This is a genomic window from Streptomyces sp. NPDC002104 (assembly GCF_053593795.1).
The window spans coordinates 56,342-110,941 of record NZ_JBSFDF010000003.1 but is presented as its reverse complement, the minus strand read 5'-3'; the positions used below and the strand labels follow the sequence as shown (position 1 = coordinate 110,941).

The 54,600-nt window shown below is 72.6% G+C and carries 52 protein-coding genes, 1 tRNA gene, 2 pseudogenes and 1 riboswitch (2 of these 56 only partly in view); of the genes and pseudogenes, 17 read left to right on the top strand and 38 right to left on the bottom strand.

The window, feature by feature from the left end; translation table 11 throughout:
- Positions 1 to 503, top strand: the 3' portion of a protein-coding gene (locus ACWCP2_RS04155) for a class I SAM-dependent methyltransferase (RefSeq protein ID WP_450907025.1). It extends 349 nt beyond the left edge of the window; only the last 503 of its 852 coding nucleotides appear in the window; its start codon lies off the left edge, out of view; it ends in the stop codon at positions 501 to 503.
- A 120-nt stretch (positions 504 to 623) separates the two neighbouring features.
- Here ACWCP2_RS04155 and ACWCP2_RS04150 read toward each other — a convergent pair.
- Positions 624 to 700: transfer RNA gene (locus tag ACWCP2_RS04150), tRNA-Pro, on the bottom strand.
- A gap of 156 nt (positions 701 to 856) precedes the next feature.
- Here ACWCP2_RS04150 and ACWCP2_RS04145 point away from each other — a divergent pair.
- Both ACWCP2_RS04145 and ACWCP2_RS04140 read left to right on the top strand, forming a co-directional pair.
- Complete coding sequence (locus tag ACWCP2_RS04145; protein WP_450907024.1) at positions 857 to 1,561, top strand: transketolase; 705 nt, start codon at positions 857 to 859, stop codon at positions 1,559 to 1,561.
- Between the two features lie 75 nt (positions 1,562 to 1,636).
- Complete coding sequence (locus tag ACWCP2_RS04140) at positions 1,637 to 2,536, top strand: transketolase family protein (protein ID WP_450907023.1); 900 nt, start codon at positions 1,637 to 1,639, stop codon at positions 2,534 to 2,536.
- Here ACWCP2_RS04140 and ACWCP2_RS04135 read toward each other — a convergent pair.
- The 8 genes from ACWCP2_RS04135 to ACWCP2_RS04100 form a co-directional block, all read right to left on the bottom strand.
- Positions 2,523 to 2,927 (bottom strand): MmcQ/YjbR family DNA-binding protein, encoded by a 405-nt coding sequence (locus ACWCP2_RS04135; protein ID WP_450907022.1) that lies wholly within the window; start codon positions 2,925 to 2,927, stop codon positions 2,523 to 2,525. The genes ACWCP2_RS04140 and ACWCP2_RS04135 overlap by 14 nt on opposite strands.
- 75 nt (positions 2,928 to 3,002) lie before the next feature.
- On the bottom strand, positions 3,003 to 3,554 hold the full coding sequence (locus ACWCP2_RS04130; RefSeq protein ID WP_450907021.1) for a GAF domain-containing protein: 552 nt from the start codon (positions 3,552 to 3,554) through the stop codon (positions 3,003 to 3,005).
- A gap of 15 nt (positions 3,555 to 3,569) precedes the next feature.
- Complete coding sequence (locus ACWCP2_RS04125) at positions 3,570 to 4,223, bottom strand: GTP-binding protein (RefSeq protein WP_450907020.1); 654 nt, start codon at positions 4,221 to 4,223, stop codon at positions 3,570 to 3,572.
- Positions 4,201 to 4,620: a DUF742 domain-containing protein gene (locus ACWCP2_RS04120; RefSeq protein ID WP_450907019.1), complete on the bottom strand. Its 420-nt coding sequence runs from the start codon at positions 4,618 to 4,620 to the stop codon at positions 4,201 to 4,203. Before ACWCP2_RS04120 ends, ACWCP2_RS04125 begins: the two co-directional genes overlap by 23 nt.
- Positions 4,617 to 5,078 carry a roadblock/LC7 domain-containing protein gene (locus ACWCP2_RS04115; RefSeq protein ID WP_450907018.1) on the bottom strand — a complete coding sequence of 154 codons (462 nt, stop codon included), beginning with the start codon at positions 5,076 to 5,078 and terminating at the stop codon, positions 4,617 to 4,619. Before ACWCP2_RS04115 ends, ACWCP2_RS04120 begins: the two co-directional genes overlap by 4 nt.
- A 38-nt stretch (positions 5,079 to 5,116) precedes the next feature.
- On the bottom strand, positions 5,117 to 6,730 hold the full coding sequence (locus tag ACWCP2_RS04110; RefSeq protein WP_450907017.1) for a sensor histidine kinase: 1,614 nt from the start codon (positions 6,728 to 6,730) through the stop codon (positions 5,117 to 5,119).
- 467 nt (positions 6,731 to 7,197) lie between these two features.
- Positions 7,198 to 8,397, bottom strand: coding sequence for an MBL fold metallo-hydrolase (locus ACWCP2_RS04105; protein WP_450907016.1), 1,200 nt, complete (start codon positions 8,395 to 8,397; stop codon positions 7,198 to 7,200).
- A gap of 170 nt (positions 8,398 to 8,567) precedes the next feature.
- Positions 8,568 to 9,488 (bottom strand): SGNH/GDSL hydrolase family protein, encoded by a 921-nt coding sequence (locus tag ACWCP2_RS04100; protein ID WP_450907015.1) that lies wholly within the window; start codon positions 9,486 to 9,488, stop codon positions 8,568 to 8,570.
- A gap of 148 nt (positions 9,489 to 9,636) precedes the next feature.
- Here ACWCP2_RS04100 and ACWCP2_RS04095 point away from each other — a divergent pair, with 148 nt between their 5' ends.
- On the top strand, positions 9,637 to 11,712 hold the full coding sequence (locus ACWCP2_RS04095; protein WP_450907014.1) for a SpoIIE family protein phosphatase: 2,076 nt from the start codon (positions 9,637 to 9,639) through the stop codon (positions 11,710 to 11,712).
- Between the two features lie 27 nt (positions 11,713 to 11,739).
- On the opposite strand, the gene ACWCP2_RS04090 is transcribed toward ACWCP2_RS04095, so the two are convergent.
- Positions 11,740 to 13,311 (bottom strand): InlB B-repeat-containing protein, encoded by a 1,572-nt coding sequence (locus ACWCP2_RS04090; protein WP_450907013.1) that lies wholly within the window; start codon positions 13,309 to 13,311, stop codon positions 11,740 to 11,742.
- A gap of 217 nt (positions 13,312 to 13,528) precedes the next feature.
- On the opposite strand from ACWCP2_RS04090, the gene ACWCP2_RS04085 reads away from it, so the two are divergent.
- A complete protein-coding gene (locus tag ACWCP2_RS04085; RefSeq protein WP_450907012.1) occupies positions 13,529 to 14,692 on the top strand; it encodes a PP2C family protein-serine/threonine phosphatase in 1,164 nt (387 codons plus the stop codon).
- Between the two features lie 91 nt (positions 14,693 to 14,783).
- Here the strand turns inward: ACWCP2_RS04085 and ACWCP2_RS04080 are convergent, their stop codons facing one another.
- A complete protein-coding gene (locus tag ACWCP2_RS04080; protein ID WP_450907011.1) occupies positions 14,784 to 15,386 on the bottom strand; it encodes a transglycosylase SLT domain-containing protein in 603 nt (200 codons plus the stop codon).
- A 592-nt stretch (positions 15,387 to 15,978) separates the two neighbouring features.
- Here ACWCP2_RS04080 and ACWCP2_RS04075 point away from each other — a divergent pair.
- Entirely contained in the window at positions 15,979 to 17,487 is a 1,509-nt protein-coding gene (locus ACWCP2_RS04075) for a peptide MFS transporter (protein WP_450907010.1), read from the top strand.
- A gap of 44 nt (positions 17,488 to 17,531) precedes the next feature.
- On the opposite strand, the gene ACWCP2_RS04070 is transcribed toward ACWCP2_RS04075, so the two are convergent.
- A complete protein-coding gene (locus ACWCP2_RS04070; RefSeq protein WP_450907009.1) occupies positions 17,532 to 18,203 on the bottom strand; it encodes a response regulator transcription factor in 672 nt (223 codons plus the stop codon).
- The gene (locus ACWCP2_RS04065; protein ID WP_450907008.1) at positions 18,200 to 19,399 is read right to left on the bottom strand and encodes a sensor histidine kinase; all 1,200 of its coding nucleotides are present in this window, start codon (positions 19,397 to 19,399) and stop codon (positions 18,200 to 18,202) included. The genes ACWCP2_RS04070 and ACWCP2_RS04065 overlap by 4 nt, the downstream gene beginning before the upstream one ends.
- A gap of 389 nt (positions 19,400 to 19,788) precedes the next feature.
- On the opposite strand from ACWCP2_RS04065, the pseudogene ACWCP2_RS04060 reads away from it, so the two are divergent.
- From ACWCP2_RS04060 to ACWCP2_RS04045, 4 genes and pseudogenes are all read left to right on the top strand, one after another.
- A pseudogene (locus ACWCP2_RS04060) lies at positions 19,789 to 19,869 on the top strand (hypothetical protein); the annotation flags it as partial.
- Between the two features lie 23 nt (positions 19,870 to 19,892).
- Positions 19,893 to 20,030 (top strand): annotated as a pseudogene (locus ACWCP2_RS04055) (hypothetical protein); the annotation flags it as partial.
- Between the two features lie 135 nt (positions 20,031 to 20,165).
- Complete coding sequence (locus ACWCP2_RS04050) at positions 20,166 to 20,351, top strand: hypothetical protein (protein ID WP_450907162.1); 186 nt, start codon at positions 20,166 to 20,168, stop codon at positions 20,349 to 20,351.
- A 415-nt stretch (positions 20,352 to 20,766) separates the two neighbouring features.
- Positions 20,767 to 21,183, top strand: a complete 417-nt coding sequence (locus tag ACWCP2_RS04045; RefSeq protein ID WP_450907007.1) for a TOBE domain-containing protein — start codon at positions 20,767 to 20,769, stop codon at positions 21,181 to 21,183.
- Here ACWCP2_RS04045 and ACWCP2_RS04040 read toward each other — a convergent pair whose 3' ends face one another.
- The 4 genes from ACWCP2_RS04040 to ACWCP2_RS04025 form a co-directional block, all read right to left on the bottom strand.
- Positions 21,184 to 21,528 (bottom strand): hypothetical protein, encoded by a 345-nt coding sequence (locus tag ACWCP2_RS04040; protein WP_450907006.1) that lies wholly within the window; start codon positions 21,526 to 21,528, stop codon positions 21,184 to 21,186. It abuts the gene before it with no gap.
- A gap of 146 nt (positions 21,529 to 21,674) precedes the next feature.
- Entirely contained in the window at positions 21,675 to 22,268 is a 594-nt protein-coding gene (locus tag ACWCP2_RS04035) for a molybdopterin-dependent oxidoreductase (RefSeq protein ID WP_450907005.1), read from the bottom strand.
- Between the two features lie 342 nt (positions 22,269 to 22,610).
- On the bottom strand, positions 22,611 to 23,768 hold the full coding sequence (locus ACWCP2_RS04030) for a winged helix DNA-binding domain-containing protein (protein WP_450907004.1): 1,158 nt from the start codon (positions 23,766 to 23,768) through the stop codon (positions 22,611 to 22,613).
- 77 nt (positions 23,769 to 23,845) lie between these two features.
- Positions 23,846 to 24,883, bottom strand: a complete 1,038-nt coding sequence (locus tag ACWCP2_RS04025; protein WP_450907003.1) for a M23 family metallopeptidase — start codon at positions 24,881 to 24,883, stop codon at positions 23,846 to 23,848.
- Between the two features lie 4 nt (positions 24,884 to 24,887).
- A riboswitch (cyclic di-AMP (ydaO/yuaA leader) is annotated at positions 24,888 to 25,083 on the bottom strand.
- Positions 25,084 to 25,398: 315 nt separating this feature from the next.
- Here ACWCP2_RS04025 and ACWCP2_RS04020 point away from each other — a divergent pair.
- Positions 25,399 to 26,205 (top strand): tyrosine-protein phosphatase, encoded by an 807-nt coding sequence (locus ACWCP2_RS04020; RefSeq protein WP_450907002.1) that lies wholly within the window; start codon positions 25,399 to 25,401, stop codon positions 26,203 to 26,205.
- Positions 26,206 to 26,244: 39 nt separating this feature from the next.
- Here ACWCP2_RS04020 and ACWCP2_RS04015 read toward each other — a convergent pair whose 3' ends face one another.
- From ACWCP2_RS04015 to ACWCP2_RS03945, 15 genes are all read right to left on the bottom strand, one after another.
- Positions 26,245 to 27,627, bottom strand: coding sequence for an aspartate aminotransferase family protein (locus ACWCP2_RS04015; RefSeq protein WP_450907001.1), 1,383 nt, complete (start codon positions 27,625 to 27,627; stop codon positions 26,245 to 26,247).
- Positions 27,624 to 28,658, bottom strand: a complete 1,035-nt coding sequence (gene hpnH / locus ACWCP2_RS04010) for an adenosyl-hopene transferase HpnH (RefSeq protein WP_450907000.1) — start codon at positions 28,656 to 28,658, stop codon at positions 27,624 to 27,626. Before hpnH ends, ACWCP2_RS04015 begins: the two co-directional genes overlap by 4 nt.
- A gap of 5 nt (positions 28,659 to 28,663) precedes the next feature.
- Positions 28,664 to 29,359 (bottom strand): phosphorylase family protein, encoded by a 696-nt coding sequence (locus ACWCP2_RS04005; RefSeq protein WP_450906999.1) that lies wholly within the window; start codon positions 29,357 to 29,359, stop codon positions 28,664 to 28,666.
- Positions 29,359 to 31,431: a squalene--hopene cyclase gene (gene shc / locus ACWCP2_RS04000; protein WP_450906998.1), complete on the bottom strand. Its 2,073-nt coding sequence runs from the start codon at positions 31,429 to 31,431 to the stop codon at positions 29,359 to 29,361. Before shc ends, ACWCP2_RS04005 begins: the two co-directional genes overlap by 1 nt.
- 125 nt (positions 31,432 to 31,556) lie before the next feature.
- Positions 31,557 to 32,651, bottom strand: a complete 1,095-nt coding sequence (locus ACWCP2_RS03995) for a polyprenyl synthetase family protein (RefSeq protein ID WP_450907153.1) — start codon at positions 32,649 to 32,651, stop codon at positions 31,557 to 31,559.
- Positions 32,652 to 32,767: 116 nt separating this feature from the next.
- Positions 32,768 to 34,141: a hydroxysqualene dehydroxylase HpnE gene (hpnE, locus tag ACWCP2_RS03990; protein ID WP_450906997.1), complete on the bottom strand. Its 1,374-nt coding sequence runs from the start codon at positions 34,139 to 34,141 to the stop codon at positions 32,768 to 32,770.
- A 94-nt stretch (positions 34,142 to 34,235) separates the two neighbouring features.
- Positions 34,236 to 35,243, bottom strand: coding sequence for a presqualene diphosphate synthase HpnD (gene hpnD, locus ACWCP2_RS03985; protein WP_450906996.1), 1,008 nt, complete (start codon positions 35,241 to 35,243; stop codon positions 34,236 to 34,238).
- On the bottom strand, positions 35,240 to 36,199 hold the full coding sequence (gene hpnC / locus ACWCP2_RS03980) for a squalene synthase HpnC (protein ID WP_450906995.1): 960 nt from the start codon (positions 36,197 to 36,199) through the stop codon (positions 35,240 to 35,242). The genes hpnD and hpnC overlap by 4 nt, the downstream gene beginning before the upstream one ends.
- A 367-nt stretch (positions 36,200 to 36,566) precedes the next feature.
- Positions 36,567 to 37,346 (bottom strand): ABC transporter ATP-binding protein, encoded by a 780-nt coding sequence (locus tag ACWCP2_RS03975; RefSeq protein WP_450906994.1) that lies wholly within the window; start codon positions 37,344 to 37,346, stop codon positions 36,567 to 36,569.
- Complete coding sequence (locus tag ACWCP2_RS03970) at positions 37,339 to 38,268, bottom strand: ABC transporter permease (RefSeq protein WP_450906993.1); 930 nt, start codon at positions 38,266 to 38,268, stop codon at positions 37,339 to 37,341. The genes ACWCP2_RS03975 and ACWCP2_RS03970 overlap by 8 nt, the downstream gene beginning before the upstream one ends.
- Positions 38,269 to 38,364: 96 nt before the next feature.
- Entirely contained in the window at positions 38,365 to 39,228 is an 864-nt protein-coding gene (locus tag ACWCP2_RS03965) for a glycosyltransferase family 2 protein (RefSeq protein ID WP_450907152.1), read from the bottom strand.
- Between the two features lie 35 nt (positions 39,229 to 39,263).
- Positions 39,264 to 40,043 (bottom strand): CDP-alcohol phosphatidyltransferase family protein, encoded by a 780-nt coding sequence (locus ACWCP2_RS03960; RefSeq protein WP_450906992.1) that lies wholly within the window; start codon positions 40,041 to 40,043, stop codon positions 39,264 to 39,266.
- Positions 40,021 to 41,082 carry an iron-containing alcohol dehydrogenase family protein gene (locus tag ACWCP2_RS03955; protein WP_389433075.1) on the bottom strand — a complete coding sequence of 354 codons (1,062 nt, stop codon included), beginning with the start codon at positions 41,080 to 41,082 and terminating at the stop codon, positions 40,021 to 40,023. Before ACWCP2_RS03955 ends, ACWCP2_RS03960 begins: the two co-directional genes overlap by 23 nt.
- On the bottom strand, positions 41,070 to 41,822 hold the full coding sequence (locus tag ACWCP2_RS03950; RefSeq protein ID WP_450906991.1) for a phosphocholine cytidylyltransferase family protein: 753 nt from the start codon (positions 41,820 to 41,822) through the stop codon (positions 41,070 to 41,072). The genes ACWCP2_RS03955 and ACWCP2_RS03950 overlap by 13 nt, the downstream gene beginning before the upstream one ends.
- A complete protein-coding gene (locus ACWCP2_RS03945; RefSeq protein WP_450907151.1) occupies positions 41,819 to 43,609 on the bottom strand; it encodes a DUF5941 domain-containing protein in 1,791 nt (596 codons plus the stop codon). The genes ACWCP2_RS03950 and ACWCP2_RS03945 overlap by 4 nt, the downstream gene beginning before the upstream one ends.
- Before the next feature lie 527 nt (positions 43,610 to 44,136).
- Between ACWCP2_RS03945 and ACWCP2_RS03940 the strand changes: the two genes are divergently transcribed.
- Complete coding sequence (locus tag ACWCP2_RS03940) at positions 44,137 to 45,378, top strand: methyltransferase domain-containing protein (protein ID WP_450907150.1); 1,242 nt, start codon at positions 44,137 to 44,139, stop codon at positions 45,376 to 45,378.
- Between the two features lie 161 nt (positions 45,379 to 45,539).
- Positions 45,540 to 46,139, top strand: coding sequence for an isopentenyl-diphosphate Delta-isomerase (gene idi / locus ACWCP2_RS03935; protein ID WP_250740854.1), 600 nt, complete (start codon positions 45,540 to 45,542; stop codon positions 46,137 to 46,139).
- A gap of 60 nt (positions 46,140 to 46,199) precedes the next feature.
- Here idi and ACWCP2_RS03930 read toward each other — a convergent pair whose 3' ends face one another.
- Together ACWCP2_RS03930 and ACWCP2_RS03925 are read right to left on the bottom strand one after the other, a co-directional pair.
- Positions 46,200 to 46,718, bottom strand: coding sequence for an ATP-binding protein (locus ACWCP2_RS03930; protein WP_450907149.1), 519 nt, complete (start codon positions 46,716 to 46,718; stop codon positions 46,200 to 46,202).
- A 130-nt stretch (positions 46,719 to 46,848) separates the two neighbouring features.
- Positions 46,849 to 47,460 carry an HdeD family acid-resistance protein gene (locus tag ACWCP2_RS03925; protein WP_450907148.1) on the bottom strand — a complete coding sequence of 204 codons (612 nt, stop codon included), beginning with the start codon at positions 47,458 to 47,460 and terminating at the stop codon, positions 46,849 to 46,851.
- A gap of 171 nt (positions 47,461 to 47,631) precedes the next feature.
- On the opposite strand from ACWCP2_RS03925, the gene ACWCP2_RS03920 reads away from it, so the two are divergent.
- Positions 47,632 to 48,381: an enoyl-CoA hydratase/isomerase family protein gene (locus ACWCP2_RS03920; protein ID WP_450906990.1), complete on the top strand. Its 750-nt coding sequence runs from the start codon at positions 47,632 to 47,634 to the stop codon at positions 48,379 to 48,381.
- Here the strand turns inward: ACWCP2_RS03920 and ACWCP2_RS03915 are convergent.
- Both ACWCP2_RS03915 and ACWCP2_RS03910 read right to left on the bottom strand, forming a co-directional pair.
- Positions 48,356 to 48,994 carry a DJ-1/PfpI family protein gene (locus ACWCP2_RS03915; protein WP_450906989.1) on the bottom strand — a complete coding sequence of 213 codons (639 nt, stop codon included), beginning with the start codon at positions 48,992 to 48,994 and terminating at the stop codon, positions 48,356 to 48,358. The two genes, ACWCP2_RS03920 and ACWCP2_RS03915, sit on opposite strands and share 26 nt — an antisense overlap.
- A 69-nt stretch (positions 48,995 to 49,063) precedes the next feature.
- Complete coding sequence (locus ACWCP2_RS03910; protein WP_450906988.1) at positions 49,064 to 50,026, bottom strand: GlxA family transcriptional regulator; 963 nt, start codon at positions 50,024 to 50,026, stop codon at positions 49,064 to 49,066.
- Positions 50,027 to 50,202: 176 nt separating this feature from the next.
- On the opposite strand from ACWCP2_RS03910, the gene ACWCP2_RS03905 reads away from it, so the two are divergent.
- The 3 genes from ACWCP2_RS03905 (at position 50,203) to ACWCP2_RS03895 (ending at position 53,640) form a co-directional block, all read left to right on the top strand.
- Positions 50,203 to 51,444 carry an ArsB/NhaD family transporter gene (locus ACWCP2_RS03905; protein WP_450907147.1) on the top strand — a complete coding sequence of 414 codons (1,242 nt, stop codon included), beginning with the start codon at positions 50,203 to 50,205 and terminating at the stop codon, positions 51,442 to 51,444.
- A 74-nt stretch (positions 51,445 to 51,518) separates the two neighbouring features.
- Positions 51,519 to 53,156, top strand: coding sequence for an ABC-F family ATP-binding cassette domain-containing protein (locus ACWCP2_RS03900; RefSeq protein WP_450906987.1), 1,638 nt, complete (start codon positions 51,519 to 51,521; stop codon positions 53,154 to 53,156).
- Positions 53,157 to 53,400: 244 nt separating this feature from the next.
- On the top strand, positions 53,401 to 53,640 hold the full coding sequence (locus ACWCP2_RS03895) for a hypothetical protein (RefSeq protein WP_399377366.1): 240 nt from the start codon (positions 53,401 to 53,403) through the stop codon (positions 53,638 to 53,640).
- 68 nt (positions 53,641 to 53,708) lie between these two features.
- Here ACWCP2_RS03895 and ACWCP2_RS03890 read toward each other — a convergent pair whose 3' ends face one another.
- Positions 53,709 to 54,497, bottom strand: coding sequence for an SDR family NAD(P)-dependent oxidoreductase (locus ACWCP2_RS03890; protein WP_450906986.1), 789 nt, complete (start codon positions 54,495 to 54,497; stop codon positions 53,709 to 53,711).
- A gap of 46 nt (positions 54,498 to 54,543) precedes the next feature.
- Positions 54,544 to 54,600: the end of an MAB_1171c family putative transporter gene (locus ACWCP2_RS03885; protein ID WP_450906985.1), read on the bottom strand. 1,125 nt of this gene lie beyond the right edge of the window; the window shows 57 of its 1,182 coding nt (coding positions 1,126-1,182); its start codon lies beyond the right edge, outside the window; it ends in the stop codon at positions 54,544 to 54,546.

The following is a 54,600-nucleotide window of genomic DNA, read 5'->3' as shown; positions in this document are numbered from 1 at the left end:
CCTCCGAGGCGTTCGACCTGGCCGTCAGCCGCACCGGGACGATGTTCTTCGCCGACCCGGTCGCCGCGTTCCGCAACATCGCCGGCGCGCTGCGACCGGGCGGACGTCTCGTGCAACTGGTCTGGCAGGCACCGGCGGGCAATGAATGGTTCCGCTCGCTCACCGGCGCCCTGGCCGCCGGACGCCCGCCGCCCGCGCCCGCGCCCGACGCGCCCGGGCCGTTCGCACTCGCGGACCCGGAGCGGGTCCGTACGGTGCTCGCCGCCGCCGGCTTCACCGGCGTCCGACTGGAACCCCACGGCGAGGCCATGCGGTTCGGCGACGACGCCGACGACGCGGAGCGGTTCACGCTCGGCATGCTCGGCTGGATGCTCGAAGGACTCGACGAAGAGGGCCGGCGGCGCGCCATCGGCGCCCTGAGGGCCACCCTGACCGCCCACGACACGGGGGACGGCGTCCTGTACGCCTCTGCGGCCTGGATCGTCCGGGCGACCCGCCCGTGACGAGGACCGGCCGGGGCCACCCGAAGGAAGCCGCCCGAAAGAGGCCGAGCGAAAGAGGCCGGACATGGCAAAGGCCGTTCTCCCGGTATGAGAGAACGGCCTCCGACCTGCGTTTCCGCATGGTCGGGACGACAGGATTTGAACCTGCGACCCCTTGACCCCCAGTCAAGTGCGCTACCAAGCTGCGCCACGTCCCGATACGCGTTGACCTGGGGTTTCCCCCGTTTGAACGCGCAGGAGAACGATACCGCACTTCCGGAGGTGGTCGCGCGCACCTTTCCGCTCCGCGGCGGGGCGGGAGCGGGCCGGGCGGGTGTTGACCTCAAGCGTGCTTGAGGTTGCACGATCGGTCCATGACACCGACTGCAGCCGCGGACGCCCGGTTCCGCCACGAAGACCTGGGGGCCCTCATGGCCCTCATGACCGGGGCCGAGAAGCACGGCCCCGCCGCCACCTCCACGCTCGACGCGCTGTGGGTGCTCTACGACCGGATCCTGCGCGTCGGGCCGGACAGCGCCGGGGATCCGGGCCGGGACCGGTTCCTGCTGTCCAAGGGGCACGGACCGATGGCCTACTACGCCGTCCTCGCCGCCAAGGGCTTCTTCCCGGTCGACTGGCTCAGCGGGTTCGGCGCGTACGACTCGCCCCTCGGGCACCACCCCGACCGCACCCTGATCCCCGGAGTGGAGATCGGCAGCGGTTCCCTCGGCCACGGACTGCCGCTCGCCGTCGGGAGCGCGCTCGGGCTGCGGGCCCAGGGGCTCACCGACCCGGCCGTGTGGGTGCTGATCGGGGACGCCGAACTGGACGAGGGGAGCAACCACGAGGCGATCGCGTACGCCGGCCCGGCGGGCCTGGAGCGGTTGCACACCATCGTGATCGACAACGACTCCGCGACCCACGGCTGGCGGGGCGGCATCGCCTCCCGCTTCGAGGCCGCCGGCTGGTCCGCGGTCACCGTGGACGGCCGGGACCACGCGGCGCTGCACACGGCGTACACCACGCCCCACCCGGGCCGGCCGCTCGCCGTGGTCGCCCGCGTCGAGAGGAAGCGCTGAGGAACAGCGCCGGAGAACGCCGGACACCACCCAAGAACACCCGAGAACACTCAAGAACGCCTCAGAGGGGGAGACATGGACACCATGCGCGAACGGTTCGTCTCGGTCACGTCGCGAGCGCTCGACGAGGAGCCCCGGCTGGCCGTCGTCCTGGCCGAGATCGCCATGGACGGCTTCCGGCCCGCCCAGGAGCGCCATCCGGACCGGGTGATCAACGTGGGCATCCGCGAGCAGCTGCTGGTCGGCGTGGGCGGCGGCCTGGCCCTCACGGGGCTGCGACCGGTGGTGCACACCTTCGCCAGCTTCCTCGTGGAGCGGCCCTTCGAGCAGATCAAGCTCGACTTCGGGCACCAGGGCACGGGCGGGGTGCTCGTCAGTGCGAGTGCCAGCTACGACTGGCCCGCCGGCGGGTTCACGCACATGGCACCGGGCGACGTGGCCCTGCTGGACACCCTGGACGGCTGGACCGTGCACGTCCCGGGCCATCCGGACGAAGCCGAGGCGCTGCTGCGCCACGCCTACGCCGCCGGGGACGACAAGGTCTACGTCCGGCTCTCCGAGCAGTCGAACACCACGGCCCGGCCCGTGGACGGGCTGCGCTTCCAGACCGTACGGGAGGGACGTGCGGGCGTCGTCGTCGCCGTCGGGCCCCTGCTCGACAACGTCCTCACCGCGACCGAGGGCATGGACGTGGGCGTGCTGTACGCGCCGACCGTACGGCCCTTCGACGACGCGGCACTGCGCGCCGCCGTCGGGCCCGGCCCGGCCGACGTGGTGCTGGTCGAGCCGTACCTCGCGGGCACCTCCACGGCGGCCGCGAACCGGGCCCTCGAAGCGGTCCCGCACCGGGTGCTCGGCCTCGGGGTCGGCCGCGCGGAGCTGCGCCGCTACGGCACGATCGAGGAGCACACGGCGGCCCACGGACTCGCCCCGGCCTCGCTGCGTGCGCGGATCGCCGCCTTCACCCCGCGGTGAGCGGCCTCCCCGGCCCCCGGCCGTCCAGCTCCGGATGGGCGGCCGCCAGGCGCTTGGGGGCCGCCTGGCGCCAGGAGTCGGTCAGGATGGAGCGCAGCTCCACGGTGTCCTCCACCGCCGCCAGCCGGACCCGGATCCACGCGTAGGTGTCGTCGTGGCCGGGGCGTATGAAGAACTTCTCCGGCTCCGCCGCGAGCAGCTCCGCGCGGTCCTCCCGGGGACACTTCACCCCGATCGAGGTGTCGTCGTCGCCGAGCGCCGCGAAGATCTTCCCGCTCTTCCCGCTCGCCGCGCCGCCCACTCTGAAGGTGGGCATGCCCCAGGCGAGCTTCTCGCTGCTGTCCGGGAGCGACAGCGCGATCGCCCTGACGTCCTCCGCCGTCGTGGCCATCCCCCGACTCCTCTCCGACACGGACCCTGACACGGGCAGTGCCTCGTCTCCGACCGTAGACCCGGGCACTGACAATCACCCCCGGGCCGTGCGGTCCTCCCGTTCGTGCAGCAGCTCCACCAGCTCCGCAGCCAGCGCCTTCACCGTCGCGAGCCCCGCCAGCCCCCAGCGCCGCGGCACCACGTCCACCGCGCACACCGTCCCCAGGACGATCCCGCGCCGGTCGGTCAGGGGCGCGCCCGCGTAGGAGCGCACCCCGCTCTCGTCCACGACGGCGTTGCCCGCGAAGCGCGCGAAGTCCCGTACGTCCTCCAGCACCAGCGCGCGCCGCCGTACCACCACGTGCGGGCAGTACCCGTGGTCCCGGGGGAGCGCGCGCGCCGGATAGCCGCTCGCCGGGGCGTCGGCCGCGTGGTGCAGGCCGGCGAAGAACTGCCGTTCCTCGCTGATGAAGTTGACCCCGGCGTACGGCGCCGCGAGCCCGTCCGCGACCCGGCGCGCGAACGCGTCCAGTTCACCGTCCGTCCGCTCCCCCAGGCCCAGTTCGCGCAGCCGCAGCACGCGCGCGGGCGCCTCCCGGTCCACCGGTGTGAGCAGCAGGTGGCCGGTCGATTCGTAGTACGTCATGGTGTCTCCCCCACATCACGTCGCTCCGCGCGCGGCGCGGACCTCATTCATGGACATCGCGTGCTCCGGGTGCGCCGCCGCACGCGTCGGGTGCGGGGCGCCGAGCAAGTGGTGGACCAGGGCGGCCAGCACCCCCGTTCCCGAGCTCGTCAGGCGGGCGTCGCAGCGCACGACGGGCACCTCCGTGCCGATCCCCATGGCGTCGCGCACCTCGCCGGGGGTGTAGCGGTGGCCGCCGTCGAACTCGTTGACGGCGACGATGAAGCCGACCCCCCGGCGTTCGAAGAAGTCCACGGCGGGGAAGCAGTCGGCGAGGCGGCGCGTGTCGGCGAGCACCACCGCCCCGAGCGCGCCCGCGCACAGCTCCTCCCACAGGAACCAGAAGCGCTGTTGGCCCGGGGTACCGAAGAGGTAGAGCACGTTCCGCTCGTCCAGGGTGATCCGGCCGAAGTCCAGCGCCACGGTCGTGGTCGTCTTCGCCCCGACCCCGTCGAGCGGGTCGGCCACCTCGCCCGGCCCGCTCAGCAGTTCCTCCGTGCTCAGCGGCTCGATCTCGCTCACCGCGCCCACGAAGGTGGTCTTGCCCGCCCCGAACCCGCCCGCGACCAGGATCTTCAAGGTCGCGGAGCGTCCGCGGGCGGCCGGGTCAGAGCCGTTTGTGCAGGCCATCGAGCACCGCCCGGAGCAGGGACTGGTCGTCGTCGGCGAAGGAACCTCCGGCCGGGAAGCAGGGCGCCCGCACCGTGACGGCCCCGTGTTCCATCAGGTCGCCGAGGACGACCTTGACCACCACCGCCGGGAGCCTCAGGTGCCCGGCCACCTCGGCGACGGTGACCGCGGCCGAGCCGGCGCACAGCCGGAGCGCGAGGACGTGCTCGGCGCCGAGGGGGGCGCGCGGGCGCACGCCGGTCGCCGTCACCAGCGACAGCAGGTCGAGCGCGACGGACGGCCGGGTCCGGCCGCCGCTCGCGGTGTACGGACGGATGACCCGGCCCGCGGAATCGTCCAGCCACGGCACGTCGCGCGGTCCCCCCGGCGCCGTCGCCCCCCTGGCGCGGGCCCTCATCGCTCCACGTCGGTGACGGGCCGCCTCGGCGGGGCGGCCAGGTACGGGCGGACGCTCTTGACCAGCATGGCCATCTCGTAGCCGAGCACGCCCGCGTCGGCCTCCCGGTCGGCCAGTACGGCCAGGCAGGTGCCGGATCCGGCCGCCGAGACGAAGACGAGGGCGGTGTCGAGCTCGACCACCACCTGCCGGACCTCGGCGCCCTCCGCGAACCGGGATCCGGCGCTGCGGCCCAGCGCGTACAGCCCGGAGGCGAGGGCCGCCAGGTGGTCGGCGCTGTCGGCGTCGAGTCCGTGCAGGCAGGTGACGAGCCCGTCGGCGGTCAGCAGGACCGCGCTGCGCGTGTACGGGACCCGCTGGACCAGGCCGCTGAGCAGCCAGTCGAGGTCCGAGAGCCGCGTGGTCGTCGTACTGATCGTGGTCGTCGTACTGATCGTGGTCGCCGCTTCGCCGCCCATGGGGGTGCGCTCCTTAGCTGTCGGGTGAGAGGCCGGGGTCACGTCTGGTGCTCCGACTGGGCGAGGCCGAAGCCCCGTTGGAAGGCGGCCATCAGGCCGGGGTCGTGCACGGGCCCCTCCGCGCCCTCGCCGCCGCCCGGCCGGGGTGCGGGGGCCTCGCGCAGCTGGGGGACGAGGTGTTCCTGGGCCCGCCGCCGGGGCAGCGGGGGTCGCTCGCCGCCGTCCCGGGCGGCCGGTACGGCGCGGAGCGGCGGCGCGGCGGGCGCCGGTACGGTCCGCACGCGCACGGGCGCCGCGCCGCCGGGTGCCGCGCCCGCGGGTGCCGTGCCCGGAGCCGCGGGCTCCGGCCCGGGCAGGGGTGACCGTACGGGCTCCAGCCGGGGCGCTCCCGCCCCCTCGCCGGTCCCCCACGCGGTGGCGCGGGAGCCGCCCAGGGCGTCGGCCGCGCTCGGCGCCCCGGCCCCCAGCAGCTCCTGGGGCAGGACCAGTACGGCCAGCACGCCGCCGTAGATGTTCGACTTGAGCTCCACGGCGATCCCGTGCCTGCGGGCCAGCGCGGAGACGACGAACAGGCCGATCCGCCCGTCGGCCAGCAGGTGCCGGACGCTGATCTGGTCGGGGTCGCCGAGCAGGGCGTTCATCCGGTGCGCTTCCTCGGGCGGCATGCCGAGGCCCCGGTCCTCGACCTCGACCGCGATCCCGGCCGTGACCCGCTCCGCGCGCACCACGACATCGGTGTCGGGAGCGGAGAACACGGTGGCGTTCTCGACGAGTTCGGCCAGCAGGTGCACGACGTCGGCGACGGCGTGGCCGCGTACGGAACCGCCCGCGGGGGGCACCACTTTGACCCGGGTGTACTGCTCGACCTCCGCGACCGAGGAGCGCAGTACCTCGCTCAGGTCGACGGGCCGGGTCCACTGGCGGCGCGAGGCCGCTCCGCCGAGCACCGCGAGGTTCTCCGCGTGGCGCCGGATCCGGGTGGCGAGGTGGTCGACGTGGAAGAGCTCCTTGAGCAGGTCCGGGTCCTCGACCGTGTCCTCCAGGTCGTCCAGCAGCGAGATCTCCCGGTGCACGAGGGACTGCAGGCGGCGCGCGAGGTTGACGAAGACCTCGACCTTGCGGTCGCTGTCGGAGGGCGTGACGGGGCCGCCGAGGCGGACCAGGGTCGTGTGGGCCTGTTCGCGGGCACCGCGCAGCTCCTGGGCCAGCAGCCAGAACTCGTCGATTCCCGCCGTTTCGGGTCCGAAGGACGGCGCGGCCGGTCCCCCGCGCACCGGGCGCGCGGGCAGCTCGCCGCGCTCCAGCCGGTCGGCGGTGGTGTGCAGCTCCTGGCGGCCGCGGACGCTGGAGCGGCGCAGCGCCTCACAGCGGTCGCGGACGGTCTTGGCCGCGCGCTGGGCCCCGAGCAGGGCGGCCGCGAGCGCGCCCGCGAAGAGCAGCGCGCAGCCGCCGAGCACCGGCCACAGCCGGGGATCGCGGGCTCCCGCGCCGCCGCCGAGCTGGAGCGCGAAGAGCACCGCGGCGGCGCCGCTGAGCCCGGCGGCGAGCGTGGGCAGCAGGGCGGCGCGGATCAGCTGGGGCCGTATCTGCCGGCCGGGACCGGTGACGGCGTGTCTCGACGGGGCGTGGCGGGCGGCGCGGAGTCCGGACATCGGCGTCCTCGGTAGGTGGGGCCCGGCCCCCGGGCTTCCCGGGATCCGGTGTTGATCACCGGATACCCACGCTAGACCGCATGCTCTGCCCCAGGACGGCCAGTTGGGGAACTTCGCCCGGGTGCTTCCCGCTCCCGATGGAGCGCTCGTACGACAGCCCGAATGCGCCGGGAGCGCACACTCCCCGGCGCCCCGCGGGCACGCGCCGCCCCTCGCGGCCCCCCTGTCCGTACCCCGGCCCCCTCCCGCCCCGCCCGGTGGCCGCCCGCCGGAGGGCCGCCCGCCCGGCGCCCGGCCGGGGCCGGCACATGCGCGAGCGGGCCCTCCCGCATCGGGAGGGCCCGCTCCGCCGGGTGCCGGGGCCGGTGGGCCCTGGTGGGACGGGTAGGACTGGTGGGGCGGGTGGGTCCCGGCGGGCCCCCGTCCCGGCGGGCCCTCGTCCCGGCCGGCCCTCGTCCCGGCCCGCCCTAGGAGCCCACCGCCTCCGGCTCCTCACGGGTCACGGCCGCGGGCCGCTCCGCCGCCGGGGTCCGGGCCGGCGTGAGCGGCGGGGGCGAGCCCGCGGCCACGAAGGGCCGCCACCACGGCGCGCTCGGCGCGTCCGCCGCACCGGGCTCGAACGGCTGCCCCGGGATCGGCAGGGCGATCGCCGCTCCGGCTCCCTCGGCGGCGGTCACCGTGCCCTCCCCCGGCTCGTCCCACGGGTGCGGGGCCAGGTTGAAGGTGCCCCAGTGGATCGGCAGCATCGTGCCGCGCGCGGTACCGCCCTGGAGGTCGAGGTGGGCGCGCACGCCCTCCTCGGGCGTCATGTGGATGTCGGTCCAGAACTCCGAGTACGCGCCGATCTGGATCATCGTCGCGTCGAAGGGGCCGTGCGCCGCGCCGATCTCCTGGAAGCCGGAGAAGTAGCCGGTGTCACCGCTGTGGTAGATCCGGTGCTCGTCGCCCGCGACGACCCAGGAGGCCCACAGGGTGAACTGCTGGTTGCGCAGGCCGCGCCCGCAGAAGTGCTGGGCCGGGGTGGCGGTGAGCGAGAGTCCGGCGACCTTGGTGGTCTCGTTCCAGTCGAGCTCGCGCAGCCGGCCGGCCGGGACGCCCCAGCGCTCCAGGTGCGCGCCGACGCCGAGCGGGACGGCGAAGACCGTGTCCGTACCGGCCAGGGCCTTGATCGTCGGCAGGTCGAGGTGGTCGTAGTGGTCGTGCGAGATCACCACCACGTCGACCTCGCCGAGCGAGGCCAGCGGTACGGGTACCGGGTGCAGCCGCTTGGGTCCGGCGAAGGGGAAGGGGGAGCACCGCTCGCCCCAGACGGGGTCGAAGAGGACCCGGCGCCCGTCGATCTCCGCGAGCACGCTCGAATGGCCCATCCAGGTGATCCGCAGGCCGCTCCGCGGAGGCTTCGAGAGCTCCGCGAGGGTCGTCGGGTAGACCGGGATGGGCGCGCCGGGGCTGCGCCGGAGGCGCTGCTCCTTGTGGAAGTAGATCTTGGCGAACTCCGCCATGGACCCGGAGGGTCTGGTCCTGGTCCCGGCCGGGTTCTGGAAGATTCCGTCGGCGAAGTTCGGCGAACGCCGGATCCGCTCCAGCCGGGCACCGGACGGGTCCGCGCCGAAGGCTTCGGGCCGCAGTGCGCGCAGCCGTGGACGCAAGGGACGGGAGCCGGTCAAGGCGCCTCCAGTGTGGGGGGTGCGGGCAGGGCGTTCTCATGATTACCACCATCCCAACGCACGACACCCCCCAAGGATTCCGCTACGCGCCCGCGAACGCGCCCCGTCCCCGGTCCGGCAGGCTGCCCGGCTGCCCCCTCACCCGCTCCCGGGACCGCCCCGCGGCGCCCCTACAGCGGCAGCAGGTCCGGCCGCTTCGGCTCCACGTGGTCGCCTGAGGACTCCCCCCGCAGCCGTCGGCCGATCCACGGCACGAGGTGCTCGCGCGCCCAGAGGATGTTGTCGCGGGTGGTGTCCACCGACCCGCGCGGCCGCATCGGCGGCCAGGGCTGGTCCGGATCGGCCGGGGTGGCGAGGCCGAGCACCTGGGCGGCGCGCAGGGCGACCCGCGTGTGCCCCTCGGGCGAGAGGTGCAGGCGGTCGCCGTCCCAGGCCCGCCGGTCCTGTACGGACTTCAGCGACCAGAGGTCGAGCACGGGGCACTCGTACCGGTCGGCGATCGACCGGACGTGCGCGCTGAACGTCGCGATCTTGCCCCGCATGTGCTTGAGGACGGGCACGTCGCGCGTGTCGAAGCCGGTGGTGATCACGACCAGGCCGACGGATCCGCTGAGGTCGCGCACGGCCGCCTCGTACCGCTCGGCCACGGCGTCCGGATCGCTGCCGGGCCGGATGATGTCGTTGCCGCCCGCGCAGAAGGTCACCAGGTCCGGCGCGAGCTCCTTGGCCCGGGGGACCTGCTCGGCCACGATCTGGTCCAGCAGCCGGCCCCGTACGGCCAGGTTCGCGTAGCGGAAGGCGCCGGGACCGGCGCCTTCCGCGGACGGGCCCGCTCCCCCGGGGGCACCGGCGGCGCCGGATGCTCCCGGTGCTCCTGGTGCGCCCGGTGCGCCGGAGTGCTCGTACCGCTCCTCGTACCGGTCGGCCAGGAGGACGGCCAGCCGGTCCGCCCAGCCGAGGAAGGTGTTCCCCGGTCCCGGGTCACCCACGCCCTCGGTGAAGCTGTCCCCGAGCGCCGCGTACGAGCCAATGGTCTTGGTCTTAAATGTCGTCGTCGCTGCCACGGGACCCCATACTTCCCCGCGGATCATGACCTACGCGACCGTAGCCAGCGCCTCACGGACCGTGATCTTCACCACCCCGCGGCCCGGGAATACCGGCACGGGGAACCGGGACCGCCGAGGGGGTCCGCATAATGGAGGCACCGGCGGGAGGAAACGGCAGGAAAGGGAGCATCTCGTGCCATCGGCTCTGCCGGGGGGCGAGGAGGCCCACGGCCCGTTCCGGTCCGAGCCGGGGACCATGCTGGAGCACGTCCCCGTGGCCGTCTTCGGTGTCGACGACGGCGACCGCGTCTGTTTCTGGGGACCCGGCGCGCAGGACCTCTACGGGTACGACTCCACCGCCGTGCTGTCCGCGCCCGGCGCCGTCCTCTTCGCCGACGGGCCCCGCAGCGCCGCCGACGCCTGCGCCCGGCTCGCGGAGCGGGGCCGGACCCTCGGGTACTGGAGGGGCCGGCTGACGGCACGCCACTGTGACGGCACGGTCTTCGAGTGCGGCTTCCGGGCCTTCTCCGTGAGGGGATCCGGAGGGCGTTCGGCGGTGATGGTCCTGGCGAGCCGCAGCGACGAGCTCGACCGGGTCAAGACCAACCTCGCCTTCCTCGACGCCCTCTTCGAGACCTGCCCCATCGGCCTGGTCATGCTCGACCCGGACCTGCGGTACGTCCACCTCAACCAGGCGCTCGCCGACATGGACGGCCTCCCGATCGCTTCGCACCTCGGGCGGCCCATGGACGAGATCATGCTCATGTCCGACGGCGGCGCGTACCGGCACGTGCTCCGGACCGTCGCCCGGGGCGGGCCGCCGGTCGTGGGCATGCTCGTCGGCACGCGCCCGTACGGCCATCCGGACCGTGACCAGGTGCGGTCGGTGAGCCTCTTCCCGCTGACGCGGGCCGTCGGCTCGCGCCCCGGGGTGGGCGGGCTGATGGTGGACGTGACCGACCGGGAGCGGGCCATCCTGGAAGCCACCGCCGGCCGCCGCAGGCTGGCCCTGCTCGACGGGGCCTCCACGCGCATCGGAACCACCCTGGACATGAACCTCACGGCCCAGGAGCTGGTCGACGCGTCGATGCCGGACTTCTGCGACGGGGCCGTGGTCGAGGTCGTGGAATGGATGGACGAGGCCGCGGAGTTCGACCCGGAGCGGCCGTTGATCACGCGCCGGATCGCGTCCGGGACGCTCCTGCCCCCGCCGGCCACCGAGCTCGTGAGCGGGCTGGAGACGGTGCGGTATCCGCCCGGCTCCGTCATCCACGACATGCTGCGCACGGGCCGGGCCATCTCCGCCGTGGTGAACGAGGAGTTCCTCGCCCGGACCGTGCTCATCGAGTCACGCGCACGGCTCCTGGCCGAGAGCGGCCTGGCCTGCATCCTCGTCGCCCCGCTCATCGCCCGGGGCACCGTCCAGGGGCTCGCCATGTTCGGCCGGTCCGCCGGGCGCCCGGCCTTCACCGGGGACGACGTCAGCCTGGCAGGTGAGCTCGCCTCGCGCGCCGCAATCTGTCTGGACAACGCCCGTCTGTACAGCCGTGTCCAGGACATCGCGCTCACCCTGCAGCGGGCACTGCTGCCCAGCGCGCTGGCGGCCAGCCCGTACGTGGACGTGGCCCACCGGTACGTGCCCGGCAGCCGCATCACCGAGGTCGGCGGCGACTGGTACGACGTGATCGGCCTGCCCGACGGCCGGGTCGCGCTCGTGGCGGGCGACGTGATGGGGCACGGAGTGGCGGCCGCCGCCGCGATGGGGCGGCTCCGCATCACCGCCAAGGCCCTGGCCGGGCACCACAGCGACCCCGCCGACCTGCTCACCGAACTCGACGCGTGCGCCCGGGAGGCGGGCATCGAGCTGGCGACGTGCCTGTACATCGTCTACGACCCGCGGAGCGGCCGCGCCCGCATCGCCAGCGCCGGCCATCCCCCGCCCCTGGTGCTCCGGCCGGACGGAGCGGTGGACACCATCGGCGAAGTCCTGGGAGTGCCCCTGGGGGTGGGCGGCTTCCCCTTCCGGACGACCGGGATCGAACTCCCCCGGAACGCGACCCTCGCCCTGTACACCGACGGCCTCATCGAGGCGCGCGGCCGGGACATCGACGCCGGCCTGGAGGCCTTGCGCATCGAACTCGCGCGTGCCCCGCGGCCGTTGGAGGCGATGGCGGACCATGTCCTCGCGAGTCTGCTGCCCACCCCGCCGACCGATGACACGGTGCTCGTCCTCGCCCGCGTCCACCGGGCGCGCCCGGACGCACCGTGACGGCGGGTCCGGGCGCGCCCGTACGCATCAGGGGGTGGTGGGGAGGGGGAGGAAGACCCCGCGCAGCGTGTGCGCGTGGTCCATGGTGACGTTGAACTGGGCGGCGGCGTCGTACTGCACACCGTCGTAGATCCAGGCGGCGAGCCTGAATCCGGCGTCGGGGCGGGCGGTGACGCCGACCACGGTGCCCGGCTTGTACGGCCCGTACACGGCGGGGCGGATGGTGCCGCCCTCGGTGGAGGACACGGTGAGGGCGTGCCGGATCCTGCTGTCGACCAGGGTCCGGTACCCGGCCACGATCGGCGTGGACAGCCGGGCCAGGGCGGCGTTGTTGTTGTTCGCGTCGCCCAGCGGCTGGCCGTTGAAGGTGTTCTCGGTGTTGGAGTACTGGTTCACGACGGTGCACAGCTGCGGGAGGCAGGACTCGGGGTACGCCATGAGGGTGCGGTGCCGCAGGTTCGGCGTGACCCACCCGGTCCCGTACGGGGCGTTGACGTTGTTCACCGAGGTCGGATCGAACCTGCGCAGGGTGTCCCGGTCATGGAACAGTCCGAGGTTGTGGCCGAGCTCGTGACCGAGGTTGTAGAAGCTGATCAGAGAGTTGAAGTCAACTGCGGAGAAAGCGAGTTGGGAATTGAAGTTCCCCCGCGTGGGCAGGCTGGCGTTGCCGGAGGACCCGGTCCCGGTGTCGTTGACCACGGTCACCAGGTCGGCCCCGAAGCGGCGGCGCAGCTCGTCCGCCCTGGATCCGAGATCCGGGTCCTGGGGGTTCTCCAGCTTCCCGCGCATCACCTCCGCGGTGTTGTCGCCCTGGTAGTTCGTGTTGTACGTGCCCAGGATGTCGATGCTGGCGGGGACGTTGCTGTCGGCGAGGGCCTCGTTCATCTTCCGCTCGGCCCAGTAGATCCTGTTGATCACCTGCTGCTGGCCGCCGGCCGTGGCGACGGCCTTCGGGGTGTAGCCCGCGATGACGTCGATGACCACCGGCTTGTCGGCCGTGGCCTCGACCCCTCCCTGGAGGGACCGGCGCAGGGCCGACGCGGAGGCCGGGTCGATGACCTGCTTGTCGGGCGCCCGCAGCGCACGGAGGAAGGGGTCCTCTTCGGTGACGCGCAGCTGGGTGGGCCGGCCGGGGACGGATCGCGCGTGGTAGACGCGCTCGCCGAGGTCCGCGTGGACCTCCACGACGACGGGCCCCTCCGACGTGCGGCCGGCCGCGGTCCTGCACAGGCCGCGCAGGGCGACGACGACGCTGGTGTCGGGCCGGTCCTTGGCGTGGCCGCTCCAGACCACCGTTCCGTGGTCGTCGTCGATCCCGTCCTCGACGGCGGTGACGCGCACGTCCTCGAAGAACTCGAAGGTGCGCTCGCGCGGCACGCCGACCGGACCCGGCGTGCACAGCGTGCGGAACAGTTCCGCGTCGAGGGGGAAGGTGCGCTCGCGCACCAGCGCCCTGTCCTCCCCGGACGGGGAGGGGGCGCGGGCGGCGGTCAGGGGGGCTGCGGAGGCACCGGCGGCCGCGACCAGCGGCAGGGCGGTGAGAGCGGCGACACACACCGCCAGCAGACGGGCACGCCGAGAACGGCGAAGTGAGGTCATGCGGGACAGAAAACTAGAGCACGAGTCGCACAGACGCGCGACATGCCTTCCTCGCCGGAAGATCACCCACCCGCCACGGAGAACGCGCGGGCGCCGGGGCGGGGGGCCGGGGTGCCGGGAGTCACGGGGGGGGCACGGGGGCATGGGGGCACGGGGGCACGGGGGCACGGTTTTCCGCCGGGAGGCCGTAACAGCTTGCCCGAGGCAGGCTGGTTCCATGGGGTCACATCCTCGCCCGCCCGTTCGGCCAGGACCGTTCCCCCGCACCGGAGCGGGCGGCCAGGGCGCGCTCCTGTTCGCGCTGGCCAAGTGCGCGCCCTTCGCGATCGCGCTGGGCGTCCTGGGCATCGAGCTCTCGCCCGCACACGATCTGGTCACCGGTCCCGTGCTCACCACGACGCCGGCGCTGGCCGCGCTGACGATGGGCCCGGTGGGCACGCTGTCCGCGGCGGCCCTCGCCGCGGCCGTGAACGCGACCTCCGCGACCTACAACCACTCGTGGGGAACGCAGACCCAGCTGATCATCGGCAACTTCCTGGGCATCATCGTGGTGTCCGTGGCCAGTGTCACCCTGAGCAAGGCGGTGCGGGCGCGCAGGCAGAGCGAACTCGACCAGGTCCGCCGGATCGCGGTGGCGGCCCAGGAGGTCGTCCTGCGGCCCGTTCCCGAGCTCCTGGGCCCGGTGCGGGCGGCGAGCATGTGCCTCGCGGCCGGTACGGGAGCGCAGGTGGGCGGAGATCTGTACGAGGCCGTACAGACGCGCTACGGCGTCCGGCTGATCGTGGGTGACGTACGGGGGAAGGGACTGTCCGCGATACGCGCGGTCGCGGTGGCCCTGGGCGCGTTCCGGGAGGCCGTGCACTACGAGGAGGACCTGCGGGAGGTCATGGACCACTGCGCGGCCGCGCTGCGGCGGGAGGCCACCGTGACGGGCACCTACTCCCAGGAGGAACTCCCCGAAGTCCTCCTGGAGGGATTCACCACCGCGCTCATCGCCGAGGTGCCGGACGAACCGGTGGTGCACCTGGTCAGCCGCGGCCATCCGCCCCCGCTGGCACTGCGCCGGGGCCAGGTACGGACCCTGATGCCCGCCACGCCCATGCCGCCGCTCGGTCTCGAAGACCTCGTGCCCGGCCCGCCCGCGGCCCCCGAGACCTACCCGTTCCCGATGGGCGACCGGCTGCTGCTCTACACCGACGGCGTGATCGAAGCGCGCAACGGTGCCGACGAGTTCTTCCCCCTGCCGCAGGCCATGGCGGAGATCCCCGCGGGCACTTCCCCCCAGGAGTTCCTGGACGCACTGCACCGTGCGCTGATCCGCCACACCGGGGGCCTCCTGACGGACGACGTGGCGATGATCCTCGTCGACCGGCTCAGGTGACCGACTCCCGGACGAGCGAGGGGCTGTCGGGAGGGTGTTCGGCGGGCGATGCCTGCTCGAAGCCGTCGTCGGACTCGCCACGTGAGCGGCATCAGTAGGCGCTGTCGACGTTGTCGATCGAGCCGTAGCGGGCGGCCGCGTAGTTGGCGGCGGCCACGATGTTGGCGACCGGGTTGTACTGGGAATCCGCCGTCCCGGGCACGTGGTAGGCCTGGAAGGTCGGGCGGATGACCTGCAGCAGACCGATGGACGGATCGCCTTCCCTGGCATTGACGTCCCAGCCATTGATCGCCGACGGATTGCCGCTGGATTCGCGCATGATGTTCTTGTACAGCCCGGCGTACGTACCCGGGATGTCGTGCTTCTTCATGATCCCGAGCGATTCCCTGATCCAGCCGTTCAGATGGTCCGCACGGACCGGTGCATGGGCCTTCTCCGCCCGGCGGCCGTGGTGCGCGGTCTGCGGCTGCGCGCTGTCGGCGGCCTGGCTCCAGGCGACGGGTGCGGCTGCCGGTATCGCGGCGCTCGCTGCGCTCGTGTCGCTCGCTGCGCTCGCGGCGGTCGTGGCGGAGTCGGTTCCGGCGACGAGGGTGAAGGCCATGACGGCGGCCCCCAAGCCGGCCGCACCGGCAAGGGAAAGCCGGCGTGCCTTCCTCGTACGACGACTGTGGCCGGGAGTACTGGTCTCGGACATGCGTGGCAACCTCTTCGAATAAGGGGAATCCCTGGCGAATCCATTCTTAGCGGCGGAAAAACAATCCGGCAAAAGAGCCTCCTACGATTCCAGCTAGTAGCTCAGGGTGAGGTCACCGCCCTTCGCCCAGCAGGAATGACCCGGAGAATCCCAGCGGGGACAAGGGTGTCGGCGGGCCTCTCCTTTATCCACGGGACCTCTTCGTAAGTGACCTACGACCCTGTGATCGGGGTCACATCCATCCCGGCCGGAGTGATTGAATTTCGGCGAGGAAACGCAATGTCAACGAAAGAGGGACCCCGTCCCGGGACCGACCTTCGCCAGGGACTTTCAGAAGAATCAGGCCTCCGAAAGCCCCTGTTCGTACGCCATCGGACCCGGCAGGCTGGAAAGCAGTGAATGACCTGTGGGTCGGGTCCGGATGCGATGGCGCACCCGGGCATGGATCCCGGCGCGTTCCGCCCCCGCCCGGCTCCTCCTGAGGGCCGGCCCCCGCGCGTACGGGAGGGCGGAGGGCCCGCCGGTGCCGACCCTCCCATCGGGCGCCTCCGCACAGCGATCCGCGCGCGCCCAGAGCACGTGAGGACCGAACATGGCGTCCAGCCTGCTGCAGGACGAGCACAGCACCACGACCGGCGCCGGCCCCGAGAAGACCTTCATGGGCCACCCCCGGGGGCTGGCCAACCTGTTCATGACGGAGATGTGGGAGCGCTACAGCTTCTACGGCATGCGCGCGCTGCTCGTGCTCTACCTGGTCGCCCCGGCCTCCCACGGCGGTCTCGCCATGAACGCGGCGATGGCCACCGCGATTTACAGCCTCTACAACGCGATGGTCTACCTGCTCGCCCTCCCCGGCGGCTGGTTCGCCGACCGCGCCTGGGGCGCCCGCAAGACCGTCGCCATCGGCGGCACGGTCATCATGACCGGGCACTTCCTGCTCGCCGTACCGGCGCGGGTCTCCTTCTTCATCGGCCTCGTGTGCATCGCCGTCGGCTCCGGCCTGCTCAAGGCCAACATCTCCACGATGGTCGGCCACCTCTACGAGGACAAGGACGACCCGCGCCGCGACGGCGGCTTCACCCTCTTCTACATGGGGATCAACCTCGGCGCCTTCATCGCCCCGCTGACCATCGGCACCATCGGCCAGAGCGTCAGCTGGCACCTCGGATTCGCCATGGCCGGCGTCGGCATGGCCCTCGGCCTCGCCTTCTTCGCCCTCGGCAAGCGGCACATGTCCGGGCGCAGCGACATCGTCCCCACCCCGCTCTCGCGGGCGGAGCGGAACTCGGTCGTCCGCAAGTCCCTTCTCTGGCTGGCCGTTGCGGCCGTCGCCTACGGATGCGTGGGCCTGTCCGGGCACTTCACCCTGAGCTGGGCGATGCTGCCGCTGACCGTCCTGTGCATCGTGCTGCCGTGCTGGTACCTGCTGCGCATGAAGCGCGACAAGGGGCTCGACAAGGTCGAGCGGTCCCGGATGTCGGCGTACGTGTGGTTCTTCGTGGCCGCCGCGCTCTTCTGGGGGATCTACGACCAGACCGGCTCCACGCTCAACCTCTTCGCGCAGAACAGCACGGCGCGCAGCTTCTTCGGGCTCGGCTTCCCGGCGAGCTGGTTCCAGGCGTTCAACCCGCTCTACATCATGGCCCTCGCGCCCGTCTTCGCCTGGCTCTGGGTGGCGCTGAGCCGGCGGGCCAAGGAGCCGGGCACGCCGGCCAAGTTCGCCGTCGGCCTGGTCCTGATCGGCCTCTCGTTCGCGGTGATGATGGTCGCCCAGGTCATCGCCGTCGACGGGGTCAAGGTCTCCCCGATGTGGCTGGCGATGGTGTACCTGATCCAGACGGTCGGCGAGCTCACCCTCTCGCCCGTCGGCCTGTCGCTCACGACCAAGCTCGCCCCGGCCAAGTACGCCTCCCAGATGATGGGCGTCTGGTTCCTGGCGGTCACGGTCGGCGACTCGGTGGTGGCGCTGCTCCAGCAGGCGGGCGTGTCCACCGACGCACCGTCCTGGTTCGCGAGCCAGGGCGCCCTCGCGGTCCTCGGCGGCATCGCGATCCTCGTGTACCGCAAGCGCGTCAAGACGCTGATGAGCGGCGTGCACTGACCCGCGCGGGCCCGCCGGGCCACCGGGTCGCCGGGCCCGCCGGGTCACTGAGGCCGGTCGGTGCGGGCGGTGACGAGGCCGGATTCGTAGGCGGCGATGACGAGCTGGGGCCGGTCGCGCGCGTGGAGTTTGGCCATGATCCGCGAGACGTGCTTCTTCGCGGTGAGGGGACTGAGGTCGAGGCTCTCGCCGATCTCGGTGTTGTTCATTCCCCGGCCGACGAGGGTGAGGACCTCCCGTTCCCGCCCCGAGAGCAGGTCGGTTCCGGGGCCGGCGGTGGGGGACGGCAGGACGTGGAGCACCTGGGCGATGAGCCGGGAGGTCGCGCGCGGTGACAGGAGCGAGTCACCGGCGGACACGGTGCGCATCGCGGCGAGCAGGTCGGCGGGCAGGGTGTCCTTGACGACGAAGCCGGAGGCACCGGCGCGCAGGGCTCGCACGATGTTCTCGTCCGACTCGTAGGTGGTCAGCACGAGGATCTTCAGGCCCGCGAGCCGTTCGTCGGCCGCGATCAGCCGGGTGGCTTCGATGCCGTCCATCTCGGGCATGCGGATGTCCATGACGATGAGGTCGGCGGGTACGGTGCGGGCCGCGTCGACTGCTTCCTGCCCGGTGCAGGCCTCGGCGACCACTTCCATGTCCGCGGCCGAGGTGACGAGCATGGCGAAGGCCCCTCTGACCAGGTGCTGGTCGTCGGCCAGGATGACGCGGATCACGGGTGGTCCTCTCGGGTGGTGCGTGCGGTGAGGGGCAGGACGGCGCGTACGGCGAATCCTCCGCCGGGGCGGGGTCCGGCGGTCAGGGAACCGCCGACGCTGCGGGCGCGTTCCTCCATGCCGATGAGGCCGAAGCCGGAGCCGGCCGTGCCGGCGGTGCCGGCGGAGGGCCGGCCCTCGTCGGTGACGGTCAGGTACAGGCTCCCCTCGCGGGCGGTGAGGGTGACGTCCGCGCGGGCTTCGGGTCCGCCGTGCCGGGAGGTGTTGGTGAGGGCTTCCTGCGTGATGCGGTAGACGGCAGCCCCCACGGCGGGACGGATCCGCGCACCCTCCGTGTGCCGGGTCAGGCGGGCGCCGGCCTGGCGGACGAGTCCCGGCAGGGCCGCGATGTCCGGCAGGGGCTCCTCGTGCCGCACGCTCTCGCCGTGGCGGAGCACTTCGAGCGTGGTGCGGACCTCGGCCCGTGCGGTGCGGCAGGTGTCGGCGATGTGGTCGAGGGCCTCGGCGATGGCGGCGCGGTCGAGCTGATCGGGGGCGACGTTGAGCACGTGCGACGCGACGGAGGTCTGGACGCCGATGAGGGTGATGGAGTGCGCGAGGAGGTCGTGCAGGTCGCGGGCGATGCGCAGGCGTTCCTCGGCGACCCGGCGGGCGGCGACTTCCTCCTGAGTGCGCTCGGCCCGTTCGGCTCGCCGGCGGTGGGCCCGTACGTGGACGCCGGCCATGACCACGGCCGCGATCCATCCGGAGACCCGCAGGGTGGCCAGGGCTCCCCCCGCGTCGGAGATCCAGTTCGCGCCGACCGTCCCCGCGATGACGACGGCCCCGGTGATCAGGGCTCTTCGGGGCGTGCCGGTGACGGCGACCGTGTAGAGCAGGGTCATCGAGCCGAGGGTCGGGGCCACGTGGTGGTAGCCCAGGGCGTGGTAGGCCCCGATGAACACCACCATGGCCACCAGCGCGGGCATGGTGTGGGCCCTGCGGAACGCGACGGTGGCCGTACCCAGCACCAGCAGCACCCACCCGACCGCGTCGAGGGGCTTCCCGTCGTGTTCGAGTACGGCGATTCCCGCGGACGGCACCAGGAGGGCGAGGGCCAGCACCGCGTCGCGGCGGGCGGCATGCGGGGCGGCGGGGTCCTGGCGGCCGGCAGCGGTGACCCGCTCGGTGAGGCTCATGCGCAGGGGGTTCTCCACGTTCTGATCCTCGGCCAGGGCGGCCCGGGGCACGGACCGCCGAGCCGGGGGCATCGCTCGGTACCGGTGCACCGACGGGGGCTCGGTGCACCGGTACCTCAATCCTCCGGGCCGGGAGGGCGCCGTATATCGGACTCACGACTGATTCCGCGTTACTCCCCAGGGAGCCATCGACTCCCGATCCGGTCCGGCCCGATCCGGCCCGGTCCGGCCCGATCCGGTCGCCCGATGCGGCTCGGTCCCCCTCCGCTTCCCGCCGCAGCGGGGCGCCCTCCCGTCCCGGATGGCCGCTCAAGTAGTACGGCCGGGGGCCGTTACGCCTCGGGAGGCCATTCCGGTTCCGACCCGGGTACGACGATCTGCGCGTTCGGAGGAAACAGAGTGGACGCATGGACCCCGCAACCCTCGACTTCGCCCGCTGGCAGTTCGCCCTGACGGCGGGCACGCACTTCCTCTTCGTGGCCCTGACCCTGGGACTGGTCACGCTGGTGGCCTGCCTTCAGACGCGGGCGGGCTGGACGCCGCCGGCGAGCTCTGCGGGCTCACCGCATGGGCCGCGAACCTGCCCGAGGGCCGGGACACCCGCGTCGGCGAAGGCGGCGAACGGCTCTCCGGCGGCCAGCGCCAACGCGTCCTCCTCACCCGCACCCTGCTCGCCGACCCGGCCACCCTCCTCCTCGACGAACCGGCCGAAGCCCTCGACCCCGCACACGCGGACCTCCTCGTCGGCGACATCGTCCGAGCCCGGGCAGCACGCACCACCGTCGTGGTCACCCACCGCCTGGCCCCGCTCGCCGCCTTCGACGAGGTACTGGTCATGGACCAGGGCCGCATCGTCGACCGCGGCCACCACGACCAGCTCGTCTCCCGCCCGGGGCCGTACCGCGACCTCTGGGAGGCCGAACGGCTCACCGACCGGCAGCTGCCCGCCCTCACGACGCCCCCGCGCTGAACGGAATCCGGATCGGCAAGGAATCCCCACAACCCTCTGCGGTTCCAGCGGGTCGACCACGTGGTCATCAATTCCGGGGGAAAGCGCAGGCGGCTGCCGACGACGGCGACCCGATCCACGATGCAGCGCCGCATCTGCGATACGCCAGGGCGATAAAGCCAGCATGTGCAGCGTGACCTCGCCTTTGCATATCAGACGCGGATGCGCCGGGGCGAGCCGAAGGCCCCCGAACAAGTGAGGGCGGACGTCCCCAATTGTCAGGACGTTAGGCCGGGGTGAAAATGCCAGGCCGCACACGCCATTCGCCTGGCGGATGAGACGGCCTGCGAGCAGCGCGGGATTCCTGCGGCTAGCGTGATCAATGTGGCGGCCGTCAGGTCGCTTTCCCCACCGAGCAGAGTGAGGCGTTACTTTCATGAGCCTGAGCATCCGCAACCAGATCCCCGGCACCATCACCTCCGTCACGGCCGGCGAGGCCATGTCCACGGTGAAGGTCCGCCTGGCTGGCGGTCAGGACATCACCGCCGCGATCACCACCGACGCCGTGAAGGACCTCGGCTTCGCCGAGGGCACCGCCGTCAAGGCGCTCGTCAAGTCCACCGAGGTCTCCCTCGCGACCGGTCCGGTCGAGGGCATCTCCATCCGCAACCAGATCGCGGGCACCGTCACCGACGTCGCGACCGGTGGCGCCATGGGCTCCGTCAAGGTCTCCGTCGAGGGTGGCGAGCTGACCGCCGCCATCACCAAGGACGCCGTCGAGGCCCTCGGCCTCGCCGTCGGCACCTCCGTCGTCGCCCTGATCAAGTCGACCGAGATCTCCCTCTCCGCCTGATCACCCCCGCGCCGCGTCCGAGGGCCCCGCACCGATGGGTGCGGGGCCCTCGGACGTACCGGACCGGCCGGGCCGGCGGCGTGAGTTCGCCGCGGGTGTCACCCGTCCACAGCAGCCCGGCGTCCGGGGTACCGTCCGCGCGCGGTGGTCGCCGCCGCCGGTCGCCGCGACGATGCGGCGGCGCAGCCGGCCGTTCTTCTTCGACGCGTCGAAGCGGGGCTGGGCGTCCTTGAGGACGTCGTGGAGCAGGACGCCCCGATAGGTGCGTTTCTGCTGCCCCTTGGCGCTGGCGCACTCAACGGTCACGGGCTTCTGCGGCAGTCCGCGCAGCGAGGCGAGGTTCACGGTGTACGGCGAACCGCTCGCCTTCTCCGGTGTGTTGTCGCCGCAGCCGGCGAGCAGCAGGACCGCGACCTCGCCTCGGCTCGCCCATGCGGGGAGAGATGCCCAACGAGCGGCATCTGCCCACTACTTCCAGAAGGTTCCACGGCCTACGCGCCGTCGCCCTCGTCCTCCTGGTACGCGTGGCGCCGCCCCGTCCACGGGTCGGCGATGTTGTGGAAGCCGCGCTCCTCCCAGAAGCCGCGCCGATCCTGGGTCATGTACTCGATCGCCCGCAGCCACTTCGGGCCCTTGTAGCCGTAGAGGTGGGGGACGACCAGCCGCAGCGGGAATCCGTGCTCGGCGGTGAGCGGCTCGCCGTCGTGATGGGTGGCCATGAGGGTCCGGCCGGAGGCGAAGTCCGAGAGGCGCAGGTTCGCGCTGTAGCCGTACTCCGCCCAGGCCATGACATGGGTGACCCCGGGAGCCGGCGGCGCCAGTTCCAGCAGCACGGACGACGGCACTCCGAAGAACTCGTGCCCGAGGGTCGTCGTACCCGAGGCGCAGTGCAGATCGGCCGCGAGCGTCACGGCGGGCATGGCCGCGATCTCCTCGAAGGTCCACGCGTACGTCCGTCCGGTGGCGGTGGCCCCGAAGACCTGGAGGTTCCAGCGCTCGGCCCGGAACTTGGGTACCGGACCGTAGTGGGAGACCGGCCAGCCCTTGGCCACACGCTGCCCCGGAGGGAGGGGTTCGCCCCGCATCACACACTTCCGTTCCCGCGCCACGCGAACCGGCATCAGCGGGTCCACCTGGCCCTACGCCTCGCAGATGCGAGCCATTATCGCAGCTTTACCTCTTGGATGATTGACCGGACTTGTGTCGGCCGCGCTGGCCGAATTCCGTGTCCTGCTCCAGTCGCCCCAGCGGGGTGCCTCTTGGTTGACTGGCACGTATCGGTCCCGGGCGGAGAGCGGCTCCTCGCCGCGGGACCGCCGATGGAGGACCCCCCTGCGCGCCGATCGCGGTGTTCGGCCCGCAGGGGGCCCAGGCCTCCTGCGGCTGGACCAAGGGGCCGGGGCCCCCTCCGGCCCCGGCCCCACGGATCAGACGAGCAGCCGGGTCTCGGCGCTCGGGAGTGTGGTCCACCAGTGGCTGTACCGCCGGTAGACCTCCGGTTCGCGGTCGGCCAGGAAGGCCTTCAGCGCCCGGGCCTCGCCGGTGAGTTCCTCCCAGACCTGGTCCGGAAGGGGGTGGAAGGCGGTGGCCTCGATCGCGCCGCCGTCGGCGGCGGACGGCCGCCACACGCCGGCGACGTGGCCGTCGACCAGCAGGGTCGCCAGCGTGTCTCCGTTCATCCGCGCGACGAGCCTGCGGTACGCGGGCGGAACGATGCGGCTCCGGTCCGCGTAGGCCAGCAGCACGCTGTCCCACATGGCCATCAGCCGGGGCGGCGCTGGCGTGTCCTCCTCCGGACGCGGTGCGCCCTGGACGTCGAACAGCTCCTCGCCCTGCGGCCCCGTCAGCCGGTCCAGCCGTCCGGAGAGCTCCAGCGCGCGCAGCGCCTCGCGCACCCTGGTCCGCTGGACCAGGGAGAACTGCGCGACGTCCGCCGCCGTCGCCGGCCCGAACCCCTCCAGGTAGCGCAGGACCAGCGCCTCCAGGGACTCCCGCGAAGCCTCCGGGTCCGCCGGTACGGTGCGCGGCCGGCTCGGGGGTGCGACGTACGACGGGCGTTCCCCGAAGGACCACGGCGCGGCGGTGGGCGCGTGCAGCAGCGGTGCGTACTGGCGCAGCCCCCACCACGCTCCGGGCCGCGGCGCGGCGCCCAGCCGGTGTCCGAGCCAGGCCTCGCACTCCGCGGTCGTACGGGGCCGGTCGGCGAAGTCCAGCAGCTCCGGTACGAGGACGTCGGCGTCCTCGGCCGTCAGCCCGGAGTCCGTGAAGCGGGTCCCGAGCCGGGCGGCCCGTACGGACGGCTGCACGGCCTCCCGGAAGGACGGGTAGTCCTGCGCGTGCACGGCATGCAGGGTCAGCCGCATCAGCGTCGACTTGAGGACCTCGCGCCCCGTGAAGGCGGCGTCGAGGTCCTTCGGGTCGAACCGGGCGAGCCTGTTCCACAGCGCGAGGTAGGGCGAGGCCGCGTGCTGCGCCTGCAGGGCGACGACCCGGCGGACCGCGTCACCGACGCCCATCGCCTCGCGCCGCAGCAGCAACTGCCGTGCGAGGGTGGAGCGGTTGAGCTCCCCTGCGCTGACCTTCATGCCCCGCCCGTCCCATCCTGCTGGAGGCCGCTGTCGGATGCCGCAGCCTAACCGGCACCTCCGACAGCGCCTCGGACTCAGATGCTGACGCCCTTCGAGCGCAGGTAGGCCAGCGGGTCGATGTCCGAGCCGTACGAGGGCCCGGTGCGGATCTCGAAGTGGAGGTGCGGGCCGGTCACGTTGCCGGTGGCACCGGAGAGGCCGAGGGTCTGTCCGGCGGTGACGCTCTGGCCGGACGAGACGGAGAGCTGGGAAAGGTGCGCGTACTGGCTGTACTTGCCGTCGGCGTGCCGGACGACGACCTCGTTGCCGTACGCCCCGCCCCAGCCGGCGGAGACCACGGTGCCGGGGCCGACGGCCTTGACGGTGGTGCCCGTGCTCGCGGAGAAGTCGACACCGGTGTGGTAGCCGCTGGACCACATGGAGCCGGCGGTCTTGTACGCGGTGGAGGTGCCGCCGCCGACCGGGGCGACGAAGCCGGTGGACGTGGCACCGCCCTGCTGCCCGGCGGGTGCCTTGGGCGCACGCGCCGCGGGGGCGGCGGGCGCGTCGGCCCCGTCGGACGAACCCGAGTCGGAGGAGCCCGAGTCGGAGGAGCCCGAGTCGGACGAGCCCGACGAATCACCGGAAGCGGAGGAATCAAGCGAAGCGGACTTCTTGGCCGGCTTCGGCGTTGCGGCCGGCGCGGACTCGGCGGCCGCGGCCGGAGCCGCACCCTTCGCGCCGCCGAGCGTGAGCTCCAGACCCGGGTGGATCAGCGACGGGTCGCTGCCGACGGCTTCGCGGTTGTCCGCGTAGAGCTGTTGCCAGCCACCGGTGAGGTGCCGGCGCTCGGCGATCTTGGAGAGGTAGTCGCCCGGCACGACGGTGTAGACGGTGGGGGCGCTCTGCGCGGTGGCCGGCGCGGCCTGGAGCGCGGCGGGCACCTGCGCGGCGGCCACCTGGGGGGCCTGGACCGGAGCGGCTGCGGGAGCCGCGGCCGGGACGCCCGCGGCGTGGGCGCCGGTGGCGCCGAGCAGCGGAAGCGCGAGGGCGGCGCCACCGGTGCCCGCGGCGGCGAACCCGCGGGATATCGAGCGGGACTTGGGACGGCGGTGCTTACCCGTTGCGTGCATGGCGAATTCCTCTCCGACGCCTGCGAGGTGAGCTGTCGGGTTCGGACTGGAGATGTCCGGCCGTCCCGGTGCCGGTGAACGGCACGTGGACGGCTTCACCCCGAGCTGTCCCGTCGTGAAGATCTCGACCGGAGATCCGGGACAGCGGCCTACCTGGTTCCCCCGCTCCTGCCGCGCGCGTGAATAGTCGGGTGCGGTTTCCGGTCGGCGGCAGGATTAGGCGGTCCGTCCGGATCGATCGCGAACGTAATCGAGTCCGGCCGCGCGGAACAAGTCATGAATTCCCCAACAGAATCTTGAAGATGACGGGCCGCCGGAATTCCGGTCACCCTGCGTCCATTCCGCATCTTCAACAACCGCCCCAGCAAGGCAATTCGCCATTCGTGATCAGGCACTCAACGTCACCGTATGATCTGGCTCACGGGGGCGTGTCCGATCTCGCCCCTCGCTATGGCAAGTTGCCCGGAAGTAGCGTAATTCGGACACCCTCAACGACGATCCCACGGAGGAGCCCGGTGACCCAGCCGATACCCCAGAGTCCGCACGAGGAGCAGGCGCTGACCGGAGTGCGCAACTTCCGCGACGTGGGCGGACTGCCGACCACGGACGGCCGAAGGGTCAAGTCGGGACGACTGTTTCGAAGCGGACATCTGGCGCATGCCACCGAAAGCGACGCGGAATTCCTCGGGTCGCTCGGACTGCACACCGTCTTCGACTTCCGCAACGGAGCCGACCACGCGCTGGAGGGTCCGGACGTGGAGCTGCCCGGGGTGCTCAACGTCAACATTCCGCTGTCGGATCCGGCCGACGGCAGCGAGTTCTGGAAGATGGTCCGCAACGGGGACCTGGCGCAGCTCCGCGAGCTCCTGGGCGAGGGCAGGGCCGCGGCGCGGATGAACCGTTCGTACCGGTCCATGATCCGCACCCGTACCGCCGAGCACAGCCGGGTGGTGCACGCGCTCGCCGAGAACAGCGTCCCGGCCCTCATGCACTGCGCGGCCGGGAAGGACCGGGCCGGCCTGTCGATCGCGGTCACCCTGCTCGCGCTGGGCGTGGAGCGGGAGGCGATCGTCGCGGACTACCTGGAGTCGAACGCCCCGCACAACCGCTACCGGGTCCGCCGGGGCAGCGATGCGCCCGAGGCCCGCGCGCCCGAGGTGATGGAGCTGCTCGCCCCGCTCTTCGACGCCCGCGCCGCGTATCTGACCACGGCCTTCGACGCCATCGACGAGGAGTGGGGCGGCGTGGAGCGTTACCTCGCCGAGGGCCTCGGGCTCGCGCCCGAGACCCTCGGCAGGCTCCGCGACCGGCTGCTGGACTGACGTCCCGCGCAGTGGGCCGTCGCCCGCCGCACCGCCGGTTCAGCGGTTGGCGACGGCCTGCTTCACCAGTGTCCGGCCGAAGTCCCACATCAGGCCGCCGCCCCCGTGGGCCTCGTCCATGACCGCGCGGAAGGCGCCGACGAACCGGTCGACGTCCGCCTCGTCCACGATCAGCGGCGGGATCAGCTTGATCACCTCCAGGTGGTCCCCTGAGACCTGCGTGAGGATCCGGTGCTTCTGCAGCAGCGGCACCACGACCATCTGCGCGAACAGCCCCTTGCGCGCCGCCTGCAGCATGGTCCAGCGGCTCCGCAGGCCCAGCGAGGACGGCCGGCCGAACTCGATGCCGATCATCAGCCCGCGGCCCCGTACCTCGTGGAGGAGTTCGTACTCGTCCACGAGCGCGGCGAGCCGCCCGCGCAGCAGGTCGCCCGTCGCGCGGGCACGGGCCACCACCCGCTCGTCCTCCATCACGGACAGGACCGCGAGTCCGGCCGCCATCGCCTGCGCGTTGGAGCCGAAGCTGGCGGAGTGGACGAGCACCCGGTCCATGGAGGAGTAGACGCGTCTGAAGATCCAGTCCTTGCCCAGGGTCGCGCCGACGGGCACGTAGCCGCCGGAGAGGGCCTTGGCCACGCAGACCAGGTCCGGTTCGACCCCGGGCTCGTGCTGGTAGGCGTAGAAGTCGCCGGTCCGGCCGAGGCCGGTCTGCACCTCGTCCGCGATCAGCAGCGCCCCCCGCCGGTGCAGCGCCTCCTGCGCGGCGAACAGGAAGCCGGGCGGGGCGGCGAGCACCCCCTTGCCCTGAATGGGTTCCACGACGAGGGCCGCCACGTCCCCCTTCTTCAGCTCCCGCTCCAGCGCGGCCAGGTCCCCGAGCGGGATCACGGTGTCCGGCAGCAGCGGCCCGAAGCCCTCGCGGAAGCCGGCCTCGCCGTTGACCGAGAGCGAGCCCGTGGTGAGCCCGTGGAAGGCGTGGTCGCAGTAGAGGACCCTGGCCCGCCCGGTGGCGTACCGGGCGAACTTCAGGGCGGTCTCCACCGCCTCCGTGCCGCTGTTGCCGAAGAAGACCCGGTCCAGGTGCGGACTGTGGGAGAGCAGCTTCTCGGCCAGCAGCCCGGGCAGCGGCTGGCAGTCGAAGCGGGTGAGGTCGGCGAGCTGGGCGTCCAGCACGTCGTGCAGGGCCTTCCTGACCACCGGGTGGTGGCGGCCCAGGCCCATCACCCCGAAGCCGGCCAGCATGTCGAGGTAGTCGTTGCCCTCGGCATCCCAGAAGTGGGCCCCCTCGGCCCGCACGTACACCTTGTCGAAGCCGATGGTGTGCAGCATGCGGGGCAGCTGGTGGTTGAGGTGGCGGGCGTGCAGTTCGTACCGCTCGCCACCCCGTTCGGCGAGCAGGGCGCCGAGATCGAAGCCGGTCATGCCGACGTGTCCCTGCTCCCGCCCCCCACGGTCTCGCGGACCGCCCGCAGCGACTCCTTCAGCGAACCCATGGTGGCCAGGACGGCCGTCGGCTCGTACCCGCAGTGCGCCATGCAGTTCGCGCAGCGCGGGTCCTTCCCTCGGCCGTACTTGCTCCAGTCGGTCTCCTCGATGAGTTCCCGGTACGAGGGAACGTACCCGTCGCTCATCAGATAGCAGGGGCGCTGCCAGCCGAAGAGCGAGTAATTCGGAATGGCCCAGGCGGTGCAGGGGAAATCGGCTTTGCCTTCCAGGAAGTCGAGGAAGAGCGGGGAGTGGTTGAGCCGCCAGCGGCGCCGGTTGCCCCCGGCGAAAGCCTTCTTGAAGAGTTCGCGGGTCTGTTCGACGCCGAGGAAGTGCTCCTGGTCGGGGGCCTTTTCGTAGGCGTAGGCCGGCGAGATCATCATCTCGTCCACCTGGAGGTCGTCATTGAGGTAGTTGAGGACCTCGATGATGGTCTGCGGGGTGTCGGTGTTGAAGAAGGTGGAGTTGGTCGTGACGCGGAATCCGCGCTTCTTCGCCTCCTTGATGGCCGCGACCGCCTCGTCGAAGACGCCTTCCTTCGCGACCGACTCGTCGTGGCGCTCGCGCAGTCCGTCGATGTGCACGGCGAAGGCGAAGTACGGGGAGGGCGTGAACTTCTCGATCTTCTTGCGGAGCAGCATGGCGTTGGTGCAGAGGAAGACGTACTTCCGCCTGGCCACCAACTGGCGCACGATCTCGTCGATCTGCGGGTGCATCAGGGGCTCGCCGCCCGCGATGGACACCATGGGCGCGCCCGATTCCAGCACGGCGCCCACCGCCTGGGCCACGGGCATGCGCTGCTTGAGCACCCCGGCCGGGTGCTGGATCTTCCCGCACCCCTCGCAGGCCAGGTTGCAGGCGTAGAGCGGTTCCAGCTCGACGATCAGCGGGAACTTCTCACGCTTGCGGAGCTTCTGTTCGAGCAGGTACGTCCCGACCCTGATCGTCTGTCGCAGTGGCATGGCCATCTGGCTCACCTCCGGGGGAGCAGCAAAGAACGGTGCCATTCATGAAAAGCGGGTAGTACGGCACGCAGTACACGAAAGGCCGATATTCCCCCGCGAACGGTGCCAATACGGACGAGCTCATGCTCCGGAGCGTCCACGATCACCCGGACGGCCGCAACCGGACGGTCCCGGGCTCCGGGGGCGCCGCCGCCCCGGCTCCCGCCCCGGGTCGCGGCCCAGAGGGTGGCGGCCGATTCCATGTCGACCCCGATGGCGCCGCCGGCGCGCAGCTGTGCGCGCTCCTGGCCCCGGACGACGTGGTCGGATCCGGTCAGTGCACCGAGGTGTACGGCCCGGCCGGGCAGCGCCCGGGCCAGTGCCTCGGCGAGCAGGGCGGTACCGGCGCAGGCGACCGTGCCGCGCGGGTCCCGGGTCTCCTCGGCGACGATCAGGTCGCCGGGGCTCATGCCGGGCAGCAGCCCGGCGCAGAAGCCGGTGGCGAGCACGGCGGCGCCGTGCAGCTCCGGCTCGGCCAGCTTGCGGCCGACGGCGCGCTCGGCCGCGCGCGGGCCCATCCCGGTGCGCAGGACCTCGTACCGCCCGGGCGCGCCGTGCTCGCGGACGCCGCGGTACGAGGTACTGCGCAGGGCGGTCCGCTCGATGCGCAGGGCGCAGGCGATCAGCAGCGGCGGCGGGCCGGCCGCGGCGGGGCCGCCGGTCATCAGGCCTCCCCCAGGGAGGGGGCCGGGTGCGGGAAGGCGGCCGGATCGGCGTACCGCCCGCCCGGGCCGAACGGTTCTCCGTACAGGTAGCGGCCCAGCGCGGTGAGCGGGAAGACCTGGCGGTACAGGTGGTAGTTGATGGAGAAGTCCCAGGGGAATCCCGTGCCGGTGAAGTACGGCTCGTCCCAGGTGCCGTCGGCGCGCTGGGTGGAGACGAGGTAGCCGATCCCCCGCCGCACGGACGGCGCGTCGCGCTCCCCGGCCGACAGCAGGGCCATCAGCGCCCACGCCGTCTGGGAGGCCGTCGAGGCACCCTTCCCCGCCCAGGACGGGTCCTGGTAGGAGCGCTGGTCCTCGCCCCATCCCCCGTCCTCGTTCTGTACGGACTCCAGCCAGGCCACGGCGCGCCGGATCGCGGGGTGCGAGGGGGCGTAGCCGGCGGCGGTCAGCGCCGGGACCACCGAGCCGGTGCCGTAGACGAAGTTGGTGCCCCAGCGGCCGAACCAGCCGCCGTTCGGGTCCTGTTCGGCGAGGAGCCAGGCGATGCCGCGCCGGGTGCGCGCGTCCCCCGCCCGGCCCTCGACGGCGAGCATCTCCACGACGTGGGCGGTGACGTCGGCCGAGGGCGGGTCGATGACCTCGCCGAAGTCGCAGAAGGGCAGCTTGTTGGGGAAGGGGCTGGTGTTGTCGGCGTCGAAGGCCCCCCAGGCGCCGTTCTTCGACTGCATGCCGAGGTTCCAGGACACGCCCCGGGCGATGGCCCCCTCCAGCCGCGCCGGGTCGGGGTGCTTGACCCGGCGCAGGGCCAGGACGACCTCGGCGGTGTCGTCGATATCGGGGTAGTTGTCGTTGTGGAACTCGAACGCCCAGCCGCCCGGCTCCAGTTGGGGCCTGCGCACGGCCCAGTCGCCGCGGCGCACGATCTCCTCGCCGAGCATCCAGTCGGCGGCCTTGACCAGGGCGGGGTGGTCGGGGCGCAGTCCCGCGTCGGCCAGCGCGATGGCCGCCAGGCAGGTGTCCCACACCGGGGACTGGCAGGCCTCGATCATGCGGGCGCCGTCCGCGCGCCAGACGGCGAAGCGGTCGAGGGACTCCAGTCCGGCGCGCATCACCGGGTGCCGCAGGTCGTAGCCGAGCAGGTGCAGGGCGATGACCGAGTACACGGCGGGCGGCTGGATGCCGCCCCAGCAGCCGTCGTTCTCCTGCCGTTCCACGATCCAGCGCCCGGCGCTCGCCATGGCCGCCGCGCGCAGCCGGCGCGGGGCGAACCGGCGGTAGACGTGCAGGGCCTTGTCCATGCGCTGGAAAGCGCCGTCCCAACTGGCCAGCGGCGCGAGCTTCCTGACGGGGTAGGGGGTCCGCGCGTCGGTGTGCAGCTCGTCCAGGGCGAAGGGGGCCGGGCGGACCGGGCGCAGGGCGGAGACCACGGTGAGGGGGACGATGGTCTGCCGGGCCCAGCAGCCGAAGTCGTAGATGTTCAGCGGCACCCAGGACGGCAGGAACAGAAGTTCGGGCGGGAGTTCGGGCAGGTGGTCCCAGCTCCACCAGCCGAACAGCGCCAGCCAGATGCGGGTGAAGACGCGGGCTCCCGCCACTCCCCCGTGGGCCCGGATCCACGCCGAGGCGCGGGCCATGTGCGGGGCGTCGGGCGCGTCTCCGGCGAGGCGCAGGGCAACGTAGGCCTCGATGGTGGCGGAGAGGTCGCTGGGTCCGCCGTGGAAGGTGGCCCAGGTGCCGTCGTCCCGCTGCTCCCCGCGGATGAACAGGGCCGCGCCCCGGGTGGTGGCCTCGTCCCGGATCCCGAGGAACTGGCGCAGCAGCAGGTCCTCGGCGTCCATGGTGACGTTGGTCTCCAGGTCGCCCTTCCACCAGCCGGCCTCGTCCTGCCGGCCGAGCAGGTCCCGTACCGCCCGCTCGGTGGCCTCGCGGACCCCGTGCGGCCCGGCGGGCCCGGGGTCCGGGCCGGCGCCCGGGACCGTTGCCGGGCCCGGCGGTCCGGCGCCGGGCCCGGGGCGGGGCTCGTTCGGGTCGGCGCCGCAGGCATGGGCGCCGCCGTTGGTCGTCGCAGTCATGGCTTCCCCTTTGCGTGCAGTGTCCTCTGCTGTCATCCGCTGTGCTGGGGGGCGCCGTCGGACGGTACTACCGACAAGCGGTACCGTCCGGCGACTCGCGATTCATATGCGCGTGCGGGTGGCGATCACCTCTTGCGCACGACGACGAAGTCGGCGAGCGCGACGAGCTGGTCGCGCACGCGCTGGTCCATGTCCACGTCGTCGAGGGCCTTGATGGCGATCTCGTACTGGCGGCGCGCCTCGTCGGCGGTCCACCGGCGGCCGCCGGCGGCCTCGATGAGCGCGGCGCGGGCCGCGAACTCCTCCTCGGAGAAGTTCTCGAAGTCGTTGCTCTTGGCGTCGGCGGCGAGCAGTTCGGTCAGTTCCTCACTGGCCGGTCCCCCGGCGGCGAGGGCCGCGACGACGGGCAGCGACTTCTTGCGCTGGCGCAGGTCGCTCCAGGTCTGCTTGCCGGTGGACTCCGGGTCTCCCCAGATGCCGAGGAGGTCGTCGACGGCCTGGAAGGCGAGGCCGAGGTGGTAGCCGTACTCCTCCAGCTTGTCGGCCGTACGGTCGTCCGCGCCGCCGAGCACGGCGCCGATGGAGACCGCGCAGGCGAGCAGGGCGCCGGTCTTGTTGCCCTCCATCTCCAGGCATTCCTCGACGCTGACGCTCTCGCGGTGCTCGTAGGAGATGTCCTGGGCCTGGCCGTCGATGAGCTTGCGGCTCGCGGTGGTCAGGCGGCGGGCCGCGCGGCCGGCCTCGACCGTGCCGAGTTCGAGGAGCACCTCGTTGGCCAGGGCGAACAGGGCGTCGCCGACCAGGATGGCGAGGGCGGGTCCGTGGACCTTCCACACCGTGTCGCGGTGGCGGCGCTGCTCGTCGCCGTCCATCAGGTCGTCGTGCAGCAGCGAGAAGTTGTGGACGAGTTCGACCGCGACGGCGCCGGGGATGCCGACCTCGGCTGCGGCGCCGGCGGCTTCCGCCGAGAGCAGGGCGAGGGCGGGGCGGACGGCCTTGCCGCCGTCGCCGTCCGCCGGGTTGCCCTGGGCGTCGATCCAGCCGAAGTGGTAGGCGGCGACGGTGTCCATGGGCGCGGCGAGCCGGTCCACGGCGGCGCGGAGCACGGGCGTCGAGAGCGTACGGCCTCGTTCGAGGAGGGCGAGCGTGTCCGCCTTCTCCCCGCCGGCCGGGCCCGCACTGGCGTCCGTGTTCTCGACGGCCGGATTCCCCGGGTTCACTGGCTCTCCTCTGGTTCCTGTACGTACTGCGGTGCGTGGTGCTGCGGTGCTGGTCGTGCCGGTGCCGGTGGTGCCGGCCGTGCCGGTACCCGTGGCTCCGACGGTGCCGGTGGTGGTCATACCGCCTCCTGCAAGGGGTGTTCGCGGTGGCGGCCCAGCGGGACGAGCGCGGCGTGGGCCGCGTTCAGTCCGCTGCGGACGGCGCTCTCCATGGTCGCGGGCCAACCCGTCGCGGTCCACGCACCGGCGAGGAACAGCCCCGGCGTGTCGGTCCGGGTTCCGGGCCGGAGCCGTCCGACGCCGGGGGTCGGGGCGAAGGTCGCGGTGCGTTCCCGGGTGACGAAGAAGTCGCGCACCTTGGCTCCGCGCGCGGCGGGCAGCAGCCGTTCCAGCTCGGGCAGGTACTTGGCGCGCAGGACCGAGACGGGCTCGTCGATGTCCTCGTGGGCGACCGACTGGGACAGCGCCAGGTACTGGCCGCCGTCGGGGAGCCCCGAGGAGTCGGTGCGGTCGAAGACCCACTGGACCGGGGAGCCGAGGGCCGCGAAGAAGGGCTGCCGCAGGACCTTGCGGTCGTACACGACGTGCACGTTGAGGATCGGCGCGGTGCCGATGTCGAGCAGTTTGTCGGGGTCGGCGAGCGCTCCGGCGGGCAGCAGCCCGTGCGCCTCGCGCTGCGGTACGGCGAGGACGACGGTGCCGGCGTCGAAGGAGTCGCCCTCGGTGGCCACCCGCCAACCGCCCTCCGGGGTACGGGAGATGTCCGTGACGCGGGTGCGCAGTTCGGTGCGGACCCCGGCGGCGTCCAGGGCCTTGCGGGCGAGGGTGTCGTGCAGGTCTCCGAGCGGTACCCGCGCCCAGCCGATGTCGGCCGCGCCGTTCTCGGAGAGCAGGCCGGTCTTGAAGACCATCGCGGCCAGTCCCAGCGAGGACTGCCCGGCGGTGGCGTTGAGCGTGGCGATGCCGACGAGGTCCCACAGCGCCTCGATGGTGCGCGGGGACTGGCCGTACCGGCCGAGCCAGGTCGCGAAGTCCACGCCGTCGAGCGCCGGGTCGGCGGGGTCGAGGCGGCGCAGCGCGAGGGCCGCGCGCCCGACGGACGCCCGCTCGGCGAGCGAGAGGTGCGGGTAGCGGGCCAGGGAGCCGGCCAGGTGCAGCGGTACGGGCAGGGCGCTGCGGCGCAGCCGGCCGAGCCGGGGGCCGCCGGGGTGGGCGACGTCGAGGACGGGTACGTCGAGGCGGTCCTGCAGCGGCGCCAGGTCCGCGCCGTCGACGCGGTCGAGGAACCACCGGTAGGCGGTGCAGCAGCGCAGGTAGACGTGCTGGCCGTTGTCGACGGTCAGTTCCCCGCGCTTGAAGGAGAACGCCAGGCCGCCGAGGCGGGGCCGGCCCTCCAGCAGGGTCACCCGCAGGCCGGCGTCGGCGAGTTCCAGCGCCGCGGTGACACCGGCGAGCCCGCCGCCGACGACCACGGCCCGGTTCTCGGTCATGCGTCCTCCTCCGCCGTCACTCCCACGGACGCCGCCGGGCGCCGCGGGGTTGCTCCCGCCGGCCCCGCGGCCGTGGCTCGCAGGCCCGCCGTCATCAGAGCCGCCTCCTGGTGCTCTGGCGGGCGATGGTCCGCGCGTCCAGGCCGGAGAGGCCGCGGACCGCCACGTACGCCTTCTCGTGCGGCGGCAGCGAGACCCGGCCGCGGAGCACCGCCTGCGGTTCGCGCTCGATGCGGTCGAGCAGGCGCCGGTAGATGCCGGCCATGGCCGCGACGCAGGCGCCGCTGCGCCGGTCGAGCAGGGGCAGCAGCCGGTAGCCCTCCACGAACAGGGCGCGGGCGCGCCGTACTTCGTGGTGGACGAGCCCGGCGAAGTCGGCGTCGCGGGGCATCCGCTCGCTGTTGAACCCGTCGGAGCAGCCGAACTTGGCGAGGTCCTCTGCGGGCAGGTAGGTCCGCCCGTTGCCGGCGTCCTCGCGAACGTCCCTGAGGATGTTGGTGAGTTGCAGGGCGAGACCGAGGGTGTCGGCGTACTCGCCGGCCCGTGCCGCGTCGTGCGCGCCGGAGCCGGCGAGCCCGCCGGAGTGGGCGGTGCCGAACACGCCGAGCGAGAGCCGGCCGATGGCTCCGGCCACGCAGCGGCAGTAGACCTTGAGGTCGTCCCAGGTCTCGTAGGTCTGACCGCGGACGTCCATGAGGACGCCGTCGATGAGTTCGTCGAGCCCTTCGAGCGGGATCGGGAACCGGCGCGAGGCGTGCGCGAGGGCGACGGCGACCGGGTCGGTGTCGTCCTCGTCGATCTCCTCGGCGCGGATCCGGCCGAGGAGGGTGCGGGTCTCCTCCAGCCGGGCCAGTTTGACCTCGTGCGGCAGCGTGCCGTCGCCGATGTCGTCGACCCTCCGGGAGAAGGCGTACAGCGCGGACATCGCCTGCCGCTTGTCGGCGGGCAGCAGGCGGATGCCGTAGGCGAAGTTGCGCGCCTGCGAGCCGGTCACGGCCTCGCAGTAGCTGTAGGCGGCCGAAATCGGTGCGGACATCGCTGTCGGTACGGACGGCGCGCCGGGTGCGGACGCGTGTGTGGGGCCCTCCACGGTCGGGCTCACCCCTTTCTCGGCGCTGAGCGCAGGACGGCGGCCACCTCGCGGAGCAGGACGCTCTTGGTGGCCTTGGGCGGGCCGGGCAGGACGTCGAAGCCGGCGGCGGTGACGGCTCGCAGGGCGGCGCGTCCCCCTCCCACGAAGCCCGCGAGCAGCAGCCGGAGCCTTCCGTGGACGCTGCCCACGAGCGGCGTGCCTTCGTCGAGGAGCTCCCGCGCCCGTTCGGTTTCGAAGGCGACGAGGGCGCGTACGGACGCACCCGCGGTCGGGGCCTTCAGGTCGGTCTCGGTCACGTGGAAGCGGCGCATGTCCTCGCCCGGGAGGTAGATCCGGTTCCGGGCGAGGTCTTCGGCGACGTCCTGGAGGTGTTCGGCGATCTGCAGGGCGGTGCAGACGGCGTCGGAGCGGCGGATCCGCTCGGGGGTGCTGGTGCCGGTGAGGTCCAGCACGAGCCGCCCCACCGGGTTGGCGGAGAGCTCGCAGTAGCCGGCGAGGTCGCCGTACGTCGCGTAGCGGGCGACCCGCTGGTCCTGGCGGTTGGCTTCGATGAGCCCCAGAAACGATTCGGGGGTGAGCCCGTGGGCCCGTACGACGGGCTGCAGGGCCAGCATGAGGGGGTGCCGCGGGGGCCCGTCGGTGCCGCCGAAGACGCGCCGCAGGTCGGCTTCGAGGGCGTCGAGCATGGCGGGCCGGTCGTCCGTGGCAGCAGGATCGAGCCCGAGCAGCACGGCGTCGTGGCCGCCCGGGGCGAGGTCGCCGTCGCCGATGTCGTCGACCAGGCGGGCGTACCCGTAGACCGCCATCAGGCCCTCGCGCCAGGCGCGGGGCAGGAAGGCGGGGGCGACGGGGAAGTTCTCGGAGCCCGCCTTGCGGAGGGTGGCGGCGCCGGGGCGGGCGGGGAGGGAGCCGGAGGCGTCGGACGGCTCGTGCGGCCGGGTACCGGTGCCGTGCCCCGGGGTCACCGCCCGCCGCCCGCGGCGGGGACGGCCGTCGTGCCTGGGGGCCGGAGAATTCCCGTAGCCATTGCCGTCACATCTCCCGTTCTACACTGCCAAACCAAAACATCCCATTTCGGACACGCCGCCGCAGTTTTCCGGGGCGTACCGGGCTATTCACCTATGGGGGGAATCGCCCCTTCTTGCCCACGATTGAGGCCTGGCCCAGCTTACGCTGTACAACGGCGCCGGGCCTCGACGGGTATTCGCTCCACCGCACAATGTCCCCCGCACGCCACTCGCGTGAAAAGGGGGCGCCCCGCGCGCCCGGCCCCCGTACGGCATGCGACGGCCCCCGCCGCCGGACGCGGTGGGGGCCGTCGGTGGAAAACCGTCAGCTGGTCGCCTTCTCGTACGCCGCGACGACTTCCTCGGTGGGGCCGTCCATCAGGAGTTCGCCCCGCTCCAGCCACAGCACCCGGTCGCAGGTGTCGCGGATGGACTTGTTGTTGTGACTCACGAGGAAAACGGTTCCGGCGGTCTTGCGCAGTTCCCGGATGCGCTCCTCGGAACGCACCTGGAACTTCCGGTCACCGGTCGCCAGCGCCTCGTCGATCATCAGGACGTCGTGGTCCTTCGACGCGGCGATGGAGAAACGCAGGCGGGCTGCCATGCCGGAGGAGTAGGTGCGCATCGGCAGGGTGATGAAGTCCCCCTTCTCGTTGATGCCCGAGAAGTCGACGATGTCCTGGTAGCGCTCGCGGATCTGCGCGCGGGTCATGCCCATCGCGAGACCGCCGAGGACCACGTTGCGCTCGCCGGTGAGGTCGTTCATCAGCGCCGCGTTGACGCCCAGCAGCGAGGGCTGGCCGTCGGTGTAGACCTTGCCCGACTCGCAGGGCAGCAGACCCGCGATGGCGCGCAGCAGGGTGGACTTGCCGGAGCCGTTGGAGCCGATGACGCCGATGGCCTCGCCGCGGTACGCCGTGAAGGAGACCCCGCGCACGGCGTGGACCCGGCGCACGCCCGGTGCGTCGCCGCGCCGCCGGCGGACTATCTTGCTGAGCGCCGCCGTGGCGCTGCCCTTGCCGGCGCTGCCGGTGTTGACGCGGTAGACGATGTGGACCTCGTCGGCGATGACGGTGGGGACGTGCCCCTGGGTGTTCTCAGCCACGGCCGTAACGCTCCTCAGCCTTCCAGAAATACACGAATCCGCCGATGCCGAGCAGCAGGGCCCAGCCGACCGCGAAGGCCCAGACGTGCGGCGGCAGGTTCTCCCGGCCGTACCCGTCGATGAGCGCGAAGCGGATCAGGTCCATGTAGATCGCGGCGGGGTTCCACTGCAGGACGTCCGCGATCCACTGGGGCTTGCCCTCGAGCTGCGTGGTGATCGAGAACATGACGCCGGAGGCGTACATCCACGTGCGCGTGACGAACGGCATCAGCTGCGCGAGGTCGGGGGTCTTGGACCCCATGCGGGCGAAGACCAGGGCGAGGCCGGTGTTGAAGGCGAACTGCAGGACCAGCGCCGGGACCACGAGCAGCCACGAGGGCGACGGGTAGTTCCCGAACGCGATCGCGACCACGAACACGACGATCATCGAGAACAGCAGCTGCTGGAGCTGCTGCAGCGAGAAGGAGATCGGCAGCGAGGCGCGCGGGAAGTGCAGGGCGCGGACCAGGCCGATGTTGCCCGGGATCGCTCTGACACCCGCCATGAGCGACGACTGGGTGAAGGTGAAGACGAAGACGCCGATGACCAGGAAGGGGATGTAGTCGTGCTTGTGGATGCCCCGGCCGGCGTCCAGGATCAGCCCGAAGATCAGGTAGTAGACCAGCGCGTTCAGCAGGGGGGTCGCCACCTGCCAGATCTGGCCGAGCTTCGCCTGGCTGTACTGCGCCACGAGCTTGGCCCGCGAGAAGGCGAGGATGAAGTGGCGGCGCTCCCAGAGCTGGCGCACGTACTCGACCAGGCTCGGTCGGCGTCCGCTGACGGACAGGCCGTACTTCCGGGCGAGCTCCGCGGAGCTCAGCCCGGCGTCTTCGGACGGCCGCCTGCTCGTGGCAAGGGTTCCGTCCTGGGTTGTGTCACTCACAAGATGAAACTTTCCGTCTTCATGATGCGGCAGAAGGTGGCATCGGGCCTGAGTCGATCGGTTCGTGATCGCGCCATGGTCTCAGACCCGGACGTGTCAGATGACAGGCGGTCGGCCCAGCCGGGTCAGCCGCCAGACCGTACGCCATTTCATGGGGCGCCGGGGACCGCAGGAGGTGGTCCAGCCCTCCTTGAAGCCGCCGAACCAGGCCTTGAGCGCGGGCCCCGAGGGCCCCCGCAGGAGCGTCAGCAGGAGCCAGACGCCCACGTAGACCGGGACCAGCGGGGCGGGCAGGTTGCGGCGGGCGAGCCACACCCGGTTACGGGCCACCATACGGTGGTAGACCGCGTGCCGGGAGGGGGCCGTGGCGGGGTGCAGAAGCACCATGTCCGCGCGGTAGTCGATCAGCCACCCGGCGTCGAGCGCCCGCCAGGCCAGATCGGTCTCCTCGTGCGCGTAGAAGAACTGCCCCGGGAGGTCCCCGACCTGTTCGAACACCTTCGTGCGGACCGCGTTCGCGCCGCCCAGGAAGGTGGTGACGCGCGAGGAGCGCATCGGGTCGGAGGCCCGCAGCCGCGGGACGTGCCGGCGCTGCGTCTCGCCGCTCTGCGGATCGGCGATCCGGAAGCTGACGATGCCCAGCTCGGGGTCCTCGGTGAAGGCCTGCCGGCACAGCTCGGCGGTGTCGGTGCGCTCCAGCAGTCCGTCGTCGTCCAGGAAGAGCAGGACGTCAACGCCGAAGCCACTGGCTCCCGCGGTGCGGAAGGCCTCGATGCCGACGTTGCGCCCGCCGGGGATGCCCAGGTTCTCGGGCAGCTCGACGGTGCGCACGCCCGCGGCCGGGTCCGCGAGGCCGGGGAGCTGGACTCCCTGGCCCACGACGACCACCTCGACCGGGGCCCCGTCCTGCCGGGCCACCGAGTCGAGGAGCGCCTTGAGCTCGTCCGGGCGGTTGCCCATCGTGATGATGACGGCGCCCAGCCGCAGCGGCGCCGTCACTTGAGCCTGCTGGAGGCCAGGACCGACACCAGGTGCAGCACCGTCTGGAGCATGGCGATGCCGGCGAGCACCGCGACGCCGAGGCGGGAGAAGTACAGGTCGCCGCGGACCTGGTCCAGGACGGCCAGCACCAGGATGAGCAGCGAGGCCTCGATGCCGAGGACCAGCCGGTGGAACTTGAGCGCGGCGGCGGCCCGGCGGGCGAACGCCATGCCGGACGAGCGCGGCGTGGCCGCTGCGTCCTGGACCACGGGCTTGCCGGCCTGGTGGCGGGCGACGCCGACCAGGTCGGTCTCGGCCTTGATCAGGATCGCGCCGAGCGCCGCGAGGGTGCCCAGGAAGGCCCACAGCCAGTCGATGCGCCCGGTGCCCCACAGGTCGCAGGCGCGCAGGCCGAAGCCGACCAGCACCGCCGCGTCGCACAGGTAGGCGCCGACCCGGTCCAGGTAGACCCCGGACAGCGAGAACTGCTTCTTCCAGCGGGCGACCTCGCCGTCGACGCAGTCGAGCAGCAGGTACATCTGCACCGCGACCACGCCGAGGACGGCGCCCCAGACGCCCGGCACCAGCAGGGCCGGGGCGGCGAGGACTCCGGCGAGGGTCATCACGTAGGTCAGCTGGTTCGGCGTGACCTTGGTGGTGACCAGGTAGCGGGTGATGCGCAGGGAGATCTCGCGCATGTAGAGGCGCCCGCCCCAGTGCTCGCCGCTGACCCGGTCCTTGACGCCCGCCGGGTGAACGACGGGCCGGAGTTCAGCTACGGATGGTCTTGGCATAGTCGGCGTAAGCGTCCCTGATCTCGGCGGCGGACAGGTTGAGGTGCTCCAGGATCGTGAACCGTCCCGGACGGGTCTGGGGGGCGTACTCCACTGCCGCGACGAACTCGTCCACGCTGAACCCGATCTCCTCGGGCAGCACGGGTAGGCCGTGGCCGCGCAGCACTTGGACGAAGAGCCCGGACTGCTCCTTGGCCCCCCGCAGGTGCATGGCGAAGGCGGCGCCGATGCCGACCTGCTCGCCGTGGAGCGCGGAGCGTCCCGGGTAGAGCAGGTCGAAGGCGTGGCTGATCTCGTGGCAGGCGCCGGACGCGGGGCGGGTGTCCCCGCTGATCGACATGGCGATGCCGGTGAGGACCAGCGCCTCGGAGAGGACCGTGAGGAACTCGTCGTCGCCGCAGCCGCCGGGGTGGCGCAGGACGGACTCTCCGGCGGTACGGGCCATGGCCGCGGCCAGACCGTCCACCGGCTCGCCCGTGATCTTGTGCGAGAGCTCCCAGTCGGCGATCGCCGAGATGTTGGAGAGGCAGTCGCCGATGCCGGAGCGGACGAACCGCACCGGGGCCTCGCGGATCACGTCGAGGTCGATCACCATGGCGATCGGCGTCGGGACCCCGTAGGAGCCCCGGCCGTTGTCGTTGTCCAGGGTGGCGACCGGCGAGCAGATGCCGTCGTGCGCCAGGTTGGTGGCGACGGCCACCATGGGCAGGCCGACCCGCGCCGCGGCGTACTTCGCCACGTCGAGGATCTTGCCGCCGCCCAGGCCCACCACGGCGTCGTAGCGGTTTCCCTTTATGTCGTCGGCGAGCTTGACCGCGGAGTCGATGGTCCCGTCGATGACGGGGTACCAGTCGGCGTGCGGCAGCACGGGCTCCAGCTTGGCGCGCAGCACCGCGCCGGAGCCGCCGCTGATGGCGATCGCGAGCTTGCCGGACGATGAGATCCGCTGGTCGGCCAGGAGGCCGGCCAGGTCGTCCATCGCGCCCCGGCTGATGTCGACGACGAGGGGCGAGGGGATGAGCCTCGTCAGTACTGGCATGCGATCGTCCGGCCCTTGGCGAGGTCGTCGTGGTTGTCGATCTCGACCCACTTGACGTCACCGATGGGGGCCACGTCGATGGTGAAACCGTCGTTGACGAGCTGCTGGTAGCCGTCCTCGTAGTAGAGGTCGGGGTCGCGCTCGAAGGTGGTCTTCAGGGCCTCGGCCAGCGCCTCGGCGGCCTCCGGCTCGATGAGGGTGACACCGATGTACTCGCCGGTCGCGGTGGCCGGGTCCATCAGCTTGGTGATCCGCTGGACGCCCTTCTCACCGTCGGTGATGACCTTCATCTCCTCGTCGGCCAGGTGCTTGACCGTGTCGAGGGCGAGGATGATCTTCTGCCCCTTGCCGCGGGCGGCGAGCAGGGTCTTCTCGACGGAGACGGGGTGGACGGTGTCGCCGTTGGCGAGGATCACACCCTGCCCCAGGACGTCACGGGCGCACCACAGGGAGTAGGCGTTGTTCCACTCCTCGGCCTTGTCGTTGTCGATCAGCGTGATCTTGACGCCGTACTTGGCCTCCAGGGCCTCCCGGCGCTCGTACACGGCTTCCTTGCGGTAGCCGACGACGATGGCGACCTCGGTCAGGCCGACCTCGGCGAAGTTGCCGAGCGTCAGGTCGAGGACCGTGATGCTCTCCTCGGCCCCTTCGGGTCCGACGGGCACGAGGGCCTTGGGCAGGGTGTCGGTGTAGGGACGCAGGCGGCGTCCGGCTCCGGCAGCGAGGACGAGGCCGATCATGCTGGTTCTCCTTCGTCATGTACGGCGGGTGCCCCGGAGGAAACCCAGAAGCGGATGCTCTCCACGAGCACCACGAGTGCCACGAACACGGCGAGGGCCGTGAGCGCGACGGGGAAGTCTGCGGCGCGCGATGCCAGGACGGAGGCCAGGACCGTGATCAACAGGATCCGGCCTTCGTGCCCGCCGATCGTCCGCACCAGCCAGTGCGGGGGCGCGCCGGTGCCACCGCGGATGCGGTAGACCGTGTCGTAGTGATGGTAGGCGACCGCCGCGACCAGTCCGAATGCCGCCGGAAGGGCTCCGGGGACGTCCGCCTTGGCGGCGAGGATCAGGACGGTGGTGGACTCGGCGGCCCGGAAGACGGGCGGCACGAGCCAGTCGAGGGCTCCCTTGAGGGGCCGGGCGACGGCCAGGCCCGCGAGTACCGCGTAGAAGGCGGCGGCGACGATCACCTGGCGGCTGCCGAACCCGTGGGCCCAGGCGGCCCACAGCAGCGCGCCCGAGCCGATGACGGCCGCGGCGATCCCCGCGCCGGGAATCCCGCGGCCCACCGCGCGGCCCGCGAGCTCGGCGACCGGGCCCGAGTCGGCGAGGTCCGCCAGGGCCTGGGCGGCCCGGTCGGTCCGCTTCGCCTTGCGGGTCAGCGAGCGCAGGACCCGGCCGGCCGTGGTGTAGAGCGCGCCGAAGGCGCAGCCCACGAGCAGGGCGTAGAAGACGATCCGCGGGGTGGTGAAGGCGATGAGGACCGCGATCATGGCCCAGCGCTCACCGATCGGCAGGATGATCATGCGCCGGACCCAGACCGTCCAGCCGACGCCGTCCAGCTTGTCGGAGAGGGCCGCGGTGGGACTCGTGTTCGCCGTGGCGTCGTGGTTGGCCTCGTTGAAGGCGAAGTCCACGACGTGCCGGCAGGTCATCAGGATCATGGCGCCGAGGGCCAGGGCCCAGACGTCGTCGCCGTTGCGGGCCGCGCCGAGCGCGAGGCCCGCGTAGAAGGAGTACTCCTTGGCGCGGTCGAAGGTGGCGTCGAGCCAGGCGCCCATCGTCGAGTACTGGAGCGAGTAGCGGGCGAGCTGGCCGTCCGTGCAGTCCAGGACGAAGGAGAGCAGCAGCAGTACGCCGGAGGCCACGTAGCCCCAGCGGTCGCCGGTGGCGGCGCAGCCGGCCGCGATCAGCGCGGTGATCAGCGAGGCGGTGGTGACCTGGTTGGGGGTCAGTCCGCGGCGCGCGCACCAGCGGGCGATGTAGCGCGAGTACGGGCTGATGAAGAAGGTGGTGAAGAACCCGTCGCGGGACTTCACGGCGGTGCGCAGCCGGACGGCCTCGTCGTCGACGGCCGCGACGGCGGCGGCGGCCTCGGCGCGCTCGGCCGTGGTGGCGGGCACGGCGGCGACGAGGGTGCCCAGCTCGGGGCGGTGCACGGGGGTGCCGGCGGCCTCGACGGCGGCGGCGAGCCGGTCGGGGCAGGGGCCGTGGCCCGTGGGGGCGGACGCGTCGAGCGCGGCGGCCCGGTCCAGGGCCGCGCGGGCTCCGGGCTGCACGGCCAGGGCCCCGGTGACGGCGCAGGCGTCGAACCGCGGGTCGGTCAGCGCGAGCCGCAGGGCGTGCACGTGCCCGACGAACTCCCCGTCCACGACGGCCACCCGCTGCTCGGCGGGGACCCGCGCCAGCGCGGCGGCGGTGTCCGACGGGGTGGCCGCGGGGTGGACCTCGAAGCCGAGGGAGCGCAGCTCGTCGGCGAGCGCTGATCCGGGCACCGGCAGGCCGGTAAGGATGACGGTCGGCAGACGAACTCACTCCTTGCACGCACACGGGTAACGAGCGCCGGGATGGGCCGGCGGCACGTCGGCAGAGGCTATCGGATGAACGGAAGCAGGGGTTCACCGCCTGTTTACGCTCCGATAAGCCGAAAATCATGGGCCTGTCGGTCCTGTGCCGATCATCATTGACGATCGGTGGGAGCGATCACAAACCGCCCCGGGTACCACGGCTGTTAGTGTGGTCGCAGACGCGTACGAGTTCCGCAAGAGCGTCGCAATCGCCCGAATGTCTCACAAGACGTGACGAAAGAAAGAAAGAGGTGGGGTTGATGACCGTCGCAGGCGTCGCCGCCCAGCGCAGCGCACTCCGGTACGTCCCCCTCTCCTTCCGGGCGTCCGGCCGGGCCTGATCGCACCGATCACCCGCGTCGGCCGGAGCCCCCGTTCAAGGGTTCACGTTGACCGACCACACCGGTAACACCAGCAACTCCCACACCAGCAACGCGCACACCACCGACTTCAGCACGCAGAGCGACCTCTTCTTCGAGGCGTTCCTGGAGCTGCACCGCGGCCTGCCCCGGCAGTCCCCCGGTTCCGAGGCCACCACCCGCCACCTGCTGTCCCTGTGCGGACCGCTGCCCGAGCGGCCGCGCGCCCTGGACCTGGGCTGCGGTCCCGGCCCCAGCGCCCTGCTGCTCGCTGCCGAGGCGGGCGGCCACGGGGCCGACGTCACCGCCGTCGACCTCCAGGACGGCTTCCTCGACGAGCTCCGGACGGCCGCCGCCGCCCGCGGGCTCGCGGGCCGCATCCACACCGTCAGGGCGGACATCGGTGATCTCTCCGAGCATCCGGACGGTTCCTTCGACCTCGTCTGGGCCGAGGGTTCCGCCTACACCATCGGCTTCGCCACCGCGCTCGCGCGGTGGAAGCGGCTGCTCGCCCCCGGCGGCACCCTGGTGCTGAGCGAGTGCGAATGGACCGCCGACGAGCCCTCCGCCGGGGTCCGCGCCTTCTGGGACCCGCACTACGCGCTGCGCTCCACCGCCCGTAACCTCGCCGCGATCCAGGCCGCCGGCTACCGGGTGCTCGGCGTCCACCGGCAGCCCGACTCCGACTGGGCCGCCTACTACGGTCCGCTCGGCGAGCGGGCCGCCGCGGCGCCGGAGCCCGCCGGCCCCGAGGCCGCGGCCGCGCTGGGCTTCGTACGCGAGGAGATCGCCGTACGGGAGCGGTACGGGCACGAGTACGGGTACACCGCCTACGTCCTGCGGCCGGTGACGGCCGGGGACGGCGGCCGCCGGCCCGTCCGCCCCGAGGCGGACGGGGACGCGGCCGCCGTGCACGCGGTGCACGCGGCCGCCTTCGGCACCCCGGCCGAGGCGGACCTCGTGGACGCGCTGCGCGCGGACGGCTCCTGGGTGCCCGGCCTCTCCTACGTGGCCGAGGGCCCGGACGGGTCGGTCGCGGCGCACGCCCTGCTGACCCGGTGCACGGTCGACGGGGCGCCGGCCCTCGCGCTCGCCCCGGTGGCCGCGGCTCCCGCGCTCCAGCGCTCGGGCGCCGGCAGCGCGGTCGTACGGGGGCTGCTCGCGGCGGCCGCGGAGCGCGGGGAGGGCCTCGTGCTCGTCCTCGGGCACCCCGGGTACTACGCCCGCTTCGGGTTCGTACCGGCCTCGCGGTTCGGGATCCGGGCGCCCTTCGAGGTGCCCGACGAGGCCATGATGGCGCTGGTGCTCGACGATTCGGTGCCGGTTCCCACGGGCACGATCAAGTACCCGGCGCCCTTCGGGGTTTGATGCCGGTCCCGGCCCTCGGCCGGGTGAACCGAGCGGCCCGCACGCTCCGCCCCCCGCCGCATATCACGCGGCGGGGGGCGGACATGCGCAGATCACCGAAGTGGGGGCAATCCCCATTTGTACGGCAGACTGAAAGCCGAAGTCCGAAGCGAAGGATGGGTATGCCGACCACACCAGCCACCGCCGCGAACAGCGCGACCACCGGCACCGGCGCTCAAGAACCGATCATGCTCGAACTGGTCGACGAGTCCGGCAACACCATCGGTACGGCGGAGAAGCTCTCCGCCCACCAGGCCCCCGGTCAGCTGCACCGGGCGTTCTCGGTGTTCCTCTTCGACGAGCAGGGCCGGATGCTGCTCCAGCAGCGCGCCCTCGGGAAGTACCACTCCCCCGGTGTCTGGTCGAACACGTGCTGCGGTCACCCCTACCCCGGGGAGTCGCCGTTCGCGGCGGCGGCCCGGCGGACCCACGAGGAGCTGGGGCTGTCGCCCTCGCTGCTCGCGGAGGCGGGAACGGTCCGCTACAACCACCCGGACCCGGCGTCGGGGCTGGTGGAGCAGGAGTACAACCACCTGTTCGTGGGACTCGCGCAGCGGTCGGTGCGGCCGGATCCGGAGGAGATCGCGGACACCGCCTTCGTGACCGCGGAGGAACTCGCGAAGCGGCACGCCGAGGTCCCGTTCTCGGCCTGGTTCATGACCGTGCTGGACGCGGCCCGGCCGGCGATCCGCGAACTGACGGGCGACGCGGCGGGCTGGTAGCCCCGGCCCGGTCCGGCCCCGCCCTTGTGGCGGCCGGCCGCCGGTGACGGCCCCGCGCGGTCAGAGCGCCGAGGCCGGGGTGGCCGCGGGTGACGCGAGGGCCGTGGTGAGCGGCAGCGCCGCCCAGATCACCTTGCCGCCCGTGGAGGTGTGCTCCACGTCGCAGACCCCGCCGGCCTCCAGCGTGATCTCCCGGACGAGGAGCAGGCCCCGGCCGCCGGTCTGGCCGAAGTCGGCCTCCAGCGCCTTGGGGCGGTACGGGTGGTTGTCCTCGACGGCCACCCGTACCCACTCCCGGCCGATGGCCACCTCCACCGCCACCTCCGGCGAGAGCACGGCCGCGTGCCGGACCGAGTTCGTCACCAGTTCGGAGACGATCAGCAGCAGGGAGTAGACCAGGTCCCGGTCGGCCGGCACCTCCTGGCGGCCGAGCAGGTCACGGACCGCACGGCGGGCCTGCGGAACGGATTCTTCTACCGCGGGCGCCGTGAATCGCCACACCCCTTCGTACGCGAGGGGGGCGGCCGCGACCTCCGGCTCGTCCCCCTTGACTGGCGGGACGCTCCCGCTCACATCCATTTCCCGGCCCCCGTCTTCACGCTCGATCGTCTGCACACGTAAAGAGTGGGGACCGGGCCGCACCGGGCCGGACCACTGACCAGAAGTCAGCAGCATTCGCACACTTTCTGACCGCTGGCGTATGACAGAGTCAGTTGTTCGACCGTTCCTGATCTTCTGGCGGCCGCTTCTCGGCCGTCTCGTACGCCCCGGGCGCCACCGTGCCCGCCCCCGCCGGGGTCACCGGAACCTCGTCGTCCCTGACCAAGCCCAGGATGCGCCGGGCTCCCATGCCCACCGCGATCAGGCTCAGGCCGTCGAACAGCAGCGCGAGGGAGAAGAACGCTCCGATCACGTACAGGCTGCTGCCGGGCCAGTTGGCCAGGATCAGCAGGCCCAGCAGGATGCCGAAGGCGCCCTGGACCAGGGTCAGGCCGAGGTGCGCGCCGCGCACCACCACGGCGCCGGCCAGCCGGAACACCCCGCCGGTGAGGAACAGCAGCGCGGCGAACATGGTGAGCGCCTCCGCGCTCGCCTCCGGGCGGCGCAGGATCACGAAACCGGCCGCGATGTTGATCGCGGCGACGATGACGGCGAGCCAGAAGTAGTTGCTCTTGCGCGACTGGATGGCCTGCAGGAGGCCCACCACGCCGCCGAACAGCAGGAGCCAGCCGAAGAGGAACATCGTGGTCAGGGTGGCGACGCCGGTGTAGACGAGCCCCACCAGACCGGCCACCACCAGGAGCGCCCCGAGCAGGGCCATCAGGGCGAAACTGCGGCTGACCTTCTTCTTGTCGTCCTTCCTGTCCTGTGGACCCGTACGGCCCGCACGCTCGGCACGGTCTGCGCCCATGGACGCCACCTTTCAGCTGCCCCCGACGGACCCCCGGACCCCTTGATCATAGGTTTGACCGACCGGGATAGCATCCGGCGCATGGACGCCGCCCTGCTCTCCTCCGTCTCCGACGGGGTCGCCACCGTGGTGATCTCGCACCCCGCCAAGCGCAACGCCATGACCGCCGCCATGTGGCGCGGGCTGCCGGAGCTGCTGGCCGGGCACGCGGCGGATCCCGCCGTACGGGTGCTGGTCCTGACGGGGGCCGGCGAGACCTTCTGCGCGGGGGCCGACATCTCCTCCCTGACCGGGGGCGACGATCCGCAGGCCCTGGCCGTGGCGGCGGAGGAGGCGCTCGCCGCCTTCCCCAAGCCCACGCTGGCCGCGATCCGCGGGTTCTGCGTGGGCGGGGGCAGCCAGCTGGCCGCCGCCTGCGACCTGCGCTTCGCGGAGGAGGGCGCCTCCTTCGGGGTGACGCCCGCGAAGCTGGGCATCGTGTACCCGGCCTCCTCCACCCGGCGCCTCGCCTCCCTGGTGGGACCGGCGGCCGCCAAGTACCTCCTCTTCTCCGCCGAGTTGATCGACGCGGACCGGGCACTGCGCACCGGGCTGCTGGACGAGCTGCTCCCGGCGGGCCAACTGGCCAAGCGGGTGGCGGAGTTCACCCGGATCCTGGCCACGCGCAGCCAGCTCACCCAGAGTTCGGCGAAGGAGTTCGCGGACGGCCGCACGGACCGGGACGCCTACTGGGCGGCGCAGGCCGCGGCGAGCGGGGACGTCGCGGAGGGGGTCGCCGCGTTCCTGGAACGGCGTGCGCCCGCCTTCACCTGGACTCCTCCGGCCGCCTGAGCGCGCGCAGCCGCTCGACGACCTCGACGGGCGCCTTCTCGGGGGAGCCCGCGTCGTAGGGCGGCTGCGGGTCGTACTCGGTCATCAGCTGCACGGTCTGCGCGAACTCGTCCCCCGCGATCCGGCCGAGGAGGGCGAGCCCCATGTCGATCCCCGAGGACACCCCCGCCGCCGTCACGTACTTCCCGTCGAAGACCACCCGCTCCCCGGTGGGCTCGGCCCCGTACGGGGGCAGCCGGTCCAGGTACAGCCAGTGGCAGGTGGCCCTGCGCCCGTCGAGCAGGCCCGCGGCGGCGAGCAGGGTCGAGCCGGTGCAGACCGAGGTGGTCCACGTGCTGGTGGCGTCGACGGTCCGCAGCCAGTCGAGGACGGCGGGGTTCTTCATCTCCCGGTCGGTGCCCGGCCCGCCGGGCACGAGGACGATGTCCGGGCGCGTCACCTCGTCGAGCCCCTTCGCGGCGACGACCGCGAGCGCGCTCTGGTCGGCCCGTACGGGCCCCGGCCGCTCGGCCACGAACACGGTCTCGGCGCCCGGGAGGCGGCCCAGGGTGTCGAAGGGTCCGATGGCGTCGAGGGCGGTGAACTCGTCGAACAGCAGGACGGCGATCTGCATGGCTCCTCCGGAGCGGTCGGTCGGACGGCGGGCGGCTGCCCGGCGCGTGTCGTCGGTACGGGCCCGCGGTCAGTGGGTGGCGCCGAAGCGGCGGCGGTATTCGGACGGGGGCTGGCCCAGGGATTTCACGAAGGCGCGGCGCAGGGCCTCCGGGTTGCCGTAGCCGCAGGCCCGGGAAATCTGGGCGATGCCCTCGGCGCCCTCCTCCAGCAGCCGCCGCGCGTGCTCGACCCGTACCCGCTCCACGTACCGCCCGGGCGTGACCCCGGTCTCGGCCTGGAAGGCCCGCGCGAAGTGCCGGGGCGACAGCGCCGCCCGCGCGGCGAGCGCCTCCACGCTCAGGTCCTCCCCCGGGTGCTCGGTGATCCAGTGCTGGACCTCGCGGAGCGGCTCCCGCCGCGCCGTCTGCGCGGCGAGCTGCGCGCTGAACTGCGCCTGGTTGCCGGGCCTGCGCAGGAAGACCACCAGGTGCCGGGCCACGGACAGGGCCAGCTCGCGCCCGTGGTCCTCCTCCACCAGGGCCAGCGCGAGGTCGATGCCCGCCGTGACCCCGGCCGAGGTGGCCACCGGCCCGTCCCGGACGTAGATCGGGTCGGGTTCCACCGTGACGGCCGGGTAGTCCCGGGCCATCGCCTCGCACACGTACCAGTGCGTCGTCGCGCGCCGTCCGTCCAGCAGCCCGGCCTCGGCCAGCAGCAGGCCGCCGGTGCAGACCGACACCAGCCGCTGCGCGGACCCGCCGTGCGCGCGGAGCCAGTCCGTGATCTCCGGCGCGAAGTCCCCCGTGTAGCGGCCCCCCGGCACCAGCAGGGTGGTCCCGGCGCCCGGGCGCTCGCTCTCCAGGTCCCCGTCCGGGACGATCCGCAGTCCGCTGCTCGTACGGACCGGGGCGCCGCCCGGGGAGACGGTGCGCAGCGCGTACCGCGCCGGTCCGGGGTGCCGGTCGGCGCCGGAGAACACCTCCATCGGGCCCGTGACGTCCAGGCTCTGCACGCCGTCGTAGAGGACGACGAGCACGTTTCGCGACGACATGGCCCCATCGTGTGACATCCCGCGCGATGGCCGCAATGACGCGTACCCCACCTATTCGGCCATACGGGTCCCGGTGAGATCCTGTCCTGGCCCGCCCGTGCACGCGCACGACCGCCCGCCTCTCCCCCGCCCCCCTCGCTCCGGAGCCCCTCCTGTACCCCGTCGCCGCCGCGTGTCTGTCCGTCGCCCTCCTCCTCGGAGTACTGGCCTTCGCCGTCCTGCGCCCGCGCGGGCTGCCGGAGGCCGCGGCCGCCGTGCCCGCCGCCGGGCTGCTCGTCGTGCTGGGCGTCGTACCGCCCGCCGACGCGTGGGCGCAGACCCGTGAGCTGCTGCCCGTGGTCGGGTTCCTCGCGGTGATCCTGGCGCTGGCCCGGCTCTGCGCCGACGAGGGGCTGTTCCGGGCCGCCGGCGCCGCGGTGGCCCGGCGGGCGGCGGGGCGGGGGCCGGTCGCGCTCCTCGGCGGGGTGTTCGCCGTCGCCTCGGTGGTCACCGCGATGCTGAGCCTGGACGCGACCGTGGTGCTGCTGACCCCGGTCGTACTGGCGACCGCCTCCCGGCTGGGGGCCCGGCCGCGCCCGCACGTCTACGCCACCGCGCACCTGGCGAACTCCGCCTCGCTGCTCCTGCCGGTGTCCAACCTGACCAATCTGCTCGCCTTCGCCGCGAGCGGGCTGTCCTTCACCCGGTTCGCGGGGCTCATGGCCCTGCCGTGGCTGGCGGCGATCGGCGTGGAGTACGCCGTGTTCCGGCGCTACTTCCGCGGTGATCTGGCGGCCGCCCCGGAGCACGTGCCGCAGTCCGTGGATCCGGCGCCGCTGCCCCGGTTCGCGGCCGGGGTGCTCGCGCTGACCCTGGCCGGCTTCGCGCTCGCCTCCTTCGCGGGGGCGAGCCCCGCCTGGGCGGCGCTCGCGGGCACCCTCGTGCTGGCCGTACGGGCCCTGCGCCGCCGGGAGACCACGCCGCTGCGGATCCTGGGCTCCTCGGCGCCGGCCTTCTGCCTGTTCGTGCTGGCCCTGGGGGTGGTGGTGCGGGCGGTCGTGGACCACGGGCTCGGGGACGGGCTGGAGTGGGTGACCCCGGCCGGGGATTCGCTGCCGGCGCTCCTCGGGGTGGCGGCGGTGGCCGCCGTACTGGCCAACCTGATCAACAATCTGCCCGCGGTCCTGGCCCTGCTCCCGGTGGCGGCCGCGGGCGGAGCGGGGCCCGTGCTCGCGGTGCTGATCGGGGTGAACATCGGGCCGAACCTCACGTACGCGGGGTCCCTGGCCACCCTGCTGTGGCGGCGGATCCTGCACGCGGACGGGTACGACGGCGTCACCCTCGGGGACTTCACCCGGCTCGGCGTGCTGACCACCGTGCCGGCCCTCGCCGCCTCGGTGACGGCTCTGTGGGCGGGCCTGCGGCTGATCGGCGTGTGACCGCCGGCCGGCCCCGCCACCGCGTCCCGGCCCCGGAACTCCGACGCGCGGGGCGCGGATAGGATCGGGACATCATGACTGCAACCCTCGTCGCCAAGAAGCTCACCGCCGCGCACGGTGAGCGCACGCTCTTCGCCGATCTCGACCTCGTCGTCGCGCCCGGCGACGTCATCGGCCTCGTCGGCGTCAACGGCGCCGGGAAGTCCACCCTGCTGCGGATGCTCGCCGGGCTGGACGCACCCGAGACCGGTGAGCTGCGGCTCTCCCCGCCCGGCGCCGCCGTCGGACACCTTCCCCAGGAGCCCGAGCGGCGCCCCGGCGAGTCGATCCGCGAGTTCCTCGCCCGCCGTACCGGTGTGGCGGCGGCCCAGGCCGAGCTCGACGCGGCGACGCAGGGCCTCGTGGACGGCACCCCCGGGTCGGACGACGCGTACGCGGACGCCCTCGACCGGTGGCTGAACCTCGGCGGGGCCGACCTCGACGAACGGGCCCTGCAGGTCGCCGGCGACCTCGGGCTGTCCGTCGGCCTGGACCTGCCGATGACCGCGCTGTCCGGCGGACAGGCCGCCCGCGCCGGCCTCGCCTCGCTCCTGCTCTCCCGCTACGACGTCTTCCTGCTCGACGAGCCCACCAACGACCTGGACCTCGACGGTCTGGAGCGTCTGGAGCAGTTCGTGAAGGGACTGCGCGCCGGCACCGTCGTCATCAGCCACGACCGCGAGTTCCTCACGCGCACCGTGACCAAGGTCCTCGAACTGGACCTGGCACAGCAGCAGATCAACCTCTACGGCGGCGGCTACGACGCCTACCTGGAGGAGCGCGAGCGGGCCCGCAACCACGCCCGCGAGGAGTACGACGAGTACTCCGACAAGCGCTCGGCCCTGGAGGACCGGGCCGCGATGCAGCGCGGCTGGAGCGACAAGGGCGTCAAGAACTCCAAGCGCAAGGCCACCGACAACGACAAGTCCGCCCGGAAGGCCGCCGCCGACGCGAGCGAGAAGCAGGCCTCCAAGGCCCGCCAGACGCAGCGCGCGATCGAGCGGCTCGAAGTGGTCGACGAGCCGCGCAAGGAGTGGGAGCTGCGGATGGAGATCGCGGCGGCCCCGCGCTCCGGTTCCGTGGTCGCCACCCTGCGCGAAGCGGCCGTCCGGCGGGGCGACTTCGCCTTCGGGCCGGCGAGCCTGCAGATCGACTGGGCGGACCGGGTCGCCATCACCGGCGCCAACGGGGCCGGAAAGTCCACCCTGCTGGCCGTGCTGCTGGGCCGGCTCGCCCCCGACTCCGGTTCCGCCACCCTCGGCTCGGGCGTCCTGGTCGGCGAAGTGGACCAGGCACGCGGCCTGTTCCTCGGCGAGGAGCCGCTCATCGACGCCTTCTGCGCCGCCGTACCGGACACCGAACCGGCCGAAGTCCGCACCCTGCTGGCCAAGTTCGGCCTGAAGGCGGCGCACGTGACCCGCCCGGCGGCCACCCTCTCGCCCGGCGAGCGCACCCGGGCGGCCCTGGCGCTGCTCCAGGGACGCGGGGTGAACCTTCTGGTGCTGGACGAGCCGACGAACCACCTCGACCTGCCGGCGATCGAACAGCTGGAGTCCGCGCTGGAGGCCTACGAGGGCACCCTGCTGCTGGTCACCCACGACCGGCGGATGCTCGACGCGGTCCAGGTGTCCCGCCGCCTGCACGTGGCGGACGGCAAGGTCACCGAGGTCTAGACCGGAGCCCGCTCAAGATGCCGACCTGCCGGAGCGCGACTAGCGTTTGTTGGTGAGAGCCGCAACCGCGGAGCACGCCCCCATAGCCGGCCGTTCCACGCCGCCGGGGTGGGCGGGCACGTGCTTCCGCATGTTCGGCGGCCCTGTATCCGATCCCGGGCTGCGCCTACGCGTACGCGGTCCGCGGTTCCGTCTTCCTCGCCTCGAAGAGGTTCGGGGAAGGTGGGAGGAAAGGGAAATTCTCATGTCTGCACTGAGAGCGAAGCGTCTCTTCGCGATCTCCGCCGCCGGTCTTCTGATGGCAGGCGGAGCCGCGCTCGGCACGGCGGGTACCGCTTCTGCGGCAACCCCGGCTCAGCACGTGAGCTACAGCACCGGTGGCTGGGACCACGATGACGACGGCTACAACGGCTGGCACCACGGCGGCTGGTGGGACAACGATGACGACTACGGCTACGGAGGTTATGACAACGGCGACTGCTGACCACCCCTCCCGTCCGGACGTGCGCGACCCTGTCTCAGGGCCGCGCACCGGGCTGCCGCGACGCGGTCTCAGCTCCCGTCGGTCCGGTCCGCCGGGGCCCGCCGGGTGCGGGCCATCTTCCGGGCCACGAAGCCGCGCGGAAGGTGCCGGGCGGCCAGCGCGTACGCCTGGTAGCGCCGGCCCGTGATGCTCACCGGGCGGCGCCGGGCCAGGTCCTTCAGGGCCCGGGCCACCACGTCGCCCGGCTCCAGCCACACCGCCTCGCTCAGGGCGCTGACATCCATGCCGGCGCGCTCCTGGAACTCGGTGCGGGTGAATCCCGGCACCACCGCCAGCACGCGGACCCCGTACGGCGCCATGTCCACGCGCAGGGACTCGCTGAAGGCCGTGATCCAGGCCTTCGCCGCGCCGTAGGTCCCGGTCGGCAGCAGTCCGGCCACCGAGGAGACGTTGACCACCGCGCCGCGGCGGCGCTCGCGCAGGCCGGGGAGCACCGCGTGGGTGAGCCGCAGCGGCACCTTGACCAGCAGGTCGAGCATCCGTTCCTCGTCCTCGACCGGGTTGTACGGGAACGGCGCGGGGAGTCCGAAGCCGGCGTTGTTGACCAGGATGTCGACGGGCCGGGCCCGGTCGGCGAGCCGCTCGGCGACGGCTCCGAGCCCGCCCGTGTCGAGCAGATCGGCGGGCAGTACCTCGCATACGGCGCCGTATTCCCGGGCGAGGCCGGCGGCGACGGCTTCGAGGCGGTCCTTGTCACGGGCGACGAGGACGAGGTCGCAGCCCTTGGCGGCGAAGCCGCGGGCGAAGGCGGCGCCCAGTCCTGCGCTGGCCCCTGTGATCAGTACGGTGGTGGTCAAGAGACGTTCACTTCCTGGCTGTCGGGCGTGTTGCGCATCGCGTGTCTCATGCGGTGAAACCGGCCGTGGCCGGTGAGGCGTAGGCCTGGGCCACGTCCACGAG

What these genes read in the sequence shown, in the direction of transcription:
- shc (WP_450906998.1), bottom strand. Translation starts at nt 31,431, where the DNA reads ATGACTGCGACGACCAACGGCGGCGCCCATGCCTGCGGCGCCGACCCG.
- hpnE (WP_450906997.1), bottom strand. Translation starts at nt 34,141, where the DNA reads ATGACCGAGAACCGGGCCGTGGTCGTCGGCGGCGGGCTCGCCGGTGTC.
- ACWCP2_RS04110 (WP_450907017.1), bottom strand. Translation starts at nt 6,730, where the DNA reads ATGTCCGGACTCCGCGCCGCCCGCCACGCCCCGTCGAGACACGCCGTC.
- ACWCP2_RS04015 (WP_450907001.1), bottom strand. Translation starts at nt 27,627, where the DNA reads ATGACCGGCTTCGATCTCGGCGCCCTGCTCGCCGAACGGGGTGGCGAG.
- ACWCP2_RS04045 (WP_450907007.1), top strand. Translation starts at nt 20,767, where the DNA reads ATGAGCCTGAGCATCCGCAACCAGATCCCCGGCACCATCACCTCCGTC.
- idi (WP_250740854.1), top strand. Translation starts at nt 45,540, where the DNA reads ATGCCGACCACACCAGCCACCGCCGCGAACAGCGCGACCACCGGCACC.
- ACWCP2_RS04120 (WP_450907019.1), bottom strand. Translation starts at nt 4,620, where the DNA reads ATGAGGGCCCGCGCCAGGGGGGCGACGGCGCCGGGGGGACCGCGCGAC.
- ACWCP2_RS04135 (WP_450907022.1), bottom strand. Translation starts at nt 2,927, where the DNA reads ATGGCCACGACGGCGGAGGACGTCAGGGCGATCGCGCTGTCGCTCCCG.
- ACWCP2_RS04005 (WP_450906999.1), bottom strand. Translation starts at nt 29,359, where the DNA reads ATGACCGGCGGCCCCGCCGCGGCCGGCCCGCCGCCGCTGCTGATCGCC.
- ACWCP2_RS04125 (WP_450907020.1), bottom strand. Translation starts at nt 4,223, where the DNA reads ATGGCCTGCACAAACGGCTCTGACCCGGCCGCCCGCGGACGCTCCGCG.
- ACWCP2_RS03925 (WP_450907148.1), bottom strand. Translation starts at nt 47,460, where the DNA reads ATGGCCCTGCTCGGGGCGCTCCTGGTGGTGGCCGGTCTGGTGGGGCTC.
- ACWCP2_RS04075 (WP_450907010.1), top strand. Translation starts at nt 15,979, where the DNA reads ATGGCGTCCAGCCTGCTGCAGGACGAGCACAGCACCACGACCGGCGCC.
- ACWCP2_RS03930 (WP_450907149.1), bottom strand. Translation starts at nt 46,718, where the DNA reads ATGGATGTGAGCGGGAGCGTCCCGCCAGTCAAGGGGGACGAGCCGGAG.
- ACWCP2_RS04085 (WP_450907012.1), top strand. Translation starts at nt 13,529, where the DNA reads ATGGGGTCACATCCTCGCCCGCCCGTTCGGCCAGGACCGTTCCCCCGC.
- ACWCP2_RS03895 (WP_399377366.1), top strand. Translation starts at nt 53,401, where the DNA reads ATGTCTGCACTGAGAGCGAAGCGTCTCTTCGCGATCTCCGCCGCCGGT.
- ACWCP2_RS03915 (WP_450906989.1), bottom strand. Translation starts at nt 48,994, where the DNA reads ATGCAGATCGCCGTCCTGCTGTTCGACGAGTTCACCGCCCTCGACGCC.
- ACWCP2_RS03910 (WP_450906988.1), bottom strand. Translation starts at nt 50,026, where the DNA reads ATGTCGTCGCGAAACGTGCTCGTCGTCCTCTACGACGGCGTGCAGAGC.
- hpnH (WP_450907000.1), bottom strand. Translation starts at nt 28,658, where the DNA reads ATGGCCATGCCACTGCGACAGACGATCAGGGTCGGGACGTACCTGCTC.
- ACWCP2_RS04035 (WP_450907005.1), bottom strand. Translation starts at nt 22,268, where the DNA reads ATGCGGGGCGAACCCCTCCCTCCGGGGCAGCGTGTGGCCAAGGGCTGG.
- ACWCP2_RS03965 (WP_450907152.1), bottom strand. Translation starts at nt 39,228, where the DNA reads ATGGGCAACCGCCCGGACGAGCTCAAGGCGCTCCTCGACTCGGTGGCC.
- ACWCP2_RS03955 (WP_389433075.1), bottom strand. Translation starts at nt 41,082, where the DNA reads ATGCCAGTACTGACGAGGCTCATCCCCTCGCCCCTCGTCGTCGACATC.
- ACWCP2_RS03920 (WP_450906990.1), top strand. Translation starts at nt 47,632, where the DNA reads ATGGACGCCGCCCTGCTCTCCTCCGTCTCCGACGGGGTCGCCACCGTG.
- ACWCP2_RS04115 (WP_450907018.1), bottom strand. Translation starts at nt 5,078, where the DNA reads ATGGGCGGCGAAGCGGCGACCACGATCAGTACGACGACCACGATCAGT.
- ACWCP2_RS04030 (WP_450907004.1), bottom strand. Translation starts at nt 23,768, where the DNA reads ATGAAGGTCAGCGCAGGGGAGCTCAACCGCTCCACCCTCGCACGGCAG.
- ACWCP2_RS03950 (WP_450906991.1), bottom strand. Translation starts at nt 41,822, where the DNA reads ATGATCGGCCTCGTCCTCGCTGCCGGAGCCGGACGCCGCCTGCGTCCC.
- ACWCP2_RS04080 (WP_450907011.1), bottom strand. Translation starts at nt 15,386, where the DNA reads ATGTCCGAGACCAGTACTCCCGGCCACAGTCGTCGTACGAGGAAGGCA.
- ACWCP2_RS04090 (WP_450907013.1), bottom strand. Translation starts at nt 13,311, where the DNA reads ATGACCTCACTTCGCCGTTCTCGGCGTGCCCGTCTGCTGGCGGTGTGT.
- ACWCP2_RS04025 (WP_450907003.1), bottom strand. Translation starts at nt 24,883, where the DNA reads ATGCACGCAACGGGTAAGCACCGCCGTCCCAAGTCCCGCTCGATATCC.
- ACWCP2_RS03960 (WP_450906992.1), bottom strand. Translation starts at nt 40,043, where the DNA reads ATGCCAAGACCATCCGTAGCTGAACTCCGGCCCGTCGTTCACCCGGCG.
- ACWCP2_RS04140 (WP_450907023.1), top strand. Translation starts at nt 1,637, where the DNA reads ATGGACACCATGCGCGAACGGTTCGTCTCGGTCACGTCGCGAGCGCTC.
- ACWCP2_RS04145 (WP_450907024.1), top strand. Translation starts at nt 857, where the DNA reads ATGACACCGACTGCAGCCGCGGACGCCCGGTTCCGCCACGAAGACCTG.
- ACWCP2_RS04130 (WP_450907021.1), bottom strand. Translation starts at nt 3,554, where the DNA reads ATGACGTACTACGAATCGACCGGCCACCTGCTGCTCACACCGGTGGAC.
- ACWCP2_RS04100 (WP_450907015.1), bottom strand. Translation starts at nt 9,488, where the DNA reads ATGATCCGCGGGGAAGTATGGGGTCCCGTGGCAGCGACGACGACATTT.
- ACWCP2_RS03900 (WP_450906987.1), top strand. Translation starts at nt 51,519, where the DNA reads ATGACTGCAACCCTCGTCGCCAAGAAGCTCACCGCCGCGCACGGTGAG.